The organism is Arthrobacter sp. UCD-GKA, assembly GCF_001863355.1.
Lineage (GTDB): Bacteria > Actinomycetota > Actinomycetes > Actinomycetales > Micrococcaceae > Paeniglutamicibacter.
On the sequence record NZ_MOLR01000001.1, the window covers coordinates 395,820 to 450,786 of the forward strand.

The 54,967-nt window shown below is 66.1% G+C and carries 65 protein-coding genes (2 of these 65 only partly in view); 52 read left to right on the forward strand and 13 right to left on the reverse strand.

Annotated features, from left to right (window positions below):
* The 14 genes from secY to BLJ79_RS01930 form a co-directional block, all read left to right on the forward strand.
* Positions 1–61 carry the final stretch of a preprotein translocase subunit SecY gene (gene secY, locus BLJ79_RS01870; RefSeq protein ID WP_071212952.1) on the forward strand. The gene continues 1,244 nt to the left of window position 1, outside the view, so only the last 61 of its 1,305 coding nucleotides appear in the window; the start codon falls outside the window, past its left edge; it ends in the stop codon at positions 59–61.
* A complete protein-coding gene (locus BLJ79_RS01875; protein WP_071212953.1) occupies positions 58–630 on the forward strand; it encodes an adenylate kinase in 573 nt (190 codons plus the stop codon). The genes secY and BLJ79_RS01875 overlap by 4 nt, the downstream gene beginning before the upstream one ends.
* Before the next feature lie 110 nt (positions 631–740).
* Entirely contained in the window at positions 741–1,571 is an 831-nt protein-coding gene (gene map / locus BLJ79_RS01880; RefSeq protein ID WP_071212954.1) for a type I methionyl aminopeptidase, read from the forward strand.
* A 231-nt stretch (positions 1,572–1,802) separates the two neighbouring features.
* The gene (gene infA / locus BLJ79_RS01885; RefSeq protein ID WP_068731548.1) at positions 1,803–2,024 is read left to right on the forward strand and encodes a translation initiation factor IF-1; all 222 of its coding nucleotides are present in this window, start codon (positions 1,803–1,805) and stop codon (positions 2,022–2,024) included.
* Between the two features lie 83 nt (positions 2,025–2,107).
* Entirely contained in the window at positions 2,108–2,221 is a 114-nt protein-coding gene (gene rpmJ, locus BLJ79_RS22235) for a 50S ribosomal protein L36 (protein WP_071894985.1), read from the forward strand.
* A 150-nt stretch (positions 2,222–2,371) separates the two neighbouring features.
* On the forward strand, positions 2,372–2,746 hold the full coding sequence (gene rpsM, locus BLJ79_RS01890) for a 30S ribosomal protein S13 (RefSeq protein ID WP_071212955.1): 375 nt from the start codon (positions 2,372–2,374) through the stop codon (positions 2,744–2,746).
* A 43-nt stretch (positions 2,747–2,789) separates the two neighbouring features.
* Positions 2,790–3,191, forward strand: a complete 402-nt coding sequence (gene rpsK, locus BLJ79_RS01895; protein WP_071212956.1) for a 30S ribosomal protein S11 — start codon at positions 2,790–2,792, stop codon at positions 3,189–3,191.
* Positions 3,192–3,364: 173 nt separating this feature from the next.
* Positions 3,365–4,372: a DNA-directed RNA polymerase subunit alpha gene (locus BLJ79_RS01900; protein ID WP_071212957.1), complete on the forward strand. Its 1,008-nt coding sequence runs from the start codon at positions 3,365–3,367 to the stop codon at positions 4,370–4,372.
* 94 nt (positions 4,373–4,466) lie between these two features.
* Complete coding sequence (gene rplQ, locus BLJ79_RS01905) at positions 4,467–4,979, forward strand: 50S ribosomal protein L17 (protein WP_071212958.1); 513 nt, start codon at positions 4,467–4,469, stop codon at positions 4,977–4,979.
* Between the two features lie 212 nt (positions 4,980–5,191).
* Positions 5,192–6,058, forward strand: coding sequence for a tRNA pseudouridine(38-40) synthase TruA (gene truA / locus BLJ79_RS01910; protein WP_071213235.1), 867 nt, complete (start codon positions 5,192–5,194; stop codon positions 6,056–6,058).
* Positions 6,059–6,401: 343 nt separating this feature from the next.
* The gene (gene rplM / locus BLJ79_RS01915) at positions 6,402–6,845 is read left to right on the forward strand and encodes a 50S ribosomal protein L13 (protein WP_071212959.1); all 444 of its coding nucleotides are present in this window, start codon (positions 6,402–6,404) and stop codon (positions 6,843–6,845) included.
* A 36-nt stretch (positions 6,846–6,881) separates the two neighbouring features.
* Positions 6,882–7,382 carry a 30S ribosomal protein S9 gene (rpsI, locus tag BLJ79_RS01920; protein ID WP_071212960.1) on the forward strand — a complete coding sequence of 167 codons (501 nt, stop codon included), beginning with the start codon at positions 6,882–6,884 and terminating at the stop codon, positions 7,380–7,382.
* Between the two features lie 176 nt (positions 7,383–7,558).
* Positions 7,559–8,905, forward strand: coding sequence for a phosphoglucosamine mutase (gene glmM / locus BLJ79_RS01925; RefSeq protein ID WP_071212961.1), 1,347 nt, complete (start codon positions 7,559–7,561; stop codon positions 8,903–8,905).
* Positions 8,906–9,034: 129 nt separating this feature from the next.
* Positions 9,035–10,378 carry a UDP-glucose dehydrogenase family protein gene (locus BLJ79_RS01930; RefSeq protein WP_083410929.1) on the forward strand — a complete coding sequence of 448 codons (1,344 nt, stop codon included), beginning with the start codon at positions 9,035–9,037 and terminating at the stop codon, positions 10,376–10,378.
* A gap of 230 nt (positions 10,379–10,608) precedes the next feature.
* Here the strand turns inward: BLJ79_RS01930 and BLJ79_RS01935 are convergent, their stop codons facing one another.
* Together BLJ79_RS01935 and BLJ79_RS01940 are read right to left on the reverse strand one after the other, a co-directional pair.
* Positions 10,609–12,144, reverse strand: a complete 1,536-nt coding sequence (locus BLJ79_RS01935; protein ID WP_071212962.1) for a bifunctional ADP-dependent NAD(P)H-hydrate dehydratase/NAD(P)H-hydrate epimerase — start codon at positions 12,142–12,144, stop codon at positions 10,609–10,611.
* A gap of 84 nt (positions 12,145–12,228) precedes the next feature.
* Positions 12,229–12,579, reverse strand: a complete 351-nt coding sequence (locus tag BLJ79_RS01940) for a holo-ACP synthase (RefSeq protein ID WP_071212963.1) — start codon at positions 12,577–12,579, stop codon at positions 12,229–12,231.
* Between the two features lie 103 nt (positions 12,580–12,682).
* Between BLJ79_RS01940 and BLJ79_RS01945 the strand changes: the two genes are divergently transcribed.
* The gene (locus BLJ79_RS01945; protein ID WP_071213237.1) at positions 12,683–13,258 is read left to right on the forward strand and encodes a mycothiol transferase; all 576 of its coding nucleotides are present in this window, start codon (positions 12,683–12,685) and stop codon (positions 13,256–13,258) included.
* Positions 13,259–13,349: 91 nt separating this feature from the next.
* Here the strand turns inward: BLJ79_RS01945 and glmS are convergent, their stop codons facing one another.
* Positions 13,350–15,221, reverse strand: coding sequence for a glutamine--fructose-6-phosphate transaminase (isomerizing) (gene glmS / locus BLJ79_RS01950; RefSeq protein WP_071212964.1), 1,872 nt, complete (start codon positions 15,219–15,221; stop codon positions 13,350–13,352).
* Positions 15,222–15,369: 148 nt separating this feature from the next.
* Here glmS and coaA point away from each other — a divergent pair, with 148 nt between their 5' ends.
* From coaA to tsaD, 7 genes are all read left to right on the forward strand, one after another.
* Positions 15,370–16,329 carry a type I pantothenate kinase gene (gene coaA / locus BLJ79_RS01955; RefSeq protein WP_071212965.1) on the forward strand — a complete coding sequence of 320 codons (960 nt, stop codon included), beginning with the start codon at positions 15,370–15,372 and terminating at the stop codon, positions 16,327–16,329.
* 95 nt (positions 16,330–16,424) lie between these two features.
* A complete protein-coding gene (mscL, locus tag BLJ79_RS01960) occupies positions 16,425–16,823 on the forward strand; it encodes a large conductance mechanosensitive channel protein MscL (RefSeq protein ID WP_071212966.1) in 399 nt (132 codons plus the stop codon).
* 165 nt (positions 16,824–16,988) lie between these two features.
* On the forward strand, positions 16,989–18,191 hold the full coding sequence (alr, locus tag BLJ79_RS01965; RefSeq protein ID WP_071212967.1) for an alanine racemase: 1,203 nt from the start codon (positions 16,989–16,991) through the stop codon (positions 18,189–18,191).
* The gene (gene tsaE / locus BLJ79_RS01970) at positions 18,184–18,732 is read left to right on the forward strand and encodes a tRNA (adenosine(37)-N6)-threonylcarbamoyltransferase complex ATPase subunit type 1 TsaE (RefSeq protein ID WP_502686089.1); all 549 of its coding nucleotides are present in this window, start codon (positions 18,184–18,186) and stop codon (positions 18,730–18,732) included. The genes alr and tsaE overlap by 8 nt, the downstream gene beginning before the upstream one ends.
* Before the next feature lie 13 nt (positions 18,733–18,745).
* Positions 18,746–19,417 (forward strand): tRNA (adenosine(37)-N6)-threonylcarbamoyltransferase complex dimerization subunit type 1 TsaB, encoded by a 672-nt coding sequence (gene tsaB, locus BLJ79_RS01975; protein ID WP_071212969.1) that lies wholly within the window; start codon positions 18,746–18,748, stop codon positions 19,415–19,417.
* Positions 19,414–19,899 carry a ribosomal protein S18-alanine N-acetyltransferase gene (rimI, locus tag BLJ79_RS01980; protein WP_353615464.1) on the forward strand — a complete coding sequence of 162 codons (486 nt, stop codon included), beginning with the start codon at positions 19,414–19,416 and terminating at the stop codon, positions 19,897–19,899. Before tsaB ends, rimI begins: the two co-directional genes overlap by 4 nt.
* A gap of 104 nt (positions 19,900–20,003) precedes the next feature.
* Positions 20,004–21,077, forward strand: a complete 1,074-nt coding sequence (tsaD, locus tag BLJ79_RS01985; RefSeq protein ID WP_071212970.1) for a tRNA (adenosine(37)-N6)-threonylcarbamoyltransferase complex transferase subunit TsaD — start codon at positions 20,004–20,006, stop codon at positions 21,075–21,077.
* 81 nt (positions 21,078–21,158) lie between these two features.
* On the opposite strand, the gene BLJ79_RS01990 is transcribed toward tsaD, so the two are convergent.
* The 7 genes from BLJ79_RS01990 to BLJ79_RS02020 all read right to left on the reverse strand — a co-directional run bounded on the left by BLJ79_RS01990 (position 21,159) and on the right by BLJ79_RS02020 (position 28,269).
* Positions 21,159–22,301 carry a glutamate--cysteine ligase gene (locus BLJ79_RS01990; RefSeq protein ID WP_071212971.1) on the reverse strand — a complete coding sequence of 381 codons (1,143 nt, stop codon included), beginning with the start codon at positions 22,299–22,301 and terminating at the stop codon, positions 21,159–21,161.
* Positions 22,302–22,434: 133 nt separating this feature from the next.
* On the reverse strand, positions 22,435–23,697 hold the full coding sequence (locus BLJ79_RS01995; RefSeq protein ID WP_071212972.1) for a class I SAM-dependent methyltransferase: 1,263 nt from the start codon (positions 23,695–23,697) through the stop codon (positions 22,435–22,437).
* A gap of 137 nt (positions 23,698–23,834) precedes the next feature.
* Entirely contained in the window at positions 23,835–24,704 is an 870-nt protein-coding gene (locus tag BLJ79_RS02000) for a GDSL-type esterase/lipase family protein (RefSeq protein ID WP_071212973.1), read from the reverse strand.
* Positions 24,705–25,097: 393 nt separating this feature from the next.
* Positions 25,098–25,472 carry a flagellar assembly protein FliW gene (fliW, locus tag BLJ79_RS02005; RefSeq protein ID WP_083410932.1) on the reverse strand — a complete coding sequence of 125 codons (375 nt, stop codon included), beginning with the start codon at positions 25,470–25,472 and terminating at the stop codon, positions 25,098–25,100.
* Positions 25,469–26,347 (reverse strand): flagellar hook-associated protein FlgL, encoded by an 879-nt coding sequence (gene flgL, locus BLJ79_RS02010; RefSeq protein WP_071212974.1) that lies wholly within the window; start codon positions 26,345–26,347, stop codon positions 25,469–25,471. Before flgL ends, fliW begins: the two co-directional genes overlap by 4 nt.
* A 17-nt stretch (positions 26,348–26,364) precedes the next feature.
* Positions 26,365–27,774 carry a flagellar hook-associated protein FlgK gene (gene flgK, locus BLJ79_RS02015; RefSeq protein WP_071212975.1) on the reverse strand — a complete coding sequence of 470 codons (1,410 nt, stop codon included), beginning with the start codon at positions 27,772–27,774 and terminating at the stop codon, positions 26,365–26,367.
* A gap of 9 nt (positions 27,775–27,783) precedes the next feature.
* Complete coding sequence (locus BLJ79_RS02020; protein ID WP_071212976.1) at positions 27,784–28,269, reverse strand: flagellar protein FlgN; 486 nt, start codon at positions 28,267–28,269, stop codon at positions 27,784–27,786.
* 221 nt (positions 28,270–28,490) lie between these two features.
* On the opposite strand from BLJ79_RS02020, the gene BLJ79_RS02025 reads away from it, so the two are divergent.
* The 17 genes from BLJ79_RS02025 to BLJ79_RS02105 all read left to right on the forward strand — a co-directional run bounded on the left by BLJ79_RS02025 (position 28,491) and on the right by BLJ79_RS02105 (position 42,759).
* A complete protein-coding gene (locus BLJ79_RS02025) occupies positions 28,491–29,303 on the forward strand; it encodes a sigma-70 family RNA polymerase sigma factor (RefSeq protein WP_071212977.1) in 813 nt (270 codons plus the stop codon).
* A 118-nt stretch (positions 29,304–29,421) separates the two neighbouring features.
* Positions 29,422–30,258, forward strand: coding sequence for a flagellin N-terminal helical domain-containing protein (locus tag BLJ79_RS02030; RefSeq protein ID WP_071212978.1), 837 nt, complete (start codon positions 29,422–29,424; stop codon positions 30,256–30,258).
* A 164-nt stretch (positions 30,259–30,422) separates the two neighbouring features.
* Positions 30,423–31,727, forward strand: coding sequence for a flagellar filament capping protein FliD (gene fliD, locus BLJ79_RS02035; protein WP_071212979.1), 1,305 nt, complete (start codon positions 30,423–30,425; stop codon positions 31,725–31,727).
* Entirely contained in the window at positions 31,727–32,134 is a 408-nt protein-coding gene (gene fliS, locus BLJ79_RS02040; protein WP_071212980.1) for a flagellar export chaperone FliS, read from the forward strand. Before fliD ends, fliS begins: the two co-directional genes overlap by 1 nt.
* Positions 32,127–32,456 carry a hypothetical protein gene (locus tag BLJ79_RS02045; protein WP_071212981.1) on the forward strand — a complete coding sequence of 110 codons (330 nt, stop codon included), beginning with the start codon at positions 32,127–32,129 and terminating at the stop codon, positions 32,454–32,456. The genes fliS and BLJ79_RS02045 overlap by 8 nt, the downstream gene beginning before the upstream one ends.
* Before the next feature lie 114 nt (positions 32,457–32,570).
* Positions 32,571–32,912, forward strand: coding sequence for a flagellar basal body rod protein FlgB (locus tag BLJ79_RS02050; RefSeq protein WP_071213240.1), 342 nt, complete (start codon positions 32,571–32,573; stop codon positions 32,910–32,912).
* On the forward strand, positions 32,912–33,304 hold the full coding sequence (locus tag BLJ79_RS02055) for a flagellar basal body rod protein FlgC (RefSeq protein WP_071212982.1): 393 nt from the start codon (positions 32,912–32,914) through the stop codon (positions 33,302–33,304). The genes BLJ79_RS02050 and BLJ79_RS02055 overlap by 1 nt, the downstream gene beginning before the upstream one ends.
* Positions 33,304–33,612: a flagellar hook-basal body complex protein FliE gene (gene fliE / locus BLJ79_RS02060; RefSeq protein ID WP_071212983.1), complete on the forward strand. Its 309-nt coding sequence runs from the start codon at positions 33,304–33,306 to the stop codon at positions 33,610–33,612. Before BLJ79_RS02055 ends, fliE begins: the two co-directional genes overlap by 1 nt.
* Positions 33,612–35,204 (forward strand): flagellar basal-body MS-ring/collar protein FliF, encoded by a 1,593-nt coding sequence (fliF, locus tag BLJ79_RS02065; protein ID WP_071212984.1) that lies wholly within the window; start codon positions 33,612–33,614, stop codon positions 35,202–35,204. The genes fliE and fliF overlap by 1 nt, the downstream gene beginning before the upstream one ends.
* Positions 35,201–36,232: a flagellar motor switch protein FliG gene (gene fliG, locus BLJ79_RS02070; RefSeq protein ID WP_083410934.1), complete on the forward strand. Its 1,032-nt coding sequence runs from the start codon at positions 35,201–35,203 to the stop codon at positions 36,230–36,232. Before fliF ends, fliG begins: the two co-directional genes overlap by 4 nt.
* Positions 36,222–36,836, forward strand: a complete 615-nt coding sequence (locus BLJ79_RS02075) for a FliH/SctL family protein (RefSeq protein WP_071212985.1) — start codon at positions 36,222–36,224, stop codon at positions 36,834–36,836. Before fliG ends, BLJ79_RS02075 begins: the two co-directional genes overlap by 11 nt.
* Entirely contained in the window at positions 36,833–38,152 is a 1,320-nt protein-coding gene (locus BLJ79_RS02080; protein ID WP_071212986.1) for a FliI/YscN family ATPase, read from the forward strand. Before BLJ79_RS02075 ends, BLJ79_RS02080 begins: the two co-directional genes overlap by 4 nt.
* Positions 38,152–38,577, forward strand: a complete 426-nt coding sequence (locus tag BLJ79_RS02085; RefSeq protein WP_071212987.1) for a flagellar FliJ family protein — start codon at positions 38,152–38,154, stop codon at positions 38,575–38,577. Before BLJ79_RS02080 ends, BLJ79_RS02085 begins: the two co-directional genes overlap by 1 nt.
* Positions 38,574–39,404 carry a C40 family peptidase gene (locus BLJ79_RS02090; RefSeq protein ID WP_071212988.1) on the forward strand — a complete coding sequence of 277 codons (831 nt, stop codon included), beginning with the start codon at positions 38,574–38,576 and terminating at the stop codon, positions 39,402–39,404. Before BLJ79_RS02085 ends, BLJ79_RS02090 begins: the two co-directional genes overlap by 4 nt.
* A complete protein-coding gene (locus BLJ79_RS02095) occupies positions 39,401–41,017 on the forward strand; it encodes a flagellar hook-length control protein FliK (RefSeq protein WP_139194669.1) in 1,617 nt (538 codons plus the stop codon). The genes BLJ79_RS02090 and BLJ79_RS02095 overlap by 4 nt, the downstream gene beginning before the upstream one ends.
* Before the next feature lie 15 nt (positions 41,018–41,032).
* Positions 41,033–41,512 (forward strand): flagellar hook assembly protein FlgD, encoded by a 480-nt coding sequence (locus BLJ79_RS02100; RefSeq protein ID WP_071212990.1) that lies wholly within the window; start codon positions 41,033–41,035, stop codon positions 41,510–41,512.
* A gap of 65 nt (positions 41,513–41,577) precedes the next feature.
* Positions 41,578–42,759, forward strand: coding sequence for a flagellar hook protein FlgE (locus tag BLJ79_RS02105; protein WP_071212991.1), 1,182 nt, complete (start codon positions 41,578–41,580; stop codon positions 42,757–42,759).
* Positions 42,760–43,201: 442 nt separating this feature from the next.
* Here the strand turns inward: BLJ79_RS02105 and BLJ79_RS02110 are convergent, their stop codons facing one another.
* Positions 43,202–43,477 (reverse strand): hypothetical protein, encoded by a 276-nt coding sequence (locus BLJ79_RS02110; RefSeq protein ID WP_139194670.1) that lies wholly within the window; start codon positions 43,475–43,477, stop codon positions 43,202–43,204.
* Between the two features lie 171 nt (positions 43,478–43,648).
* Here BLJ79_RS02110 and BLJ79_RS02115 point away from each other — a divergent pair, with 171 nt between their 5' ends.
* The 13 genes from BLJ79_RS02115 (at position 43,649) to csrA (ending at position 54,308) form a co-directional block, all read left to right on the forward strand.
* Positions 43,649–43,876 carry a flagellar FlbD family protein gene (locus tag BLJ79_RS02115; RefSeq protein ID WP_071212993.1) on the forward strand — a complete coding sequence of 76 codons (228 nt, stop codon included), beginning with the start codon at positions 43,649–43,651 and terminating at the stop codon, positions 43,874–43,876.
* A gap of 10 nt (positions 43,877–43,886) precedes the next feature.
* On the forward strand, positions 43,887–44,708 hold the full coding sequence (locus tag BLJ79_RS02120) for a motility protein A (RefSeq protein ID WP_071212994.1): 822 nt from the start codon (positions 43,887–43,889) through the stop codon (positions 44,706–44,708).
* Entirely contained in the window at positions 44,705–45,526 is an 822-nt protein-coding gene (locus tag BLJ79_RS02125) for an OmpA/MotB family protein (RefSeq protein WP_071212995.1), read from the forward strand. Before BLJ79_RS02120 ends, BLJ79_RS02125 begins: the two co-directional genes overlap by 4 nt.
* A gap of 94 nt (positions 45,527–45,620) precedes the next feature.
* Positions 45,621–46,544, forward strand: a complete 924-nt coding sequence (locus tag BLJ79_RS02130) for a flagellar motor switch protein FliM (protein ID WP_286135229.1) — start codon at positions 45,621–45,623, stop codon at positions 46,542–46,544.
* Positions 46,541–47,287: a flagellar motor switch protein FliN gene (gene fliN / locus BLJ79_RS02135; protein ID WP_071212996.1), complete on the forward strand. Its 747-nt coding sequence runs from the start codon at positions 46,541–46,543 to the stop codon at positions 47,285–47,287. Before BLJ79_RS02130 ends, fliN begins: the two co-directional genes overlap by 4 nt.
* A gap of 2 nt (positions 47,288–47,289) precedes the next feature.
* Entirely contained in the window at positions 47,290–47,823 is a 534-nt protein-coding gene (locus BLJ79_RS02140; protein ID WP_071212997.1) for a FliO/MopB family protein, read from the forward strand.
* A complete protein-coding gene (gene fliP, locus BLJ79_RS02145) occupies positions 47,820–48,641 on the forward strand; it encodes a flagellar type III secretion system pore protein FliP (protein ID WP_071212998.1) in 822 nt (273 codons plus the stop codon). The genes BLJ79_RS02140 and fliP overlap by 4 nt, the downstream gene beginning before the upstream one ends.
* 2 nt (positions 48,642–48,643) lie before the next feature.
* Positions 48,644–48,919, forward strand: a complete 276-nt coding sequence (gene fliQ, locus BLJ79_RS02150; protein ID WP_071212999.1) for a flagellar biosynthesis protein FliQ — start codon at positions 48,644–48,646, stop codon at positions 48,917–48,919.
* A gap of 38 nt (positions 48,920–48,957) precedes the next feature.
* Entirely contained in the window at positions 48,958–49,686 is a 729-nt protein-coding gene (locus BLJ79_RS02155) for a flagellar biosynthetic protein FliR (RefSeq protein ID WP_071213243.1), read from the forward strand.
* Positions 49,683–50,780 (forward strand): EscU/YscU/HrcU family type III secretion system export apparatus switch protein, encoded by a 1,098-nt coding sequence (locus BLJ79_RS02160; RefSeq protein WP_071213000.1) that lies wholly within the window; start codon positions 49,683–49,685, stop codon positions 50,778–50,780. Before BLJ79_RS02155 ends, BLJ79_RS02160 begins: the two co-directional genes overlap by 4 nt.
* Positions 50,781–50,868: 88 nt before the next feature.
* Positions 50,869–52,923: a flagellar biosynthesis protein FlhA gene (locus BLJ79_RS02165; RefSeq protein WP_071213001.1), complete on the forward strand. Its 2,055-nt coding sequence runs from the start codon at positions 50,869–50,871 to the stop codon at positions 52,921–52,923.
* Entirely contained in the window at positions 52,907–53,998 is a 1,092-nt protein-coding gene (locus BLJ79_RS02170; RefSeq protein WP_071213002.1) for a hypothetical protein, read from the forward strand. The genes BLJ79_RS02165 and BLJ79_RS02170 overlap by 17 nt, the downstream gene beginning before the upstream one ends.
* A gap of 43 nt (positions 53,999–54,041) precedes the next feature.
* A complete protein-coding gene (csrA, locus tag BLJ79_RS02175) occupies positions 54,042–54,308 on the forward strand; it encodes a carbon storage regulator CsrA (protein WP_071213003.1) in 267 nt (88 codons plus the stop codon).
* A gap of 100 nt (positions 54,309–54,408) precedes the next feature.
* Here csrA and BLJ79_RS02180 read toward each other — a convergent pair whose 3' ends face one another.
* The gene (locus tag BLJ79_RS02180; protein WP_071213244.1) at positions 54,409–54,714 is read right to left on the reverse strand and encodes a helix-turn-helix domain-containing protein; all 306 of its coding nucleotides are present in this window, start codon (positions 54,712–54,714) and stop codon (positions 54,409–54,411) included.
* Positions 54,714–54,967, reverse strand: partial view of a type II toxin-antitoxin system RelE/ParE family toxin gene (locus BLJ79_RS02185; RefSeq protein WP_286135230.1) — the 3' end only. Its footprint extends 289 nt past the window's final position; only the last 254 of its 543 coding nucleotides appear in the window; its start codon lies off the right edge, out of view; it ends in the stop codon at positions 54,714–54,716. Before BLJ79_RS02185 ends, BLJ79_RS02180 begins: the two co-directional genes overlap by 1 nt.

Here is a 54,967-nt window from a genome sequence, read left to right on the forward strand (position 1 = left end):
AACCGTCAAGCAAATCAACGCACAAATGCAGCAGCGACACTACGAAGGACTTCTGCGATGACAAGACTGTTGATCATTGGACCCCCCGGTGCCGGCAAGGGCACCCAGGCGGACCGCATCTCCGAGCGCCTCAACGTTGTGGCCATCTCCACCGGCGACATCTTCCGCGCCAACGTCAAGGGCGGAACCCCGCTGGGCGTCGAGGCCAAGAAGTACATCGACGCCGGGAACTTCGTTCCCGACTCGGTCACCAACTCGATGGTCCGCGACCGCCTGTCCCAGGACGACGTCAAGGACGGCTTCCTGCTGGACGGGTACCCGCGCACCAGCGCCCAGGTCGACGAGCTTGATTCGATCCTGGCCGACGCCGGGGTGCAGCTCGACGCCGTGCTGCAGCTGACCGCCGACGACGAGGAGCTCGTCGCCCGCCTGCTCAAGCGCGCGCAGATCGAAGGCCGCGCCGATGACAACGAAGAGGTCATCCGCCACCGCCTGGGCCTGTACCACGAGGAAACCGCCGTCGTGGTCAACCGCTACCAGGAGCGCGGCATCGTGCGCCTGGTGGACGGCATCGGCGAGATCGATGAAGTCACCAACCGCGTCATGGACGCGCTGGGACAGAACGTCTAAATCGCTCACGCACGCACAAACCGCGGGGACCGGCACACCAGTGCCGCGAGCCCCGCGGTTTTTTGCGATAATGACGTGGAGCAACGTCTTTGGAAAGGGACATACACACCATGGCTTTCAGCCAACGCAAGATCGAGTACAAGACCAACGGGCAGATCCTGAAGATGCGCGAGGCGGGCTTGGTCCTGGCCGAGGCCTTGGACGAAGCCGTTGCCGCCGCGCAAATCGGCGTGACCACCGCCCACCTGGACGCGGTCTTCGCCTCGGTGCTTGAACGCCACGGGGCAACCAGCAACTTCAAGGGCTACCACGGGTTCCCGGCCACCATCTGCGCCTCGGTCAACGAGGAGGTCGTCCACGGGTTCCCCAGCGAGTACGTGCTGGCGGACGGGGACGTGCTGAAGATCGACGGCGGGGCCATCATCGACGGCTGGCATGCCGACTCGGCGCGCACCGTCATCGTCGGCACCGCGGCCCCCGAGGACCAGCGCCTGTCCGACATCACCCAGGAAGCCATGTGGAGGGGGATTGCCGCGCTGGCCGAGGCACGGTTCGTCGGTGCCATCGGCGATGCCATCGACGACTTTGTCTCCGGGGTCCCGGGGGCTCCGCTGGGCATCCTGGAGGACTACGTGGGCCACGGCATCGGGTCCGAGATGCACCAGGCGCCCGATGTCCTGAACTACCGAACCGGACACCGCGGCGCCCGGGTGAAGCCGGGCATGTGCCTGGCCATCGAACCGATGCTGGTGCGCGGGGGACTTGAGACCAAGGTGCTGGCCGACGACTGGACCGTGGTGACCGTCGATGGGCAGCGTGCCTCGCAGTGGGAACACTCGGTGGCCGTGCACATGGGCGGCATCTGGGTACTGACGGCCCACGACGGGGGAGTGGCGGGGCTTGCACCGTACGGCGTGGTCCCCTCCCCGATCGTTTCCTAGCGCCGGTCCGCACTCCGGTGCGCGTGGCCGCGTGGGGAAACTGTGGCCAACCTAACAAAACGGGTCGGCCACAATGATTTCCCTTTAAGCCCTCCAGCGCGTAGGCTTGACTGTTGGTTGTCTGTTCCTTGGTGCCCAAAAGCTGTTGCTGCGGGTACCTCTGTGATCGATGGCCGAGACCATAAATCTGTTGGCGGTAAATGTCGCCAGCAACAAAAGTTAGCGGAGGATATGGCCAAGAAAGAGGGTGTCATCGAGGTAGAAGGCACCGTGTCAGAGGCACTGCCCAACGCGATGTTCCGTGTTGAGCTGCCCAACGGGCACGTTGTACTTGCAACTATCTCGGGAAAGATGCGTCAGCACTACATTCGAATCCTCCCTGAGGATCGCGTAGTGGTGGAACTCAGTCCGTATGACCTCAACCGCGGACGTATCGTTTACCGCTACAAGTAAAGATTTTTGTTCTTCCTTCCCTTGGGACGGGCGACAAAGGTAATTACGCTCCACTGAAACCGCAACCGCAAAAGGAGTAAGCCGTGAAGGTTAACCCTAGCGTGAAGCCGATCTGCGATAAGTGCAAGGTGATCCGCCGTAATGGTCGGGTCATGGTGATCTGCGAAAATCCACGCCATAAGCAGCGTCAGGGCTAATTTCCCTCACGGGAAATCCTGCGCGTAGTAATTGTAATCGGCAGTACAGCATCCACCGCGCGATGCACACCCACGGCACGGAGGCCGTGGACTGGGAATTCCCAGGATTGTACTGCTTTAGACCTCCGCACATCGAAAGGTAGACAGCATATGGCTCGTCTAGCTGGCGTAGACATCCCGCGCGAAAAGCGCGTGATTATTGCGCTTACCTACATCTACGGCGTGGGCAAGACCCGTGCAGAACAGACCATCGCCGAGACCGGGATCAACCCGGACACTCGCGTGAAGGATCTGACCGACGCTGAGCTGGTTCAGCTGCGTGACTTCATTGAAGGCAGCTTCAAGGTTGAGGGTGACCTCCGCCGTGAAGTGGCAGCTGACATTCGCCGCAAGGTTGAAATCGGCTCCTACGAAGGCATCCGCCACCGCAAGGGCCTGCCGGTCCGCGGTCAGCGCACCAAGACCAACGCTCGTACCCGCAAGGGCCCGAAGCGCACCGTCGCCGGTAAGAAGAAGACCCGCTAAATCTAGCGGTCGTCACTAAGCCAAATTTCTCGTAGGAGTAAGCATGCCCCCCAAGACTCGTGGAGCGGTCCGCAAGCCGCGTCGCAAGGACAAAAAGAATATCGCGCTCGGACAGGCGCACATCAAGAGCACCTTCAACAACACCATCGTTTCCATCACGGATCCTTCAGGTGCTGTAATCTCGTGGGCCTCGGCCGGCGAGGTTGGCTTCAAGGGCTCGCGCAAGTCCACTCCGTACGCTGCACAGATGGCCGCCGAGGCTGCTGCAAAGCGTGCTCAGGAGCACGGACTTCGCAAGGTTGACGTTTTCGTCAAGGGCCCGGGCTCGGGACGCGAAACCGCGATCCGCTCGCTGCAGGCTGCTGGCCTTGAGGTTGGGTCCATCCAGGACGTTTCCCCAAGCGCACACAACGGCTGCCGCCCGCCAAAGCGTCGCCGCGTCTAAAAATGACTGTCTGGCTTTGATGCCGCCGCGTCTTTCCCCCGCAAGGGGGTTGGGCGCGGCGGCATGATCGCCACGGCTAGCCAGACCGAACCAGACGAACGCCGACGAGGCATACGTCGTTTCCACCCCCTGTGTTGCGTCATATAGCGGACGCTCGCTGAAAGGAAATGTAAGTGCTCATTGCACAGCGCCCTACCCTGACCGAAGAAGTCGTAGCGGAGAACCGCTCCCGTTTCGTAATTGAACCGTTGGAGCCTGGCTTCGGCTACACCCTGGGTAACTCGCTTCGCCGTACCCTGCTCTCCTCCATTCCTGGTGCAGCTGTCACCAGTGTGCGGATCGACGGGGTATTGCACGAGTTCACCACCGTAGCCGGTGTGAAGGAAGATGTCACCGAGCTGATTCTGAACATCAAGAATCTCTCAGTGTCCTCCGAACATGACGAGCCGGTCGTCGCCTACCTGCGCAAGCAGGGCCCGGGCGTCGTCACCGCAGCCGACATCACCCCGCCAGCCGGCGTGGAATTCCACAACCCGGACCTGCACATCGCGACATTGAACGCGAAGGGCAAGTTCGACATGGAACTGACCATCGAACGTGGCCGCGGTTATGTTTCTGCAGCGCAGAACAAGAACGTGGACGCAGAGATCGGTCGCATCCCAGTGGATTCGATCTACTCGCCGGTGCTGAAGGTGACCTTCCGCGTGGAGGCCACCCGTGTCGAGCAGCGCACCGACTTTGACAAGCTCATCGTCGATGTCGAGACCAAGGATTCGATGCTCCCGCGCGATGCAGTTGCATCCGCAGGCACCACCCTGGTTGAACTGTTCGGCCTGGCACGCGAGCTGAACACCGCCGCTGAAGGCATCGAGATCGGCCCGTCCCCGACGGACGCCGCACTCGCAGCCGACATGGCGCTGCCGATCGAAGACCTCGAATTGACGGTTCGCTCGTACAACTGCCTCAAGCGTGAGGGCATCCACTCCGTGGGTGAACTCGTTGCACGCTCCGAGGCCGACCTGATGGACATCCGTAACTTCGGTGCGAAGTCCATTGACGAGGTCAAGGCGAAGCTGATTGATTTGGGTCTGGCCCTGAAGGATTCCCCTCCGGGCTTCGATCTTGCAGCACGTGCCGCCGCCATTGGCGACGATGACGTCTACGGTGAGGAAGAAGTCTAAGACTTCTTGGCCCACCAGCTATAGAACTTAAACCTTTGCGCCCGGTATCCCACCGGGGCCCCGGGCGCAAAGGCCACCATACTAGGAGAACACTATGCCTACCCCTCCCAAGGGTCCGCGTCTCGGCGGCAGCGCAGCTCACGAGCGTTTGATGCTCGCGAACCTGTCCGCGCAGCTGTTCGAGAACAAATCCATCACCACCACGCTGACCAAGGCCAAGCGCCTTCGTCCGCACGCAGAGCGCCTGATCACCTTCGCCAAGCGCGGAGACCTGGCCTCGCGTCGCCGCGTCCAGGCAGTCATTGCCTCGCGCAGCCGCACCAACAAGTCGATCGTCCACGAGCTGTTCGAGAACATCGCACCGGTCATGGCCGAGCGTCCGGGTGGCTACACCCGCATCACCAAGATCGGCAACCGCAAGGGCGACAACGCCCCGATGGCTGTCATCGAATTGGTCATGGAGCCGGTTTCCCCGAAGCAGGCCGTTGTGAAGGAAGCCGAAAAGGCTGCCGCAGTGGCTGCTCCGGTTGAAGAGGTCGTCGAGACCGAAGCAACCGAAACCGCCGAGGTCGTTGAGACCGAGGCAGCAGAGGAGAACAAGGCCTAGTCCTTGTCCCCCTGGCAACAGCCAAAACATTGGCCCGGCGCGGCTTTTCCCGATTAGGGGGAAAATGCGCCGGGCCAATGGCTTTAAACGGCGCCGGCCCGCAGCGGGCAGGCGCGTGGATCTAGGATTGAAACATGTTGATTCCCGCCATTGATTCGGTGGATCCCTCACTGGCCCCCAGCTCCAGCCCCACCGAGCCGGCGCTGGTGCGCATGTGCGTGCGACTGGGATATGACGGCACCGGGTACAACGGCTGGGCCATCCAGCCTGGCCTTCCCACGGTGCAAGGCGTGGTGGAAGCGGCCCTGGCCATGCTCCTGCGCCGGCCCGTGCGCACCACGGTGGCCGGGCGCACCGATGCCGGGGTCCACGCCCGGAACCAGATGGTCCACTTCGACCTGACCGCCGCCGAATTCGAGTCCCTGCCCCGCGGAGCGGCCATTTCCCCGGAACGAGCCCTGGTGCGCAGGCTGCGCGGGGTGCTGACCCGGGAGCGCGGGGCCATCCTCATCCACCAGGCTTCCCTCGCCCCGGACGGGTTCGATGCGCGCTTCTCCGCGCTCTGGCGCCGCTATTCGTACCGGATCGCCGACGGCGCCTCAAGCTGGGACCCGCTCTCGCGCGCCTACACGATGTGGCACAAGCGCGAGGTCGATGTGGAGCTGCTGGACGCCGAGGCGCAAAGCCTGCTGGGTCGCCACGACTTCCTGTCCTTCTGCAAGCCGCGCGACCACGCCACCACCATCCGCACGCTGACCGAGTTCTCCTTCGCCCGCGACGAGCGCGGCATCGTGGTGGCGCACCTGAAGGCGGACGCGTTCTGCCACAACATGGTCCGCGCCCTCATCGGGGCGTGCCTGCTGGTGGGCGACGGGCGGGAGGAACCCGGCTGGGTTGCCGCCCGCCTCGCCGAGGAATTGCGTGATTCCAAGACATTGCTGGCCGATCCCCGGGCCCTGGTGCTCGAGGAAGTGGCCTACCCCACCGGGCGCGAGGCGGCGGCGCGTGCCGAGCTCACCCGGGCCCGGCGGCTGCCGCACGACGTGGGCATCCCCATCGGGGGAGTGTCGCTGGAGTAGCGGCTAGACCCTTGCCCGAGTGCCCCGATCCGAGCGGTGAGAGGCGAATCACGCAAGCGTAGCGCGGTTCACGGCGCACGCTTTGGTGGTGCCGGGGTTAATCCGATAGACTAACGGCTGTTGTGCGTGTCCTTTGTTCGACACAACCTTCTCCGCGTGACGGCTCAGTTGCAGAGCCACTGGTCTGCTGGGATTGCGAACATTCATGGACGGCCGGTCTTTTCAGTCCTCACCTGGCGAACTGGTACAGCGCATCGAAACACAGCACAAAGACAATAGTGGATCTCACAGCCGCTGTTTGGACCTGTGCTTGACCAGTAACCAATAAACAAAGGCAATTACAGTGCGTACGTTCACTCCAAAGCCGGCTGACCAGACCCGCCAGTGGCACATCATTGATGCCACTGACGTTGTACTTGGCCGCCTCGCCGTCCAGGCCGCAACCCTGCTGCGCGGCAAGCACAAGGCTACCTTCGCCCCCCACATGGACATGGGCGACCACGTCATCATCATCAACGCCGAGAAGGTTGCCCTCACCGGCGCCAAGCTCGAAAACAAGCGCGCCTACCGCCACTCGGGTTTCCCGGGCGGCCTGAAGTCCGTGACCTACGCCGAGCTTCTTGAAAAGAACCCGGTACAGGCAGTGGAGAAGGCCATCAAGGGCATGCTCCCGAAGAACTCGCTGGCTGCGGATCAGCTGTCCAAGTTGAAGGTCTACCGCGGTGCCGAGCACCCGCACGCTGCACAGCAGCCGCAGACCTTCGAAATCACCCAGGTCGCGCAGTAGCGCTGGGCCCCGAGAACAAGACTTTAGGAGATTATCGTGGCTCAGAACACTGAAGAGATCACTGAATTCGAGGGTGAAGCTCCGACTTCGTACACCTCGGAGACCGTTGCCGTAGAGGCAGAGGCAGTCAAGGAACGTCCGGCACTGACCGTTGCAGGCGCAGCAGTTGGCCGTCGCAAGCAGGCAATTGCCCGCGTGCGCGTCGTTCCGGGCACCGGCCAGTGGACCCTCAACGGCCGCTCGCTGGACAACTACTTCCCGAACAAGCTGCACCAGCAGGACGTCAACGAACCGTTCAAGCTCCTCGAGCTGGACGGCGCATACGACGTCATTGCACGCATCCACGGTGGCGGCCCCTCGGGCCAGGCCGGGGCGCTGCGCCTGGGCATCGCCCGCTCGCTGAACGAGATCGACCGCGACAACAACCGCGCCGCTCTCAAGAAGGCCGGCTACTTGACTCGTGACGCACGCGTCATCGAGCGCAAGAAGGCTGGTCTCAAGAAGGCTCGCAAGGCTTCGCAGTTCTCCAAGCGCTAAACCGCTTGCGCCGGGTTTTCACCCGGCACCGAAGGGTCCCGGCATTCGTGCCGGGGCCCTTTGGCCGTTAAGGCGCGGTGCCTTAGTGGGATATGGCACATGAATAGGCAAAGATTGCCTTGATAAACCCCATAGATGCCCGACTTCGGGGATTGCTGGCCCTATGATGGATGACGATGGCAAGGTTATTTGGGACCGATGGTGTCCGCGGAAAAGCAAACGAACTTCTGACCCCCGAACTGGCGATGGCGCTTTCACAGGCCGCCGCGATGGTGCTGGGGCACGAGAAAATACATGACGGGCGCAGGCCCGTGGCGGTGGTGGCCAAGGATCCCAGGATCAGTGGCGACTTCCTCTCTGCTGCAATCGAGGCGGGGCTCGCAGCCTCCGGCGTCGATGTGCACGATGCGGGGACCCTTCCGACGCCGGCGGCGGCGTACCTGGTCGCGGATCTGGGCGCCGACTTCGGCGTCATGATCTCCGCCTCGCACAACCCCGCCCCGGACAACGGGATCAAGTTCCTGGCTCGCGGCGGCAAGAAGCTCGACGACGCCCTGGAGGACGCCATCGAGGCGGCCCTGGACAAGCCCAAGTACCGTCCGGTCGGCGGTGACGTGGGACGGGTAACGCGCTTCGCGGATGCCGAGGACCGCTACGTCATGCACCTGCTGCAGACGCTGCCGAACCGGCTTGACGGCATGAAGGTCGTCCTTGACTGTGCCCACGGCGCGGCCAGCGGCTGCTCCCCGGAGGTCTTCAACGCCGCCGGGGCCCAGGTCGTGGTCATCGGTGCCGAACCCGACGGCATCAACATCAATGACGGCTACGGCTCCACGCACCTCGAGCGCCTGCAGGCCGCCGTGCTGGACAACGGCGCGGACCTGGGCATCGCCCACGACGGCGACGCCGACCGCTGCCTGGCCGTGGACCACGAAGGCACTGTCGTGGACGGGGACCAGATCATGGCGATCATGGCCACCGACATGAAGGAACGCGGCGTCCTGAAGGACGACACCCTGGTGGCCACCGTGATGAGCAACCTCGGCCTGAAGATCGCCATGCGCGAAGCAGGCATCACCATCCTGGAAACCGGGGTGGGGGACCGCTACGTGCTCGAGGGCATGCGCACCGGCGACTACAACCTGGGCGGGGAGCAGTCCGGCCACGTGATCTTCGCCGACCACGCCACCACCGGCGACGGGGTGCTTACCGGCCTGCACATCGCAGCCCGCGTCAATGCCACCGGCAAGACCCTCAAGGAGCTTGCCGCCGCCATGACGGTGCTTCCGCAGGTGCTGATCAACGTCAAGGGCGTCGACAAGGAAGCCGCGCCCAGCAACAAGGTACTGATCACCGCGATCGCCGCCGCCGAGGCGGAACTGGGCGAGAACGGCCGCGTGCTGCTGCGCCCCTCGGGAACCGAGCCGGTGGTCCGCGTGATGGTCGAGGCCACCTCGCACGACATGGCGAGCTCCCTGGCGCAGTCGCTGGCCGACGTCGTCCAGCGCGAACTGGCGCTCTGACAGCCACTCCCGCATTGCCAATGTGGCCGAGCGTTCCGGCACCACGGGTGCCCGGACCTCGGCCACGTTCATTTGTGCGGGTGCAACACCCCCGTTGCACCCCAAAAAGTTGAAGGGTTTCCCACGGGCATGAGCATGAAGATTTCGGTGGTCGGCACCGGGTACCTGGGCGCGACACACGCGGCCTGCATGGCGGAGCTGGGATTCGAGGTCATCGGCGTCGACGTCGACCCGGCCAAGATCGAGGCACTCTCGGCAGGCTTGCTGCCCTTCCACGAGCCCGGCCTGCCCGAGCTGCTGCGCAAGCACGTGGCCTCCGGCCGGTTGCGCTTCACCACCGACTACGAGCAGGTGTCCTCCTGGGCGGACGTGCACTTCATCGGCGTCGGCACCCCGCAGCGCGCCGACGGGCACGGGGCCGACATGCGCTACGTCGACGCTGCAGTCGCCGAGCTGGCCACCCGCATCCGCGGCAAGGCCCTGATCGTGGGCAAGTCCACGGTGCCGGTGGGAACCGCCCGCCGCCTGCGCACCCTGATCGCCGCCAACGCCCACGCGGACGCCGAGATCACCCTGGCCTGGAATCCCGAATTCCTGCGCGAGGGCTTCGCCGTGGCCGACACCATGACCCCGGACCGGCTGGTGCTGGGTGTCGAGGACGAAACCTCCGAGATGGTGCTGCGCAGCGTCTATGCAAGCGCGCTGGAGGCGGACACCCCGTTGATCGTGACGGACTTCGAGACCGCCGAACTGGTCAAGGTCGCCGCCAACGCCTTCCTGGCCACCAAGATCTCCTTCATCAACTCCTTCGCCGAGGTGACCGAGACGATCGGCGGGGACATCACCGTGCTGGCCGACGCGCTGGGCCACGACGCCCGCATCGGGCGGAAGTTCCTCAATGCCGGGGTCGGATTCGGCGGAGGCTGCCTGCCCAAGGACATCCGCGCGCTGCAGGCACGGACCAGCGAACTGGGACTGACCCACACCATGGGATTCCTGGCCGAGGTGGACGAGATCAACCTGCGCCGCCGCGAACGCGTGGTGCGCCTGGCCCACACCATGCTCAACGAGCAGCTGGTCGGTGCGCGCATCGCGGTGCTCGGGGTGACCTTCAAGCCCGACTCGGATGACGTGCGCGACTCCCCGGCCCTGGACATCGCGGTGCGGCTCTTCAATGCCGGCGCGGAGGTGCTGGTCTACGACCCCAAGGGCAACAAGAACGCCGCCGACCGCTTCCCGCGCCTGCACTACGCCGAGGACCTGCCCGAGGCCGTGGCCCAGGCGGACCTGGTGCTGCTGCTGACCGAATGGTCCGAGTTCAGGGCACTGGTTCCCGCGGACCTGGAGCCGTTGGTGGCGCAGCGACGGATCATCGACGGACGCAATGTGCTGTCCCGCGCCCAGTGGGAGGCCGCCGGCTGGGAAATCGTTGGCATGGGCCAGCACTACGCCCCGCTGGATGGGGAACTGTAGGAGCGCCCTTACCGGCAAGCCTGCCGGTATTTCTTAACTTCAGCGGTGGGACGTGCCAAATCCGGAAAGTTGGGTAGCATGATCATCAGCGTTGGTTACCCCAATTACCCGCGTCAGCATGCTGCGAAAACCCCAAGTTTCCGCAACTGCGAAAAGGGCCCGCCATGACTCGCAATTTTGGTGGGCCCATTTTAATGCCCGAAACCGGGATCGTTCGCCGCAAACGGAACCTAGAGCCCCAGATCCCTGGCCGCGCGCGGCAGCTCCACCAGCAGGTCGACGGCACTGACTGTGCCTTCGCGGGCCGCCAGCGCGCCGGCGTGGGCGTGGATCAGCGCCCCTGCTGCAGCAAGGTCGGTCAGGCGGTGGGTCAGGGCGGTGACGTCGCCGGTGATGGGCGTGGCCGGGAAGTCGGCGGCCGCCAGCAACGTGCCCAGGATGCCGGTGAGGACATCCCCGCTGCCCGCGGTGGCCAGGTCCGGGGTTGAGGCGTGCACGATCAGTGCGTAGCCGTCCGGGGCCGTGCAGATGGTTGCCGAACCCTTGAGCAGGATCACGCAGTCGTAGGCGACCGCGGCCCAGCGAGCCCAGCGGATCGGGTCGGCGGCGATATCCCGGGCGCTGACGCGCACCCCGGCCTTGGCCAGCAGGGCGTTCAGTTCCCCGGCATGCGGGGTGAGGATGCGCAGCTGGCGGTGTTCGCCCGGTTCCAGCATCGCCAACGCGCCGGCGTCGATGACGCACGGGTTGTTGGCCGAGAGGATCTGTTGCAGGTGCCGGCGCGTCTCTGGCGTGTCTTCCAGTCCGGGGCCGATGGCCCAGGCTCCGATGCGGGTGGCGCCCTCGCGCCCGTTGCGGCGGTTTTGCGCCAGCAGGGCGGTCAGCTCGTCGGTGCCCAGCGGGACGGCCTCGGGGACCTGGCTGGTCAGGGCCGTGGCCACGTTCTCCGGGACGATGGTGCGCAGCAGCCCCAGCCCGGTGGCGACGGCGGCACGGGCGCTGAGCACCGCGGCGCCGGGGTAACGGACGGAGCCGGCCAGCAATCCCAGCACCCCGCGCTGGTACTTGTGCCTGCCCGCCGCCGACCAGCCGTGGTCGCGGTCGAGCAGCAATTCCAGGTCGTCTCCCTGCACGACCCAGGCCTCCGGCTTGCCCAGGGTCGGGGTGAGCCCGATGTCGGTGACGCGGATGCGTCCGGAGACCAGATGCCCGGATCCCACCACCAGGCCGGTCTTCAGCGCCCCGAAGGTCACGGTCCGCTCGGCCGGGATCACGCTCTGGGCAGCCGCACCGGTGTCGGCATCGACGCCGCTGGGCACGTCGCACGCGAGCACCGGGATATGGCGGGGGATGGCCGGCAGGTGGGCGCCGGGGCGCAGCCCGGTGCCGTAGGCGGCGTCGATGAGCAGGTCGCAGTCCTCGAGCAGCGTCTCCAGGCGCTCGGCGGCGGCGGTGCGGCCACCTGCGCGCGCCAGCGCGGCCAGGCCCTCCTGGTGGGCCTGGGAAGCCAGCAGCACCGCGGTGACGGCGACCCCGCGCCTGGCCAGGGCAGCCAGGGCAAAGAGGCCGTCCCCGCCGTTGTTGCCCGGTCCGACCAGTGCCACCACGCGGGATCCGTAGAGCCGGCCGGTGTGTTCCTTGAGCATCAACACCGCCTGGTGTGCCAGCGCGTCCGCGGCCCGGCGCATCAGTCTCAGGTCGTTGGCATCGCGAAGCAGCGGCTTTTCGGCATCTCGAACACTGGAACCTGCATACACGGGGATCATGTCTTCAGAATACCCAACCGCGGCTGGTATTTGCCGCAGGTTTCGGCTGGCGGGCCCGGGCGCGCCCGGAGCGGGGGACGGGTCTCAGCGTTCGGCCACGACCATGGCCGTGGCCAGGTCCCCGTCATGGCTCATGGACAGGTGCCAGTGCACCACGCCCTTCCTTGCCGCGGCCTCGGCCACCGAACCGTCGAGCACCACGTAGGGATCGCCGGCCTGGTCCTTCTCGATCCGGCAATGCTGCCAGTTCATCCCGGACGGGGCACCGAGCGCCTTGGCGATGGCCTCCTTGGCGGCGAATCGCGCGGCCAGGGAACGGACATGCAGCTCGCGTTCCTCGGGGACGAAGAGGCGTTCGAGCAGTGCGGGGGTCCGCTCAAGCTGCGCCTTGAAACGAGACACCTGGACCACGTCAACACCAATTCCCACGATCATGCCCTCGAGTTTATCGGCTCAGCGCTCCGGTCCCGTCCCGGGGCGCACGGGCGTAGGCTTCCAGATACCGTGTGCAAGGTGCAAACGGGGAAGGGGAATGGCCATGGGAGCGAACGGGAGCGAACCGGAACCCAGCGCGGTCTTGCTGCTGCGCGACGGCTTCACGCGGGTGAGCGAGGGGATCGAAACGTTGCTCGAGAGCGCCGAGCCGCGGATGCTGCGTTTTCGGGCCAGCAACTCCGCGAACCCCGTGGCTTGGCTCATCTGGCACCTGAGCCGGGTGCAGGATGACCATTTCACGTTCCTGGCCAGGGCACTGGATCCAGCCTCGGAGGCGGAGCAACGATGGATCGCCAACGACTGGGTGTCCCGCTTCAACCTGCCCTACCGGCGGCTGGACACCGGATTCGGGCACAGCACCGAACAGGTAGCGGACTTCGGGATGTATGACGGCCAATACCTGCGCGGCTACCACCTGGATGTGCACCGGCATTCCCTGGAAATCCTGGGCACGCTGCGCGAATCGGATCTTGGCACGGTCATCGACCGGCGCTGGGATCCACCGGTCACCGCGGCGGCGCGGCTGGTGAGCATCCTGGGGGAGACCACCGCGCACCTGGCCCAGGCCGAGTTCGTCCGCGGCATCTACAAGGACATGAACCACACCAAGCGCCCTTAGGGCTTAACGCCGAACGGTGCCGGTGCCTTCCCACAAAAGTGGGGAAGGCATCGGCACCGCACGATGGTGGACCCTTGGAGAAGCCCGGAGGCTACTCGACCGTGACCGACTTGGCCAGGTTGCGCGGCTGGTCGACGTCCAGGCCCTTGGCCGTGGCCAATTCGCAGGCGAAGAGCTGCAGCGGGACGGTGGCCAGCAGCGGCATCAGCAGCGTCGGGGTCTCCGGGACGTAGAAGATGAACTCGGCGTAGTCGCGCACCGCCTCGTCGCCTTCCTCGGCGATGACCAGGGTCTTGGCGCCGCGGGCGCGGACCTCCTGGATGTTGGAGACCACCTTGGAGTGCAGCGAGTCGCGGCCGCGCGGTGAGGGGACCACCACGAAGACGGCCTTGTCCTGCTCGATCAGCGCGATCGGGCCGTGCTTGAGCTCGCCGGCGGCAAAGCCCTCGGCGTGGATGTAGGCGATCTCCTTGAGCTTCAGGGCACCCTCCATGGCGACCGGGTAGCCCACGTGGCGGCCCAGGAAGAGCACCGACTCGGTGTCCTTCATCGAGCGTGCCAGCGCCTTGATTTCCTCGGCGCGGTCCAGGATGTCCTGGATCTTCGCCGGGATCTTGCCCAGGTCGGCCAGGATGTCCTTGATCTGGCCGCTGAACAGGTTCCCGCGCAGCTGGCCCAGGTACAGGCCCAGCAGGTAGGTTGCGGTGATCTGGGCCAGGAAGGCCTTGGTGGAGGCCACGGCGATTTCCGGTCCGGCATGCGTGTAAAGCACGGCGTCGGACTCGCGGGGGATGGTCGACCCGTTGGTGTTGCAGATCGACAGGGTCTTGGCTCCCTGCTCCTTGGCGTAGCGCACGGCCATGAGGGTGTCCATGGTTTCCCCGGACTGCGAGATGGAGACGACCAGGGTGTTGGAGTCAACGATCGGGTCGCGGTAGCGGAACTCGTGGCTCAGCTCGACCTCGACCGGGATGCGGCACCAGTTCTCAATTGCGTACTTGGCAACCGATCCGCCGTAGGCGGAGGTGCCGCAGGCCAGCACGACGATCTTGGTGACGGAGGCAAGTTCCTCGGGCGAGATGCGCAGCTCGTCGAGAGTCAGGCGGCCAAAGGCGTCGGAGCGGCCGAGCAGGGTGTCTGCGACAGCCGCGGGCTGGTCAAAGATTTCCTTTTCCATGAAGGAGGCGAAGCCGCCCTTTTCGGCGCTGGCGGCATCCCAATCGACGTGGAATTCCTTGCCCTCGGCGGGGTTGCCCTCGAAGTCGGTGATGCTGTGGGTTTCGGGGGWGATGGTGACGATCTGGTCCTGGCCCAGCTCGACGGCGCGGCGGGTGAAGTCGATGAAGCCCGAGACATCCGAACCCAGGAAGTTTTCCCCGTCGCCCAGTCCCAGCACCAGCGGGGAGTTGCGGCGGGCGGCCACGACTACACCGGGGTGTTCGGCGTGCACGGCCAGCAGGGTGAAGGCACCCTCGAGCTGGCGGGCGGTCAGCTCCATGGAACGGGTCAGGTTCCCCTCGCCGGCGCCGCGGTAGACGGAGCCGAGCAGGGCCGCTGCGACTTCGGTGTCGGTGTCGGAGATGAACTCGACGCCCTCGGCGCGCAGCTTGGCCTTCAGCTCGGCGAAGTTCTCGATGATGCCGTTGTGGATCATTGCGAGATTGCCTTCATCGGCAAGGTGCGGGTGGGCGTTGGCGTCGGTCGGGCCGCCGTGGGTAGCCCAGCGGGTGTGCCCGATGCCGGTCAAGGCCGCCGGCAGCGGTGCGTCTTCCAGCGACTGGACGAGGTTGGCGAGCTTGCCAGCCTTTTTGCGCGAGTCGATGCCCGCGTCGGTGACAACGGCCAGGCCGGCCGAGTCGTAACCGCGATATTCGAGGCGCCGCAGGCCCTCGAGAATCACATCGAGCGCGCCGTGATCGGCCGCGCGTCCAGCATTACCTACGTATCCAACAATTCCACACATGAAAAAAAGAGTACCGTGCCGCACAAGGCCGCAGATACATTTGCCCTGTTGGGTGGGCATAATATTTTGTGGTCATGAACATAGCCGGGAAGTATGGCCAAACGGCGAAGTTTGGGAATACAGGTGGGTTGTTGGCACAATTCAAGGCGTGAATGGACAGCGTGCGGTCGACTACAGTGCAACACCCTTTGTCGAATTGGACCGCCAGACCTGGGCAAGACTGTCCAATGAACTGAAGCAGCCACTGGACGAAGCGGACCTCCGCCGCCTCAGCGGCCTGGGTGAACAGCTCAACCTCGCCGAGGTGCGCGAGGTGTACCTGCCCTTGTCGCGCCTGCTCAACCTCTATGTCCAGGGCGCGGCCTCGCTGCACCAGGCCACCAACACCTTCCTCGGGGAAAAAACCCGGCGAACCCCCTTCGTCATCGGCGTGGCAGGTTCCGTGGCCGTGGGCAAGTCCACGACCGCCCGCGTGCTGCAGGAATTGCTGCGCCGCTGGCCCGACACCCCCGACGTGCAATTGATCACGACCGACGGCTTCCTGTACCCGAACGCGGATCTGGAAAAACGCGGCATCATGCATCGCAAGGGCTTCCCCGAGTCCTACGACCGCCGACGCCTGTTGCGTTTTGTCTCGGAAGTGAAATCCGGGGCACCCGAGGTGCGCGCACCCTGGTACTCGCACCTGAGCTACGACATCGTCCCCGGCAAGGAAGTGGTGGTGCGCTCCCCGCAGGTGTTGATCGTGGAGGGACTCAACGTCCTGCAGCCGGCCCGGGCCCGGATGGACGGCACCGCGGGACTGGCGTTGAGTGATTTCTTTGACTTCTCCGTCTATGTCGACGCGCGGACGGCGGACATCGAGGAGTGGTACATCCGCCGATTCATGAAGCTGCGTTCGGGTGCCTTCTCGGATCCAGCGTCCTATTTCCACCGCTACGCATCGCTCAGCGACGACGAAGCCAGGGAAACGGCGCACGGCATCTGGAAGCGCATCAACGAGCCGAACCTGCGGGAAAACGTCATCCCGACGCGCGGCCGCGCACAGCTCGTATTAAGCAAATCGGCGGACCATTCGATCCGCCGAATGCTGCTTCGCAAGATCTAAAACCGGAATGCGCCCGATGAACGGTTCGTAAACTTTTCGAAAAATTACCGCACTTCCACCTATTGACCACTGGCAATGTGTGCAAAGCTGGGCACATGTTAAAAGGATTCAAGGATTTCATTATGCAGGGCAACGTCGTTGACCTTGCCGTTGCCGTCGTCATTGGTGCCGCTTTTGGCGCCGTGATCAATTCATTGGTTGAGAACATTCTTATGCCATTGATTGCAGCATTGGTCGGTTCCCCGAACTTCGACAACTTCCTGGTTGTCACGATCGGGTCCGGCGTGGCCATCAAGTTCGGCGCATTCCTGACCGTCTTGGTGAACTTCATCCTGATTGCTGCCGCCATCTACTTCATCGTCGTTGTGCCGATGAAGCATCTCGCCGAGATGCGCCAGGCTCGCCTGGGCGTCGAGGAACCCGCCGAGGACATCGATCCGCAGGTAGCCCTGCTGGCCGAGATCCGCGACGAACTGCGCAATCGAACCGCCTGATCCGCCGCGCACCCTCGGGTGCCACGACCGATGATGCCCCGGTGGCCGTGATCCTTTCGATCCGGCCGCCGGGGCATTCTCTTGCCCAAGGCCAGGCACCACCAGGGCGCGGGCCGGGATGCGCCCCTGAAGCACGCACCGCATTGAAAGTGGGATGATGGAGCGGTGAGTGCACAATCTACCGATCAGACCGAAAATCCAACCCACACCCAGGACCCGACAACGACGTCGGACTGGGAACGGCGCGCCATCATCGATCTGGCCAACGTCCGCGAAAACGTGAAGCGGGTCGCCGAGCTCGTGGCGCCGGCCGCCATCATGGGCGTGATCAAGGCCGACGGGTACGGGCACGGAGCCGTGGCCGTGGGACGCGCAGCGGTGCAGGCCGGGGCCACCTGGCTGGGCTGCGCCCACGTCACCGAGGCCCTGAAGGTGCGGGAAGCGGGGCTCGAGGTCCCGATGCTGGCCTGGCTGCACACCAAGGGAACCCCCTTCGCCGAGGCCATCGCCGCAAACATCGACCTGGCCGTGTCCGGCTGGGAACTTGAGCATGTGGCACGCGCCGCCGAAGCGGCGGCCCAACCGGCACGCGTGCACCTGAAGATCGACACCGGGCTGGGCCGCAACGGCAGCACCCCCGCGGAGTGGGAGCTGTTGCTGGGCCGGGCGGCCAGCTACCAGGAAGAGGGATTGATGCGCGTGGTGGGCGTATTTTCCCACCTGGCTGTAGCCGACGAGCCCGAACGCCCGGAAACCGACGACCAGCTCGAGGCCTTCAACCAGGCCGTGGCCCTGGCCGAGGACGCGGGCTTCGACCTCGAGGTGCGGCACATCGCCAACACCCCGGCGATCCTCACCCGCCCGGACGCCCACTACGACATGGTTCGCCTGGGCCTGGGCCTGTACGGGCTGAGCCCCTTTGCCGGGGAAGACCCGGCACGCTACGGCCTGCGCCCGGCGATGACGCTGGTCAGCCGGATCGCCAACGTCAAGAAGGTCCCGGCCGGGCAGGGCGTGGGTTACGGCCTGCGCTACCACACGGAATCCGAAACCTACCTGGGTCTGGTCCCGATGGGCTACGCCGACGGGGTGCCGCGCGTCGCGCTGAACGCACCGGTGAGCATCAACGGCACGATCTACCGGGTGCGGGGCACCATCGCCATGGACCAGTTCGTGGTGGACCTCGGCCCGGATGTCGACGTCGAGGAAATACTGGGTTCCGAGGTGATCCTCTTTGGGGACGGCGGCCCCTCGGCCACCGAATGGGCCGACGCGGCCGGCACCATCAACTACGAGATCGTCACCCGCATTTCCCCGCGGGTCCCGCGCCGACTGGTGGAAGGCACCTGGGGTGAGTCCGGTGAGTGAGGCTTCTGCGGCCGTCGAGCTCGCGGTCCACGACATTGCCCAGACCAAGGACTTCGCGCACCGGCTCGGGGCGATCCTGGAACCCGGGGACCTGCTGGTGCTCACCGGCGAGCTCGGGGCCGGCAAGACGACCTTCACCCAGGGCCTGGGACTGGGGATGGGGGTGCGCGAGGGCATCATTTCCCCCACCTTCGTGATCTCCCGGACCCACCCGACCCTGGGCACCGGGCCCGACCTGGTGCACGTTGACGCCTACCGGCTGGCCAGCGCCGCCGAGCTCGACGACCTGGACCTGGAAGCGACCATGGCCCAATCCGTCACCGTCGTCGAATGGGGCGCTGGCAAGGTCGAACAACTCAGCGATTCCCGTCTGGAGATCGTGCTGCTGCGCCCCGGCTCGGTGCAGAACCACGAGGACCTGGTCTTCGACTTCCACGAGGGCGAGGACGACGAGCCGCGCACCATCAAGCTCACGGCCATCGGCCCGCGCTGGGACAACGACCCGGCGCTCGCGGCCCTGCTGAACGACTTCACAAGCTAAAGGGAATTCATAAATGCTTCTATTGGCCATTGACACCTCCGCCAACGCCTCGGCGGCACTGCTGCGCTCCGAGGGCACCGTCGTTGAGGTGCTCGGCTCCTTCACCTCGACCGAGAGCAATGACCACTCCGAGGTCCTGGCCCCGGCCCTCGAGTCCCTGCTCGCCGCCGCCGGCGGGGTGGTTCCCGAGGCGATCGCGGTCGGCGTGGGCCCCGGACCCTTCACCGGGCTGCGCGTGGGCCTGGCCACCGCCCGAACCCTGGGCTTTGTCTGGGGAGTGCCGGTCCACGGGGTGATGAGCCTCGATGCCATTGCCCTGGATGCGGTGGCCCGGCAACCGGCCGGGGAGTTCACCGTCGCCATCGACGCGCGGCGCAAGGAGCTGTACTGGGCACGTTACGACAAGGCCGGGGCGCTGCTCGACGGCCCGCACGTCACCGTGGCCGAGGAACTGCCCGCAGGCCCGGTGTACGGGGCCGGGGCCGGCCTCTACGCCGACCGCCTGGCCGCGGTGGGTGCGAAGGCGGTGGACGGCTTCGAAAGCTCCCATCCCGATGCCGTCTCGCTGGGCACCCGCGCGCTGCGCACCCTGGCCGCCGGCGATGCCCTGCTGGGCACCGAGCCCCTATACCTGCGCGAATCCGACGCGAAGGTGCCCGCGGTGATGAAGGGCAAGCTGCTGTGACCGAACAGGAGCCCCACCCCGTGCCGGCGGGCCTGGAAACCAGGCCCATGCTCCACTCGGACGTGGACGAGGTCTGGGAGATGGAAAAGGCGCTTTTCCCGGCGGATGCCTGGCCGCGGGAGATGTTCATCGGCGAACTGGATCTGGTGGACACCCGGAACTACTGGGTGGTGCAGGACGCCGGGAAGATCGTCGCATACTGCGGGCTGATGTGCGTGCTGCCGCTGAGCGACGTGCAGACCATCGCCGTGGACCCGGACTACGAGGGCCGGGGGATCGGGACGCACCTGTTGCGCCTGATGATCGACACCGCCGTGAAGCTCGGTGCCACCGATTTGTTGCTGGAGGTCCGCGAGGACAACCCCCGCGCGCAGGGCCTGTATGAGCGCCACGGGTTCGAGGCCATCCACCGCCGCAAGGGGTACTACCGCGACGGCGTCGATGCCATCATCATGCGCAAGGTCCTGTTCACTGCCGGTTGATCCGGCCATATCCACGCTCGCGGGCGGTCCCTGGCCGGCCCGGCGAGCGGCATCGAATACGCCCGCTTCGCCCAAAGCGGGGCCCCGGCCCTAAAATTGGAACCATGTCCCTTACTGCACCGCTCGTTCTTGGCATTGAATCCTCCTGTGACGAAACCGGGGTGGGTATCGTGCGTGGAACCGAGCTCCTGGTCAACGCCGTGGCCTCCTCCATGGAAGAGCATGTGCGCTTCGGCGGGGTCATCCCCGAGATTGCCTCCCGTGCCCACCTGGACGCCTTCGTGCCGACGCTGTCGGCCGCGCTGAAGGACGCCGGGGTGTCGCTGGATGAGATCGACGCGATCGCGGTGACCAGCGGCCCCGGGCTTTCCGGCGCCCTGATGGTGGGGGTCTCCGCGGCGAAGGCCCTGGCCCTGGCCACGGGCAAGCCGCTGTATGCCATCAACCACTTGGTTGCCCACGTCGGCGTGGGCATCCTGGACGGCGGAGAGCTGCCCGAGAACCTCGGGGCGCTGTTGGTTTCCGGCGGCCACACCGAAATCCTGCAGGTCAACTCGCTCACCGACGACGTGCGTCTGCTCGGGGCCACGATCGACGACGCGGCGGGGGAGGCCTATGACAAGGTCGCACGGCTGCTGGGCCTGGGCTACCCCGGCGGACCCGTCATCGACAGAATCGCCAAGGAAGGCAATCCCAAAGCCATCCGGTTCCCGCGCGGGCTGACCCTGCCCAAGTTCATCGGCACCGCCGAGGAACCGGGCAAGCACCGCCACGATTTCTCCTTCTCCGGGCTCAAGACCGCAGTTGCACGCTGCGTGGAGCAGTACCAGAAGCGCGGCGAGGAGGTTCCGGTGGCCGACATCGCAGCCGGCTTCCAGGAAGCCGTGGTCGACGTGATCACCTCCAAGGCCGTGCGCGCCTGCCAGGAACACGGGCTGACCAACCTGATGCTCGGGGGAGGGGTGGCGGCGAACTCGCGGCTGCGCGAACTGCTGGCCGCCCGCTGCGCCTCGGCCGGGATCACCCTGCGGGTTCCGCCGCGGAACCTGTGCACTGACAACGGTGCGATGGTTGCGGCCCTGGGTGCCCAGCTGGTGGCCGGCGGTGTCAATCCGACCGGCCTGAAGTTCTCCACCGATTCTGGACAGCCGGTGAGCCTGGTTTCTTTGGTGGCATAGGGCCAAAATGGCCTTGGACGCAGAAAGGGGTGGGCGGGAAAAGCTCCCGTCCACCCCTTGTTGCATCCTTGGATCGTTGACTCAGGCCAGGTGCATCCTGCGGACATTGTCCTTGACAACCTCGTGGAGGTCGCCGTTGTGCGCCGTGGCGATCTTGTGCTGCCACTGGTAGCCGGCACCGCCGGTGATGATGCGTTCCACGTCGGCCAGCTCGGTGCTGCAGCCGAGCTTTTCCGCGACCGGTGCCAGCCGCTCCAGCTCAAGGCGCAGGTGGTCGGTGACAAGCATTTCGTCCCCGGCGGCGTTCAGGATGATGATCGCTTCCATGCCATAGCGCGCGGCGCGCCACTTGTTCTCGACGCGATACCAGGGCGGCATGACGGGAATCGTTCCGCCGGCATCCAGCGTGGTCGACATGTCATCGACGAGGCATTGGGTGAGGGCGGCGATGGCGCCGATGTCCTGCAGCGAGGACAGTCCGTCGGAGATGCGCATCTCGACGGTTCCGAAGCGGGGGACCGGTCGCACGTCCCAGCGGATTTCCGAGATGTCGTCGATGACGCCGGTGTGCAGCATGTCGGCGACGTAGGCCTCGTATTGCTCCCAGGTCGGGAAATGGTAAGGGATCCCGGCGGTGGGAAGCTGCTGGAACATCAGGGCGCGGTGCGAGGCGTAGCCGGTGTCTTCCCCGCCCCAGAAGGGGCTGGAGGCAGAGAGCGCCTGGAAGTGGGCCTGGTAGTTGATCAGTCCGTCAACGATCGGCAGGGCTTTGGCCCGGGCGTCCAGGCCCACGTGCACGTGCACGCCGTAGATGACCATCTGCTGGCCCCACCATTGGGTGCGGTCGATCATCTTCGCGTAGCGGTCCTTGTCGGTGACCGGCTGCAGCTTCGGCGGGGCGAAGGGGTGGGAGCCGGCGCAGTACAGGTCCACGTCCATAGGGTCGGTGACCTCGCGAACGGCCACCAGGTTCTCGTGCAGTTGGGCCTTGGCCTGGGCCACGGTTTCGCATACACCCGTCACGATCTCCACGGTGTTCAGCAGCAATTCCTGCTTCACGTGGGGATGTTCGTCGTCGATCCCGAGATTGCCGTGCCGCACATTCAACTCTGCAAGCACTTCCTCGGCGACGGAACGCAGGTCGGAAGTATGGCGATCCACCAACGCAACTTCCCATTCCACTCCGAGCGTGGACTGGCGTGATGATGCGAAATCTATTTGCATCGAACCTCCATGATTCATGAGGCGATCCACCCCAATATGTTCTTCCCGCCAGTCTATCGAGCGAAACCACACAGTTGATGCCACCGATGGAGGTTCGGTGGGGTTTGGCGGCCTGGCAATCGTGCGTTTGCGCTCACACCGGGAAAACGACCGGCTCGACTTCGATGGCCAGGCGCCTATCGCCGATGCGGGTGAGCACCAGGGTCGCCTTGTTTTTCGCGTCGCGCCCGGTTCCGGCCAGCAGGATCTTGCGTAATTCCTCGGGGGTGACGTCCATGCCGCGCTTCTTGATGTCCAGCACGCCGATCTTTTCGGCCTTGACCCATGCGCGCAGGTTCTTCACGTGGTACGGGTGGACGGCCAGGACCTTGTAGGCCTTGGCCAGCGGGGTCGCCACGGCTTCGGCTGTGCTGAAGTAGGCAATGTGCGGGTCGAGAAGGTGCCCGCCGGTGTCCTTGAGCAGATGGTCGATCAGCCCGGCGCGGATCACCGCACCGTCGGGTTCGTATATGTAGGAGTCGATTGCGCCGACCGGCACGTCCCCGCGCAGCGCCGCATCGGGGTCGAAGTCCACACCGCTGGTCAGTTCCGTGGCACCGTGCGCCCCGATCACCAGGGCCGCGCGACGGATGCCGGGGCGGGCCAGCGGGCCGAACCAGAGGGCGGCCTCGGTGACATCCCCGTTGATGGAGACCCACTGGACCTCGCAATTGGCCGGCACCGCATCGTGCGGCAGGCCGGGGCCCATTTTCACGCCCACGGCCAGCCCGCGGTCGGCCAACGACTCGACGAAGGACAGCGGAGGGGAAAACGCCTCGGGATCGAAGATCCGCGAGGTGCCGGAAGTGTCGGTGGTGCGCCGGGCCGGGTCGAGCCAGACCCCGTCGAATCCGGTGAGGTCGAACTCGGTTGCGTCAGAGTTGACGACCGTGGCGGTGGGCCACGGCATGAGGTTCAAGGTGGCCGCCGCCGCGGTGGTCTCGTCCATCTCCACTGCGGTCACCTCGATCTCGGCGCTGGCCAGGGCGAGGGAATCCGCGCCGATGCCGCATCCAAGGTCGGCGACCTTCTTGATCCCGGCGCGGGTGAAACGCTGGGCATGCAGGCCCGCAAGCTTCAGGCGCGTGGCCTGCTCGAGGCCGGCGGGGGTGAACACCATGCGGTCGGCGAAAGGCCCGAACTTGACCCGGGCCTTGGAGCGCAACTGTGCCTGCTGGACCACGGCGGTGACCAGTTCCACTGGGTGCCCGGCCTTGCGCAGCTCCAGATTGAGGTTCAGTGCCGCCTCCTTGGTGCCGGCGGCGGACGGGTCGACCGAGTTCAGCAGTTCCCACCCCTGGGGTGTCAACAGTATTTCCAGCTGGGATGCTGCGGCCTCGGAGCTTTGGTTTGCCATGGAATCAAGCCTAGTACGGATGCGGTCTGGTCCGCGGACGGACGGACGGGACGCGGTGGGTCGGGCAGGGCGCGGCCACCCGCACAGCCCGTGAAGTGCCGTGGGGGTGGCCGCGGTCGATAAGCCGCCGATTGGCGTTAGCGCATCAACTGGTTCATGTTGATGTGGTTGCGCACCGCCGGGTAGTAGCCGTTAAGGTAGCCGCTGGTGGTGGGGTGCAGGTTGAACGGGTCGCCAAGGTTGGCCATGTTGAAGTAGATCCAGGAATCCGTTGCACCCAGGCCATGGTCGTTGAACGGGCCCAGCACCGGAACGAATGTGGCGCTGGTGCCGTCCGTGGCGTCGCGGATGACCCGGTTCAGCGAGTCGCCCAGCTTGTTCAGGTCCCGGGCGTGGCTTGCGCTCATCAGCGGCTGGTCGCCGTTGGAGGCCGTGAAGAGCCTCGGGTAGCCCAGCACCAGGATCTCTCCGGGGGTCGCAGCGTCAACCAGTTGCAGGGTTTGGTGGGCGGACGCGCCAACCATCGGGAGCGCGGCGTTCCCGGCTGCCAGTGCGGCATCGCACGCGGCATCCGATCCAAGGGTGCTGCAGGCAAGAACCAGGCCGGCCAGGTTCAGGTCGTTGCCGCCGAGCGTGAGTGTCGTCAGGTCCGCGGTGGCGAGGTACGGGGTGATCTGCTGGGCCACTGCGCCGATCTGCGCGGTGGTCATCCCGGCACAGGCAACATCGGCAGTGAGGTTGACGTTGTCCATGGAAGCGATCTTGGTGACGTGTGTTTGGCCGCTTCCTTGCAGGCAACCCGGAAACGGTCCGGGGACGAGGGCCCCAGAACCGAATCCGGCGGAGTACGAGTCTCCGAGGTTGACGTAGTTCACGGTTCCCGAGGTGCTGGACTCCGTCGGCGGCGCCAGCGCGGCGGCCGGGCCCATCCCGGTCAGGGAGAGGGCACACGCGGCAATGCCGGCGGCGAATAGGGCGAAAAGACGTGTTGGTGCGAAGCGAGCCATGGGAAAGATCCCCCTGCTTTCAACATGGCGGGGCGTCGGTGACGCGCCGCCGGTTTCCCGAAGGGTCGGGTGGCCGTGTGGGGCGCCGGGCCGTCGCCGGAACGTGCCCCGTGGTTCAAATCCCCAAGGATGGGAACCACTGTCCGGCCGGGCGCGAAGCACTGCCGGTGTGCCAGGATGCGGGACCGAGGCTCTCGGCCCGTACGTATTGCCAATCCTAGGGCGCACCTTGGCCATAAGACAGGTTTGGGATGGGGGAAATATGGCACGTCACTGAGCTGCGGTGCCGGGGGAGCAGCGTGCGGAAGCCTGTGGTCGCCGCCGGTGCGCAGCGTGGGGGACGGGATCTGTGGATTCGGCCAGGTGCCTTTGGGCGGGCTGCGGGCCCTTGGATCAGAGCGGCAGTGCCGAGCGGATGGGCCAGTCCTGGCCCTCCAGGATGAGCTGGGCGCAGGCCCCAGTGTCGGTGTTGAACACCAGCGGGGCCAGCAGGTTGACGCTCGCTTGGCTGTCGGAGGTATTCACTACGACCAGGACGCAGCGGGACGCGGGCTCGGGCTCCCCGAGCAACGCCATTTGCTCGTTGGTGAACACCGGCTTGTAGTCGGCCAGGTGCAGGGACGCGTCAAGCACGAACAGGCGCAGCCCCGCGGCCTGCGGGGAAGCCAGCGAGTACAACCCCAGCGCACCGTCGACGGGCTCAAGGGACAGCGTGGTGGCCTCGGGGAATCCCGGCAGCGCGGCGGCGGGAACCAGCACGCGGCTCATCGCAGGAAATCCATCAGCGAGGGCTGCAAGGTGCGGGCCGCGGCAGATAGGGCTGCCTGGTAGGCGACCTCCTGGGTCTTGAGCTCCAAGATGACCTTGCCCAGGTCGATGTCCTCGATGCCGCTGCGGCGGGCCTCGAGGGAAACGGCGTCCGAGAGCAAGGCATCGTCGGCGGCAAGCACCGACGCGTGGCTGGCACCGATGGTGGCCTGGGCCCCGAGGACCCTCTGCAGGCTCTTATCGACTTCGCCGATGCGGGCGGATATGTTTCTGCCTTCTCGCAGGTCCAAGGCGATCTCCTTTACGAGCTTAAAGACGTTTTCGTCGACATCCCCGAAGACCGCGGAACCGTCGGCATCCACGCGCACGGTCGAATTCGGGCCGATGCGTCGATCCACGGCCCCGGTGCCATGGAACTGGTACGTAGTGGAATCCAGGGCGTCGGGCTTGTTGGAGGTTCCGGCAAATACATGGCGTCCCATGAACTGGGTGTTGGCTGCGGTGACCAGAGAGTTGAGTAGTTGGTCCAGTTCCAGGGCGATGGCTTCCTTGGCGTCCGGGTTCAGGGCGCCGTCGTTGGCTCCCTTGACCGTGAGGTCGCGGACCTGCTGGATGATGTCGGTCGCGCTGGTCAGGGCCTTGTCCGTGGTGGAGAGCCAACCATTGGCGTCCTGCACATTGCGAGAGAACTGTGTATTCAGTCGCTGCTCGGCGCGCAGGGCCATGACATTTGCGGTGCCCGAAGGATCGTCGCTGGGCTTGCCGATCTCCTTCTGAGTGCCGGCCTTGTTCTGGATGGTGGCCAGCCGGGTCATGGCTGCCTGCAAGTTGCGCTCGGCATTGAGGTTGAGTGCCGCGGTCGTGATTCTGGTCATGGGTTTGGTTCCTTCCCCTAGCGTCCGACGAGTCCGGTGCGGTTGATCAGCGTGTCGAGCATTTCATCGACGGCTGTCATGACGCGCGCGGCCCCCTGGAAGGCATGCTGGTTGGCGATCAGTGCAACGTTCTCCTCATCGAGGGACACCGCGGAGACCGACTGCTGGGCGTTGATGGCCCCCGAGGCCGCCACCGCGGTGGAGACCGCTTGCTGGGCCTCGGCGCGGGTGGTTGTCCCGATCTTGATGACCAGGTTCGCCCACAAGGCGTCGGGACCGCCGGGCACCTTGCCGAGTTCCGCCATCTTCGCGGCGTTGGAACCGTCCAGGTTTCCGCCGGGGGTACTGCTGGTGGCAAGGTCTGCGGCCCCCTGGGCCAGAACCGACAAGTTGCCGGTGGCATCGAAACCGAAGAAGGCCAGACCCTTGTCTCCGGCCACGGTGAAGCCGTTTGCCTGGACATTGTTGACGCGATCGGCCAGTTCCTTGGCGATGCCTTCGAGTGATTTGGCGGCCTCGGAGAGCGAGCCTCCGGTGCCAGTGAGGTCGGCCGGTGCCAGGACCGCGAGCGCCCCGGCGAGCCGCCCGGATTGCAGGGCAATCGGCGACCCGGTGCGGTGGGCCCACTGGATGGATGGCGGGGAACCTGCGCCACCGAAGTTCAAGGCTCCTGTGGCTTCCAGCGGGCGGACAGTGTTGCCGGTGACCAAGGCATTTCCGTCGATCAGCACGTCGATGGTGCCGTCGGGCAGTTCGCGGACGGTTGCACCGGAAAGCTCGGCGATGTTCTGGGTCAACAGGTCCCGCTGATCCAGTAAGGCGTTGGGCGTGCCGCCGGATGCGACGGTCGAGCGGATCTGTTCGTTCAGGCCGGCGATGGCGGTGGCCGCGGCGTTGATGTCTCCGACCATGGTGTCAAGGCTTTGGCGTTGGGCCTCCCACTGGTCGGAGATCTCGGTGCGGGAGAGGCCGATGCGGTTGGCCACGGCCTTGGCACGCTCGATCAGGACCGCGGCGGGAGAGGTCTCGCCGGGTTGGTTGGACACATCCTGCCAGCCGGCCCAAAAATCGTTGAGCAGTGCAGAGAGCCCGTTTTCGCCCGGTTCCCGCAGGACCCCCTCGAGGTTGGTCAGTGCCTCGGCACGGGTGTCGGACTGGGCGGCCAGGGCGATGGTGCCGCGCACGCGGGCATCGAGATGGGCATCGGCCAAGCGGGCGATCCCTGTCAGGGCCACTCCTTGTCCGACGCCGGGCCGGGAAGCCAGCAGGCCGGTCGATGCTACGGAACCGACGGACAGGAAGTCGGCGCGTTGCCGGGTGTAACCGGCCGTGCCCACGTTGGCCATGTTGTTGCCGGCAGTCTCCATCGCGAGGCGCGCGGCATTCAGGCCGGACATTGCCGTGTTCAGGCCACTGAATGTACTCACGTCGGTTCCTTAGAGGTTGGTGTCGATGATGTGGGCGCCGGCGCTTTGCGACGCAGTTGCCCCGGCCGGGCCATACAACGAGGGGTCGTCACCCAGGGTTGCGAGAGTTTCCTGCGTGGACCGGTGGGCGGCACGCAGGTATTGTTCGTTGGCATCCCGCAGCTGGCCGATCTCGGCACCGGTATGTCGCAGTGCCGCCAGATGTGCGCCCAAGATTTCACTCCACGGGCCCTCGGGTGCGGCTTCGATGATCTCTGACAGGGGCGCTGCTGCGTCAAGTCCCCAGGACAAGGCAACCCTTGAGGCCTCGACCGCACGGTTCAGGCCCGCCGCGTTGACCTTCTGCAAGACGCTCTCGATCTCGCGTGTGGCCAACTGAATCCATTGGGACTTGCCGGCAACGAGCAAAAGATGCTGTTCCTCCAACTTGAAGTGCAGAAGCTCAAGTAGTTCCCGTTCTTTCCACAACAGGGCCGAAAGCTCATTGGTACCCATGATTTTTATCTCTCCAAAACTGTTGTGCCCCCAATAATTTCCCCAGTCATAGGAGTCTATCGGCCGACACAAAGTGAACGTTAGTTAACCAACGAGCCATTTAGGCCGAAATGCGGCTAACATCTGTTCTTGGGGAAATACGCATTTGGGGAAAATGGCTAGTTGGCCAGAGGCGATGGCTTCTGGACTTTTGATCACTCAAATGGACAAGGACGATCCGGTTGGAGCGACAAGTACGCAACCAGATGGTGCTGGAAAACCTTCCGCTGGTAGGTTATCTCGCTGCTGAATTATGCGCGAAGGCGACGCATCTCTCGCGTGAGGATTTGGCGTCGGTGGGGGCCATTGCCCTGATCACCGCGGCGGATTCCTTCGACGACACCCTCGGGGTTCCTTTCGGGGCCTACGCCCGACGGCGCATCGTGGGCGCCTTCGCCGATGACATGCGCTCCAACGACTGGGCTACGCGTGGCGCACGCAAGAAAATCACCGAAACACGCACTGTCCAGGATTCCCTGACTGCCGCACTGGGTCGAACCCCGACGGTTGTCGAGCTATCCGAAGCGTTGGGCCTTGACCAGACGGCTACTCTCGCGATCTTGAGCGACTCGGCACGCACCGTGGTGGCGATAGACGACACCATGAACGACTACCTTTCTTCCGGAATGGAGACACCAGAAGAATCAATGCTCGAAGTGGAACGCACCAAGGTCATCCGTGATGCCGTTGCGGCGCTGCCGGAGAACCTGCGCGTGGTCATCGAACGCATCTACTTCGAAGGTTCCACCGTGAAGGAGCTCGCAGCCGAAATGGGGGTCACTCACTCGGCCGTATCCCAGCGACGTACCGCGGCAATGAAGTTGCTGCACGAAGGATTGCAAACGCGGTATATCCCGGATCAGGAACCCTTGCCGGAATCCAGCCTCACCAGGGCGGCCACGCAGCGGCGTGAGCAGTACCTGAAAGACTTTGGTGAACGCGTCGCCGGTGGCATCGTGCGGTTGGCTGGCCAGCCTGCATGGCCCTCTGCATAGCGACCCAACACCTACTTTCCCATGACTGCTAACCGACCTTGTTCAACGGTCGATAGTCGGTGATTGAGGTCCACGGACGGACCTTGGWACATACACCCGTCTCACGGAGGAATTCACCATGGGTATGCAGATCAACACCAACATCGCGGCGCTTAACGCTCACCGCAACCTTTCCAACACGCAGAACGACCTCTCAAAGTCACTTGAGAAGCTGTCCTCGGGCCTGCGCATCAACCGTGCAGCCGATGACGCTGCAGGTCTTTCCATTTCCGAGGGCTTGCGCTCACAGGTCAACGGTTTGGGCGTCGCGGCTCGCAACGCACAGGACGGCATCTCGGTTATCCAGACCGCTGAAGGAGCCCTGACCGAGGTCCACTCGATCTTGCAGCGCGTCCGCGACCTCGCAGTTCAATCCGGTAACGATTCGAACAACACTGAATCTCGCGCTGCAATCGCCACCGAAGTTGCAGCGCTTGGAGCCGAACTCACCCGAATCGGTGCGTCCACAAACTTCAACGGCACTAAGCTTCTCGATGGCGTCACCACGGAACTTACTTTCCAGGTAGGCGCGGGTGGAGCAGCAGCTGAGGACCAGATCAAGATTTCCTTGGGCGACGTTGCTGCCGTTGGTACGGCGATTACCACTCTTGCAGGAACGGGCTTTTCGAGCGCGGCTAACGCATTGACCACGATCACAGCTATCGACAGCGAGATCAAGGATGTTTCGGCAGCTCGATCCAGCCTGGGTGCCTCACAGAACCGCTTCGAATCCGCCATCAACTCCCTGAACGTTTCGCGCGAAAACCTGCAGGCCGCAGAATCCCGCATCCGCGACGTTGACATGGCCGGCGAAATGGTGAATTTCACCCGCGCGAACATCCTGTCCCAGGCCGGTACCGCCATGCTCGCGCAGGCCAACCAGTCCAACCAGGGTGTACTGCAGCTTCTCGGCTAAGCATCCAACACCGCTCGGCAACCAAGCGGCTTTCAAGCCACGGACGGTTTAGGAACCGTGCCGAGCAACCACCGATCTCCCGTGGCAGATGCCGACTCATTGAGTCGGGCACCTGCCGCGGGAGATTCGCGGTATCCACACCACAGCTAGAAAGCGGAGAACACATGGGCCTGGCACTTGACGGACTCGCCAGCGGGCTGGACACCACCTCGTTGATCAAATCCCTGATGCAGGTTGAAGCGATCCCGCAGAACATCCTGAAAAACAAGGTCAGCGCCACCAAGACCATGGTCGCCGCATTGCAGGCGCTGAACACCAAGGTTGCCGACCTTGCCACACTGACGGCGAAGCTGGCCAAGCCCGAGTCGCTCCAGCTGTTCAACACTTCGGGAAGCTCCGAAGGCTTGAAGGTGACGACCTCGGCCGGGGCCACCTCCGGCACTCTCGACCTGATGGTCGACAAGCTCGCCCAAAGCCAGCTGCAGGTATCCGCTCCCGTCACCGAATGGGACGCATCAACCTTCACCATCACCGCGGGTGGCACCGACACGGCCATCGTGGCCACGTCAAATTCCCTCGATGACATCATCTCCGCAGTCAATGCCTCGGATTCGGGAGTTAAGGCAGTCAAGGTTTCCGCCGGCAACGGCGAATACCGCGTGCAGTTCTCCGCAACCGAGACCGGGGTCGCGAACAAGTTCATGATCTCCGGCACAGGCGTGCCGTTGACCGCGGTCCGTGACGCGCAAGATGCCGAGATTACACTGTGGGCCGGGAGCACCGCTCCGCAAACAATCACCTCGTCCACGAACACCTTTGCATCCCTGCTACCCGGTGTGGATGTCACTGTTTCAAAGGTCTCCACCGAGCCGGTGACGGTGTCGATCGAACGCGACAACGAGGCCACCTCCAAGGTCGCCTCGGACCTGGTGAACTCCCTGAACGACCTATTCAAGTTCATTGCCGCAAACTCCGCCGTCACCTCGGGGACCGGTGGTGCCACCAGCGGCATGATCTTCACCGGCGACAGCACCGCACGCGACGTGAAGCAGCGCATTATGGATGCGGCCATCATGCCGATCGACTCCAAGTCCCCGTCGGAAATCGGCATTTCCATCACCAAGGACGGCAAACTCGAGTTCGACGCCGAGAAGTTCTCCAAGGCCCTTGCCGAGGACCCCGCCCGCGTCGAATCGGTGCTCACCACCATCTCCTCGCGGGTTTCCACCGTTGCTTCGAACATGTCCGACAAGTACGACGGGGCCATCACTTCCCGGATCAAAGGCCAGGAATCGGTGGTCTCTCGCCTGGACACCCAAGTTGAGGATTGGGATAGGCGCCTGAGCAGCAGGGAAGCAACACTCAAGCGCATCTACTCCAGCCTCGAGGTGCAGCTCAGCAACCTCAACTCCCAGCAGTCCTACCTGGCCTCGCAACTGGCCTCACTCCCGACCACGCAGACGAAGTGATGATGAACCCGGCCCTCAAACGTGCGCAGCTTAACCGCGAGGCGATCCTTTCGGCCAGCCCCGCGCGGCTGCTCACCATGCTCTACGACCGCCTGCTGGTGGACCTCAACCGGGCCGAAGCCGCCCAGCTTTCGGGGAACTGGCCTGCGGCATCGGAAAACCTGGTGCACGCCCAGTCGATCATTGCCGAGCTCATCTCGTCCCTGAACAGCGATCTCTGGTCGGGGGCCACGCAGCTGCACAGCCTCTACGCCTTCTCGACCCAGCTGCTCATCGACGCCAACATCAAGCGCGACCCGGCACTGACGCGCCAGGCCATCACTCTGATGGAACCGCTGCGCCAGACCTGGCACGAGGCAGCCTCTGCCCCTGCTGTGCCGGTCGTCGGCGGCGAACACATTGGCTGATAGCCAGGCCCCGCACCGCGGCCATGAATCCTGGGAACTGTTCCTGGGTGATCTGGCCGCCCACGTGGCAGCGCTGCGCTCGGCCGCCGCGGAAGAATCCCTGCTGCTGGAACTGCCCGTCGCTCCGTGGCACCCGCCTGAAGGCCTAGGCGAGATCCCGCAGGAGCTCGCACCGCGGGCCGCGGACTTGCTCTCCCAGATGCAGGGACTGGCCCCGCTGCTCGAACAGCGCCGCGAGGCCACCATGAAGCAGCTGCGCGCCGTCGACTCCGTTCCCCGGGACACCGGGCAGACGTCCATCTACCTGGATTCAATCGGATAGAGCAAACAGCTAACGGTTAGCTGACATCGGCCGATGGTCTAGGAAGAGCACGGATAGCTCACTTTCCTTTTGCGCCCACGGATGGGCCACGCACCGACCCTGGAGCAATTCGTCGTGTTCGATTCCGTCACGTCCCTGGCGCTGGAAAGCGCGCTGGACGGCCTGGCCCTGCGCCAGCGTGCCATCGCAAACAACATCGCGAACGTCAACACCCCCGGCTACCACGCCCGCCGTGTCGAATTCGAGTCCGCCCTGGCCAAGTCCGTGTCCGAGGGCAACGGCCACGTTGCTGCAACCACGTCGAACTCGCTGGAGCCCACGCGCCTTGACGGAAACAACGTGAACTTGGATACGGAAACGCTCTCGAACATCGACACCGTGCTGCGCTACCAGTTCGCCACCCAGGCTGCCTCCGGGCCCTTCAACTCCATCCGCACCGCACTTCGGAGCAACTAATGCTAGACGCCATCGGCATTGCCGGCACCGCACTGACCGTCCACCGCAAGTGGCTAGACGCCGTTTCCGACAACCTTGCCAACGCCAGCACCGCCACTTCCACCGACGGCGAAGCCTTCCGGGCCCGCTACGTGCTGGCCCAGGCCGGCGCCGAAAACACCGGGGTCTACGTGGCAGGGGCCGAGTTCGGGGACGCCGAGGGGCGTCTCGTGCACGAACCGGACCACCCGCTGGCGGACGAGGAAGGCTATGTCCGTTACCCGGACATCGACTTGTCCGAGCAGATGGGCTCGCTGATCATGGCCCAGCGCGGCTACCAAGTCAACGCCGCCGTCGTTGACCGCGCCAAGGAAACCTACCAGGCAGCACTGCAGATCGGACGCAACCAGTAATGGCCTTCGAAATCGGCCCGGTCGCGGGCGTCAGCCCCACCCTGCCCACCGGCTACCTGAAACCTGCAGGAACGCCGTCCACCGACGGCTCGGCCTTCGCCACCGCCCTGGGAGGGGCCGTGGATTCGGTCCAGTCCCTGCAGGCCACCTCGAATGATCTTTCGATCAAGGCAGTGACCGGGGACCTGACCGACATCCACGCGGCCACGCTTGCCTCGACGCGTTCCGCGGTCGCCCTGGAAATGGTGTCCACCTTCCGCAACCGCGGTGTTGAGGCCTTCAACGAAATCATGAGGATGCAAGCCTAGTGGCCAACGTTCCAGCGCCCGTGACCAAGGCACTCGATGCCGTGCGAGGCTTTTCCCTGGCCCAGCGCACCATCGCCCTGATCGGGGTCGCCGTCCTGGTCCTGGGCTCCATTGCATTGGTGGCCTTCATGAGCCAACCCAAGCTGACCCCGCTGTTCACTGGTCTTGCGCCGGAGGATGCCGCGGGCATCGTGGAACAGCTCCAGGCCGATGCGGTTCCCTACGAACTGACCGGGGGAGGGGGCACCATCCTGGTGCCCGAGGCTAACGTCTACGACTCGCGGCTCAAGGCCGCCGCCGCAGGGATGCCCAGCGCCGGAACCAGCGGCTACTCGCTGCTTGACGACATGGGCGTGACTTCGAGCGAATTCCAGCAGTCCATCACCTACAAGCGCGCCCTCGAGGGAGAACTGGCCACCACTATCGGTGCCATGGACGGCATCAAGCTCGCCTCGGTGAAGCTGGCCATCCCAGAACAAACCGTTTTCGTGGATTCCAAGTCAAACCCCACAGCCTCGATCTTCGTCGAGACCAAGCCGAACGTAAACCTCACCAGCAGCCAGGTCCAATCGATCGTCCATTTGACCTCCTCGGCCGTAGACGGCATGAAGGCCGAGGACATCTCGGTCGTGGATTCCACCGGTAAGCTGCTCTCCGCCGCAGGCGTCGGGCTCACCGGAGGGGCCGAGAAGCAAACGGCCGACTACGAATCCCGGGTCGCTTCGGTCATCCAGGGAATGCTGGACCGCGTGGTGGGCCCGGGCAACGCCACGGTGGCCGTCGCCGCGGATCTCTCCCTGGAATCGGCCGAACGCACCGAGGAATCCTTCACCAACCCCGAAGGCAACCCCGCGTTGACCGAGTCAAGCAAGGAAGAAGAATACGAGGGCAGCGGCGGGGCCGGAGCCGGGGTCCTAGGACCGGACAACATAGCGGTGCCCGGTGGGTCCGATGGCGAGGGAACCTTCAACTCCACCGACACCCAACGCACCAACGCGGTGAACAAGGTGACCGAAAACCGATTGATCCCCTCCGGCACGCTCAACCGCCAGAGCGTGTCCGTCGCCCTGGATGCCGCGGCCGCCCAGGGTCTGGACATCCCCGAGATCACCCAGATGGTCAGCACCGCGGCGGGCATCGACACCGAGCGCAACGACACCGTCAACGTCTCGGTGGTCCCGTTCAACGCGGACGCCGCCACCGCCGCGCAAGACGCCTTGGCCGCGGCCGCCGCCGCGGAGACCGCTGCGCGCAACGCCGCCCTGCAGAAGAACCTGATCATCGGCGGGGTCATCGCCCTGGCCCTGCTGCTGGCAACCGTCTACGCGCTGTACGTGCGGCGCAACAAGCAAAACCGGGAACCGGTCGACCTGGGCGAATTCCGCGAATTCGCCCCGCTGCCGCCCGCTCCCTCCGCGGTCACGAACCCCGAGACGATGGCCATCAGCCAGGTGCCCATCCCGGAACCGGCACTCGCGCTGGCGACCCCGCACCACGTCAAGCGCGACGAGCTCTCGGCCCTGGCCGCCAGCGACCCGGCCAAGATGGCCGACTACCTGCGCTCCGTGATGGACGATAGGGGCAACGAATGAAGCAGGACCCAAGCAATGCAGCCCGAAAGCTGACCGGCATCCAAAAGGCCGCGATCGTGCTGATGCAGCTGGACCAGCACCACGCGGCCGAGGTCATGCGCCAATTCACCGAGTTCGAGGCCGACGAGATTGCCGCCGAACTGGTGCGCCTGCGCCGTATCGACGCCGGGACGATCGAAGACACCATCGACGAGATCCACGAGATGGCCACATCCGGGAAGCCCACCGCGCGCGGCGGCCGGGACGTGGCGGCGGGCCTGCTGGAAGCCTCCTTCGGCAGCGAAAAGGCGACCACGGTGATGAACCGGCTGTCCTCCTCGATGTCAGGAATGACCTTCGAGTTCCTCGACGGCAGCGACCCGGCGCACATCGCTTCGCTGCTCGACGGGGAACTGCCCCAAACCATCGCCCTGGTGTTGGCCCACCTGCGTCCCGAGGTCGCCTCGGTGGTGCTGGCCGGGTTCGAGGGCCCGGCCCGCACCGACACCGCCAGGGCCCTGGCCACCATGGGCACCGCGGTGCCTGAGGCGGTGCGCGTGGTCGCGGAGGAATTGAAGAAGCGCACCGGATCGGTCATGACGAGCCACGAACCGCTCGAGACCGTCGGGGGGATCCAACCCCTGGTGGACATCCTGAATCGCTCGGACGTCACGATGGAGAAGGACCTGCTGGCCTCCCTGGACGAACGGGACCCCGAGCTGGCCGAGGAAGTACGCTCGCGCATGCTCTCCTTCGCGGACCTGGTCAAGTTCGAACGCCGCGACGTGCAGCGCGTGCTGCGCGGGGTCGACCCGACCACGCTGGCCTTCGCGCTCAAGGGCGCGGCGGCCGAGGTCGAGGAAACCATCCGCGCCAACATCTCCGACCGCACCAAGGAAATCCTTGACGCGGAAATCTCCTCCATGGGCAAGGTCCGCCTCTCGCAGGTCGAGGAGGCCCGCGCCGACGTCGTCCAATCGATCCGGGCGCTGGAAGCCAGCGGCGAGATCACCATCAAGCGCGGCGATGAGGATGACTATGTCCTCTGACGCCCAGGGGTTCGAACCGGTGCATTTCAGCGTGCTCGCTCCCTCGTCCGGGGACCGGCGCGAGGCCGGCGCCTCGCATGCGCACGGCTATGCCACCGGCTACGCGCAGGGCATCCGCGCCGCCGAGGCCGTAGCGCGGACCGCGCGCGAGGATGCAGCACGGACCGCCGCCGAGGCCGAAGCCGCACGGCGGGCAGAACACGCCGACGCGTTGCGCGCCCTGGCCGGTGCCGCTGCGGCCCTGAACGCACGCACCGTTCCGGTGCTGGAGGAGGCCTCCGGCGTGCTGGTGGAATCCGCGCTGCTGCTCGCGGAAAAGATCGTGGGAAAGGAGCTTTCCAACGACCGCTTCGGGGCCAAGGCTGCACTGGACCGCGCCATGGATGGCATCGACGCGGCCACCGTGCGCCAGGTGCGGATGAATCCGCAGGATCTGGCGCTGTTGGACCTGGACACCGTGCCGGGCACCTCGATCGTGCTGGTTGCCGATCCGTCCCTGGCCCGCGGGGACGCGCTGACCGCATTCGATTCCGGATTCCTTGACGCGCGCATTTCAACCGCCCTTGAACGGGCCGCCGCCGCCTTGCGGAGCGGAATCGCATGAGCCTGGATACGCGTTCCTGGAAGGGCCTCGGTGCCGCGCTGTCCGCGGCCGGACCGGTGCCCATGGGGGTCGTCTCCTCCGTGGTGGGCCTGGGCCTGGAAGTTTCCGGGCTCAACGCCCCGGTAGGCACCGTGCTGCACATCGGGGAGAAGAAGATCCCCGCCGAGGTCGTGGCCGCCCGCAGCGACACCCTGCACTGCATGCCGCTGGGAGCCCTGGACGAGATCCAGGTGGGCGACTTCGTGCACAGCAGCGGCACCGCGGCCTACATCCCGGTCGGCACCGGCCTGCTGGGACGGGTGCTGAACGGGCTGGGAAACCCCATTGACGGCCTGGGCGCCCTGGGGGAGCACACCATGGTGCCCATGGAGAACCAGGCACCGGCCGCCCTGGAGCGCAGCAGGATCACCGATCCGCTGCAGCTGGGGGTCCGGGTCATGGACACGCTCACCGCGGTGGGTGCCGGGCAACGCATCGGCCTGTTTGCAGGCTCCGGCGTCGGGAAGTCCTCGCTGCTATCCATGATTGCCCGCGGCACCGCCGCGCAGGTCAACGTCATCGCCCTGGTGGGGGAGCGCGGGCGCGAGGTCCGCGAATTCCTCGAGGAAGACCTGGGTCCCGAGGGACTGGCCCGGTCCATCGTCGTGGTGTCCACCGCGGACGAGCCGGCACGCATGCGCCTGCGGGCGGCCTTCGTCGCCACCCGCATCGCCGAGTCGTTCCGCGAATCCGGTGCGCAGGTGCTGCTGATGATGGATTCGCTGACCCGCGTGGCCATGGCCCAGCGCGAGATCGGCTTGTCGGCCGGCGAACCGCCGGCAACCCGCGGCTACCCGCCCTCGACCTTCTCGTTGCTGGCCAGGCTCCTGGAACGCGCCGGAACCTCGGCGAACGGGTCGATCACCGGCATCTACACCGTGCTGGTGGACGGGGACGACCACAACGAACCCATCGCCGATGCGACCCGCTCGCTCCTGGACGGGCACATCGTGTTGGACCGCAAGCTGGCCATTGCCGGGCATTTCCCCTCCATCGACGCCCTGGCCTCGGTCTCGCGCGTTGCCTCGAAGGTCACCACCCGGGAGCAGGCCCGGGCAGCTGGAACGCTGCGTAAGGTCTTGGCCGCGCGGCGCTCTGTGCAGGACCTGCTCGACGTGGGCGCCTACCAGCGCGGCAGCAACCCGCTGGCCGACGCCGCGGTCGACCATGAAGGGCGAATCAACGATTTCCTGCAACAACGTCTCGAGGAACCGGTGCCCAGCACCCGGTCCTGGGCCGAGCTTGAATCGCTACTGCTTTCCATGGGGGTGTCCTGATGTCCAAGGGATTTGCACTGTCCGGCCTGCTGAGGCTGCGCGGCCTGCAGGAAACCAAGGCCGCCGGCCAACTCGCCGCGGCCAACCACGCCCTGCGCCGGGGCACCGGTGAGCGCAACACCGTGCGGGAATCCATCGCGGCTCCCGAGGACGCCCCCGTTGACAGCGGAACGCTGATGGCGCTCATGGCCGCCCGCGCCTCCACGCGCGGCATGCTGCTTGAACTGGATGCCATGATCGCGGGCCTGGACTCGGACGCGGACCACGCCCGCGAGGCACACCGGCAGGCCCGGGCCGAGCTGAAGTCCCTGGAAAAGCTGGCCGACCGCCACGAGATCGCCGTCCGCAACCAGGCCCTGGCCCGCGAGCAAGTACTGCTTGACGACCTGGGTGCCACCAACGCCTTCGAAGGGAAGACACCGTGAGCTTCACCGACATGGCCTCGCGCATCGGTGCGATCCAGGGAACCCTGGCTCGTGTCAGCGGCACCACGGCAACGGCTCGCCCGGAACCGCTGTCGGCCGGCACCGCTTCGGCGGCTTCCATGTACGCGGGGGGAACTGCGGGCACCGCTTCCGCGCTGCCCGCAGCCCCTTCAACACCGGCGGCATTCACCCAGGCACTGCAGGAGGCCATGGCCGCCCCGGCGGTGCTCGCCCCCAAGACAGCAACCCCGGCACCTGCCCCCTCCATTGCGCCGGGTACCGGTGCCGCCGCGGGCAAACCGGACGCGGTGCACAACGAACCAAAGGCAACTAGGGGCGGCGTAGACGGGTCGGACGTGGTCGCGGCTGCGAAGAAGTACCTTGGCGTCCCCTATGTGTGGGGCGGCAACAACCCCAAGATCGGACTTGACTGCTCGTCCTTCGTCCAGCACACCTTCAGGGACCTGGGCGTGGAACTTCCGCGCGTTGCCCGCCAGCAGGCCAAGGAAGGCACCGAGGTGCCTTCGCTGTCCCAGGCCAAGCCGGGGGACCTGATCGTCACACGGGGTGGTGGCCATATCGGCATCTACCTGGGTGACAACAAAATGATCCATGCCCCGCGACCCGGCGAAAGCGTGAGCATCCGCAAGCTCTTTGAAACGGATGCCACGATCATGACCATCCGCCGGATCGTGCCCTCTGAGACCTCAGCCCCGGCCGCGGCGAAGCCGGCGGCCGGCGCTACCAAGGAGACAGCCATCGAACAGGCCGAACTAACCGCAGCCGTGCAGCGGGCACTCTTCTCGACGGCGGTGAATGGCGCATGATGCCCCTGATACCAACAACTTTAACTCACCAGACCGGTGCCGGTGCATCGACCACGGGCTCCGGCACATCCACCCGCGCCGGCGGTACCGATCTTCCCGCAGCCGCGGCACCGGGGCTGTTCGCCGAACTCTTCGCCTCCATGATTCCTGTTTCGGCACCACGGCAGGACGCGGAAGCACCTGCGCACATGGCAACGTATCCGGCCGAAACCGTGGCGGGTGGCGCAGCTGCCGGGCAACCGTCTGCCGAGGCCGCGGATCCCGCCGCCGCAGTACCCGAGACGACGGAAGCCACGCCCGAGGCCAGGTCAGAGGGTTTGCTGCTGGCGCAGCGGGCGCACTATCCGAGCTTGGCACCGGTCGGAGCCACACCGGATGCCGCCGTACCCGGTTCGACAGACATGGCCCCAGCGACGAACCAGCCCGCTTCGACGGTCCAGTTCGAAATCTCAACTGCACAGGCTCCGGACCTCCGCGCCGGCAGTGATCCGCTGGCAACCGGTTCCGCGGCCCAGGCATCCTCCCCGGTCGCCGTTGCCCCGCTGCTCACCTTGGCACTGCCAGGGGCACCAACGCCCGAGACCGCTGCGCCGCCGCAGGTTCCGCCGCTGCCGGTGGCCGAAGCCCCGCTGCTCACCTTGCCACGGCCCGGAGGGCCAACGCCCGAGACTGCTGCACCGCCACAGGATCCAGCGCTGCCGGTGGCCAACGCCCCGTTGCTAGTTATCAAGATGCCTGAGTCGGCCGACTCCACATCGGGTGTCCCCGAGCTGGTGGACGCCGCCGGTTCGGTGTCCCTGGATTCGAGCCAAACTGCGCCAACCACCACGCTGCACGCCTCAGTGCCCGGGGCGGCATCGGTGCAGGGTGCGACACCGGCCGCGATCCAAACAGGAGTCCCCGAAACCGAGACCGACACGGCTGAAGGATCCGCGGCCGGAGTCGGCCCGCCACCTGCCACCGCCGGAGTTGCCCTGGCCGAGTCAAAGCCTTCCGCCGTGCCTCTAACCCCGGTGTCGGCATCCGCCATCGCTGCCCACTCCGTTGCCCAAGCCGCTGAACCCGGTCCGGCAGCCGTGGCCCGCCCGTCAGCCGATGTGGGTGTAGGGCCCATCGACCCGATCGAGATGCTATCGACCACGGCCGCACCGGCCAGGACCCAACCCCCGCTGCCGCTGCACCGGCAATTGCTCGGGCCCATCGCCACGCTGGCCGCCGGACCCAACGGGGAACGCACGCTGAGCGTGAACATCGCCCCGGAGGCACTGGGCCCCATCACGGTCAAGGCCCACCTGGGATCCGAAGGCATCCGCATGGATATTTCCGCTCCCACGGAAGCCGGACGCGAGGCGCTGCGGGCCATGCTGCCGGAACTGCGCCGCGAACTGGCGGCCAGCGGAGGGGGCAGCATCACCCTGAACACCACTGCGGACGGCTCGTCCTCCGGGGGCAGTCCCCGGGGCGAAGCGTTCGGAGACGGGGGAGAGCAACGCGCAGCCCCCGCCCCCCGATCCACGGTGTTGCCCGGGGGCACCGGACAACCGACCGAATTCCAAGCCCAGCCAGAACTCCCGACGCACCGTGCCACATCCCATCTCGACGTGATGGCCTAGGAAGGAAATAAGCCCATGACCGTGCCACCCATCGAGGCCACCCAATTCGGGGCCGGAGCAGCACCTGCCCGCACGCCCAAGCAGACTATGGACGGGGAGATGTTCCTGCACCTGCTGGTCACCCAGCTGGCCAACCAGGACCCCAGCTCGCCCATGGACACCAACGAGATGATCTCCCAGACCACGCAGCTGGCGTCCATGGAGCGGCTGAACCAGCTCAGCGCCACCCAGGACGTTTCCCTGGCCATCCAGCAGCGACTGGCCGTCTCGGCGCTGATCGGACAGCAAGTCACCACCGGCGGCGATGACCCCGTTACGGGTGTCGTCACGGCGGTCTCCTTCGTCGGCATCGATCCGGTGGTCACGGTCGGGGACAAGCAGATCCCCTATGGGCAGATCCTCACCGTGGGGATGCCGGTTGATCCACCCGCGGCGGAAGATCCTGCCGAGGACCCCGAACCGGAGACCACGGAACCCGATCCCGTCGGCGCCTAGCCTTTGGCCCGAACTTTTCTTGACCCCTTGCCATTTCCTTCAACGCAGAAAGTGACCCCACCCCCATGCTTCGTTCACTGTATTCAGGAATTTCCGGTCTTCGCGCCCACCAAACCATGCTCGACACCACCGGCAACAACATCGCCAACGTCAACACCGCGGGCTTCAAGTCTTCTTCCGTCCAGTTCCAGGACACCCTCTCGCAGATGACGCAGGGCGCCACCACCCCCGGTGCCGACACCGGCGGACGCAACCCCGCCCAGGTGGGCCTGGGCGTGCAGGTGGCCGGCATCGCCACCAACTTCGGACAGGGCTCGTCCCAGAGCACCGGGCGTGCCTCGGACATGATGATCTCCGGGGACGGGTTCTTCATCACCCGCTCGGGCAACGCGACCACCCTGACCCGCGCCGGTGCCTTCGAATTCGACGCCAACGGACGACTCACCAGCCCCGACGGCGGCATCGTGCAGGGCCGCATGGCAGTCAACGGCGCGATGCCCATCGGTGGCGCACTGGGCGACATCGTCCTGCCCCGCGACCTGGTCTCGCCGGGCACCGCCACCACCGAGGCGGCACTAACCGGCAACCTGCCCAAGGAAACCGCCATCGATGGCACGATCACCCAGGACAAGGAGATTTTTGCCGCCGACGGCACCAGCCGCACCATGTCCCTGACGTTCACCCGCACCGCTGGCGGCTGGGACGTGGCTGCCAACGACGGTGCATCGCCAGCCATCACCGACAACAGCACGCTCACGCTGAACGACGACGGCACGCTGGTCGGTGACAAGATACTGAATCTTGGAGAACTCGAGGTGGACCTCTCCAAGGTCACCGGCTACGCGGGCCTGAAGACCGTGTCGATCGCCTCGGCGAACGGCAACGCCGCCGGCACCCTGGAGTCCTACACCCTGGGCTCGGACGGCACGCTGACCGGCACCTTCTCCAACGGCAAGCAGCAGGCCATAGCCCAGATCGTGCTCGGGACCGTGGCCAACCCCTCCGGCTTGCAGAAGACCGGCGGCTCGGGCTACACGACCACCGCAAACTCCGGGAACATCGAATTCGGTGCTCCGGGTGACCCGGGCATGGGATCGATCGCCGGCGGCATGCTGGAAATGTCCAATGTCGACCTGTCCCAGGAATTCACCAACCTGATCGTCGCCCAGCGTGGATTCCAGGCCAACGCCCGCATCATCACCACTAGCGACGAGGTCCTGCAGGAACTGGCCAACCTCAAGCGTTAAGTCACCGGCACACAAGTGAGCCCCCGAACCGAAAACGGCTTCGGGGGCTCAGTGCCATTTGCCGGTGACCGGCACAACTACACGTCATTGGGGCTTAGTCTTTTGGATTCCGCTTCCTGCGCGAAGGAATTGCGGCGACTCCGCGCGACAGTTTTCGTTCGGAGGTCCGGGGTGACTTCGGCCTCGCGGTCCCTGATTCTACTGGATAGACCCAGAAATTCGAGGAACGACGGACGCGCGAAAGCCGCCTGGAATCGATCCATTCGGCCTTCAAAATCGTCGATGGCCTTCGGGACATCAGGGTCGTTGCAAGCGTCATCCCGGGTTGGTATTTTCTTGCCCTGATTAAGTTCTCCAGCTCCTCCCGGTCCTCGTCGTATCTTCAGGCTCTGCTTGCTTAACCTCCAATGTAGGCACGGGAATCGCGTTGCACTTCAGCTCCTCACCGATAGTCCGAAATGGCTTTGACCACCAATGCGAGCGACGCGACCATGAGTTTGGCCATGTGCGGCGGGACCTGAAGCGTGAGCCAGATCCAGAAGCCGCCCAACACGGTCCCAATGATTCCAGCGACGCCCTGCACGTCTGCCACGAAGAGGTCCCGGTGTCCCAGGAATCGAACAAAGCCAGTCACGACAAGCAGCATCACGACGATCACAATGAACCACGCCACTGTTTTACCCAGTAGTGACCCGGTGGTGTTGATTCCCTGGCCCATGCAGCAAGGGTACGAGTCGAGCCAGGCACTTTCGCAAGTCTCGGCGCCACCTGTGGATGACAAGGCCAAGAACCGGCGCTGGCGCCCGGATGTCCAGACATGTGCCTCACTGCTGGCTAACGGAGCCGCCCTTCCTGCCGAGAGTGCACCTGTGAAAGGACGGTCGAATTCATGATCGTAGTCACCAGGCTCAATGCCACACGCTTTGCGATCAACGCCGACCTCATCGAGCGGATCCAGGAAAACCCCGACACAGTCGTGGTCATGGTCAACGGTGCCAAGTACGTGGTGCGCGAAACCATGGAGGAAGTCATCTCCCTGGTGGCGGGGCACCGCGCCCGCGTGGTCTCGCTGGCCCGCCAGGCCCTGCCGTCCGATCCGCCCCTGACGCTTCGATAGAGGACGACCTTTGGATCCCGCAACACTCATAGGCCTGCTGCTGGCCTTCGGCGCGATGTTCACCATGCTGTTCATGGAGGGCGCCTCGGTCTCCTCGATCCTGCTGCCGGCCCCCATGATCATCGTGTTCGGCGGAACCATCGCCGTGGGCATCGCCAGCGGGACCATCGGGGACACGATCACCGCGATCAAGGCGCTGCCTTCGGCCTTCCGTGGCAAGCTGTCCCCGGTGCGCGAAACCATTGGCAAGCTGGTCGAGCTCGCCGAGGTGGCACGCAAGGACGGCCTGCTGGCCCTGGAGGCCGAGGCCCGCGACGCCAAGGATCCCTTCCTGGGGCGTGCCCTGCAGTCCCTGGCCGACGGCATGGATGGTGACGATCTGCGCGAGACCCTCGAGGACGAGATCACCACGCGCGAGGGCACCAACGCCATCGCGCACAAGTGGTTCTCCACTCTGGGCGGCTACGCACCCACCGTGGGCATCATCGGCACCGTGATTTCACTGACCCACGTGCTCGAAAATCTCTCCAAGCCCGACGAGCTGGGCCACATGATCGCCGCGGCCTTCGTGGCAACCCTCTGGGGCCTGGTGTCGGCCAACTTCATCTGGCTGCCCATCGGCTCACGCCTGCGCCGGCTCTCCGAGCTGGAAATCGATTCGATGACCCTGGTCCTCGAAGGCGTGATGGCCATCCAAGGGGGCAGCCAACCGATCCTGCTGGAAGAAAAGCTCAAGGCCATGGTCCCGCCCCACCTGCTGGGCAAGGAAGCAGCACAGGCGAAGGGCGCCGACACCAAGGCCCTGCTCGACGACTTCAAGGAAGCCGCGTGAGCAGCTCCGGTCGCGGGGGCCGGCGGGGCCGCAAGCCGGCCCAGTCCGGTCACGACGGTCCGGACGAGCGCTGGATGGCCTCCTACATGGACATGGTCACGGTGCTGATGTGCCTGTTCATCGTGCTCTTCGCCATGTCAACCGTCGACCAAGACAAATTCGAGGCGCTGAAGAACTCCCTGGCCACCGGCTTCGGCTCCGAACAAAGCATCACCGCCGACACCGCCGACGGCATCGTGGTACCCCCGGAACTGGTCGGCACCGAGGGGTTGCTTGCCAACAGCAAGATCGACGGGCAGACCAAGGATGCGCTGCTCGAGCTGGCCAAGAGCGAGGAAGCCGACCTGCTGGAAATCAAGAGCCGCATCCAAAAGCGGCTGAAGGGCTCGGGGCACGACGGGGCCGCGGTCTTCTCCATCGACAACCGCGGGCTGACGGTGCGGCTTGTCAGTGCCGAGACCTTCTTCGTGCCCAACAGCGCCAAGCTCACCGAGGATGCCCGGGAAATCATTGATGCCATAGCCCCGGTGCTGGCCCCCACCAAGCGGTACTTCGAGGTGGAGGGCTTCGCGGACGAGCGACGCCCGGTCCAGCCGTACCCCACCAACTGGGAACTCTCCGCGTCCCGCGCCACCGGCGTGCTGCGGGCCTTGGTCGAGGACGGGGGAGTGAAGGCCGCACGGATCTCCTCGGTCGGCTACGGGGACGCCCGTCCGGTCCCCGGAGCCAAGGACCTGTCGCTGAACCGCCGGGTCGACATTGTGGTGCTGTCCAACCAGCCAGAATCCGTGCGCAACCTGTTGCAACAAACGCCCTAGTGGGTGCGGCAACGGGCGATCCTGCCCGGGACCGGCCGAAAATGGTTGACCGCACCGGCTAACGCTTACCCTGATCCTGCCGATAGTGGTGCCAGTGACGCTCTTGCCTGCGGGACACCCCGGTGCGGGTGGACCGACCCCGAACCCCGAGGACCCGGCCATTGCCGTGCCCTACGACTTCCGCCGGCCCACAACCCTTGCCCGCGAGCACGCGCGCGTGCTCGAGTTGGCCTTTGAGACCTTTGCCCGGCAGTGGGGCACCCAGCTGACCGCAAAGATCCGCGTGATGTCCCAGGTGTCCCTGGAATCGGTGTCCATGGCCTCCTACGACGACTACGTCGCCGGACTGCCGCCGGCCACCACGATGGTGCTGGCCGAGGTCGCCGGGCACGAGGCCCGCACCGTGATCCAGTTCCCGGCCGCCGACGCGCTGAACTGGATCTCCCACATGCTCGGCAGCCCCGTCGCCACCGACGTGCCCGAGCGCAAGTTCACCCGCATCGAGGCCACCTTGGTGCGCGGGCTGATGGACGAGGCACTCGAGGACCTGCACTATTCCCTGGGCGCCCTGCTGAAGCACCAGCTGACCGTGGCCACCATCGGGCACAACTCCCAGTTTGCGCAGGCCGCCACGAAATCCGAGATCGTCATCACCGCCTCCCTGCGCGTGCGCGTGGGCGAGCGCAGCGCCCTGGCCACCGTCGCGCTGCCTGCGGAGATGTTGTTGCCGCAGCTGGGGGAAACCAACCCGCGCTCGGCGGTCGAGGACGCCCCGGGACTGCTGGCCGAGGCCGTCGCCGGGGTGCCGGTGGACCTGTCCATGTCGCTGGTCCCGGCCAAGGTGCTGCCGGGCGCCATCTTGAACCTGGCGGTGGGAGATGTGTTGCCGCTGCCGCACCCGGTCCACCGGCCCTTCGAGCTGTCCGTGGGCGGGCGCCGCCTGGGCACGGCCGCGGCCGGAACCCGCAGCGGCCGGATCGCCGCCGTCGTCGTTTCAACCGAGGAGACTCCCGCATGATTCCCGAACCATCCGCCACCCCGGTCCTGCATTCGACCGCGCTGTACACCGCTGCGGCCGAGGCCCTGGCCGGAATGCTGCCCACCGGTTCCCCGGTGGACGCCGTGCTGCAGCACGGGGCCCGCGACGCCGGGCTGCTTGACGGGCCCGGCGAACTGGTGTCCGCCGGCTTCGTGGGCCAGCACTCGGCCGACGTGCTGCTGCAGGTCGCCGCACCACTGCTGGGCGGAGCCCCCGGAGGGCCCGGTTCGCTGGTCGCGGCCTCCGACGTGCTGCGTCCCGCACTCGAAGCGGCCACCGGGGTGCTGGGTGCCGGGGTGCTGTCCACCGAGGCCGCGGTGCGCCCGGACGCGCTGCTGGGGGATTCCGAGACCGTGTGCTTCGAACTGCGCAGCGCCGGGGAAAAGATCGGGTTCTTCGCCATCCGCATCCGCGAAAATGACCCGGCTCCCGCCCCGCAGGCCCCGGGTGCCGGGGTGCGCGAGGACATGTCCAGCAAGCTGGGCCGGATCAACAACGTGGAAATGGCCCTGACCGTGGAGATCGGGCGCACCCGCATGTCGGTGCGCGACGTGCTGGGCCTGGAGCCCGGCGCCGTGGTGGAGCTTGACCGCTCCGCCGGGGCTCCGGCGGACATCCTGCTCAACGGCCGGCTCATCGCCCTGGGCGAGGTCGTGGTCATGGACCAGGACTACGGGGTGCGCATCACCCAGATCCTCGACGTGAACGAGGGCTTGTCCTAGGCGTGGAATCTTTTTTCTTGGTGCTGCGAGTGATCGTCTCGCTGGCGGCGGTCTTCGGCCTGTTGTTCTACCTGCGCAAGCGTCTCGGAGCGCGCTTCGGCGCACCGGCCGCGGCACAGCTGAACCTCGTCGAGCGCCGGAACCTGGGCCCGAGGTCCTCCGTGGTGCTGCTCGATGTCCAGGGACGGCGCTACCTGCTGGGCGTGGCCGAATCCTCCATCAGCGTGCTTGATTCCTTCGAGGCACCCGAGCCGGTGTCGGCCCCGGCCCCGGAGATCGCGGACGGGTCCACCACCGTGGCCGAACGCTCGCGTGCCTTCGCCCAAAGCCTTCTCAACTTGCGCCCCGGCTCTGTGTCCCCGGACGGACCGGATGCCGCTGCCCCCCGCCCAGATGCCCCGCACACTGGGACGACGCAGCCCGCCGGTGCCGTGTCGGTGCAGGACGCCGCTACGGGTCCGCTGGCGGGCTCGATCCTGTCCCCGGACACCTGGCGCCGTGCCGCCGCGGCCCTGCGCTCCGGTCCCAACGCATGACCACCACCCGGCGTTCCCTGGCCCTGCGCGCCCGGCTGCCCTGGCTGCTCGCGCTGCTGCTGGTGCTGCTGGCTTCATTCGCGGTGCTGGGAACCCCCGCCGCGCTTGCCGCGCCCATCGAGCCCGGGACACCGGGGGACAACGGCGGGCTGTCGGTGGAAATCAACGGCCCCAACGGCACCCCGAGCTCGGCCATCGTCACCCTCATCGCCATCACGCTGCTCTCGGTGGCCCCGGCCCTGCTGCTGATGATGAGCTCGTTCACCAAGATCTTCGTGGTGCTGGCCTTCACCCGCAATGCCCTGGCCCTGCCGACCATCCCGCCCAACCAGGTGCTGGCCGGCCTGGCGCTCTTCCTCTCGCTGTTCATCATGGCCCCGGTGCTCACTGCCATGAACGAGACCGGCGTGCAGCCCTACCTGGACGGGTCCATCGACCTGACCCAGGCGCTCGAGGTCGGCGTCGTGCCGCTGCGCGAATTCATGCTGGCGCACACCCGCGAGGCGGACATCGCCCTGATGRCCCGGGCCGCGGACCTGGCCAACCCCGCGACCCCGGCCGACGTCCCGCTGACCACGCTGATCCCCGCGTTCATGATCTCCGAGCTGCGCGCCGCCTTCATCATCGGCTTCGTGATCTTTGTGCCCTTCCTGGTCATCGACCTGGTGGTCGCCTCGGCACTGATGTCCATGGGCATGATGATGCTTCCGCCGGTGATGATCTCCCTGCCCTTCAAGATCCTGCTCTTCGTCCTGGTGGACGGCTGGGCGCTGATCCTCACCGCACTCATCGGCTCCTACAACGTCGGCGGGGGCTGAGCATGGACTCCAACGCCGTCCTGGACATCGGCCTCTCCGGCCTGCTGGTCGCCGCGAAGCTCGCCGCTCCGGTGCTGATCACCTCCCTGGTGGTGGGCTTCGCCATCTCGCTGTTCCAGTCCATGACCCAGATCCAGGAAATCACCCTCTCCTTCGTGCCCAAGGCCGCCGCGGTCGCGATCGCGCTGCTGGTCTGCGGGCACTGGATGATTGCCGAAATGGTGCTGTTCACCCACGAGCTCTTCGAGAAGATCCCGGCGCTGCTGGGAGGCACGTAACGGTGCTGGCGACCCTGCCGCTGGCCTCGCTGGAGGTGATGATGCTGGCCGCCGTCCGCGTCACCGCCTTTTTGGTCATTGCCCCGCCGTTCTCGCACAACGCCATCCCGCTCCGGATCAAGGGCATGCTCGGAATCGGCCTGGCCCTGGCCGTGACCCCGCGCATGTCCGCCGGCTACGAGTCCCTGGACACCGGCCCCTTCCTGGCCGCGATCCTCGCCGAACTGCTGGCCGGCGCCGCCATGGGCTTTTTGGTCATGGTGCTCTTCTCCGCCATCCAGGCCGCCGGCGGGCTGATCGACCTGTTCGGCGGCTTCGCCATGGCCCAGGGCTTCGACCCCCAGTCCATGGTCAACGGCGCCCAGTTCACCCGCTTCTTCCACTTTGCCGCCCTGGCCCTGCTGGTCGCCTCCGACGGCTACCAGCTGGTGCTCGCCGGGGTGTTCCGCTCCTTCGACGCGATCCCGCTGGGCGGCGGCATCGGGCTGCCGGGGCTCTCCGAATCCCTGGTCTCGGCGGTGGGCAGCATGTTCCTGGCCGCGGTGCAGATCGCCGGACCGCTGCTGGTGGTCCTGGTGCTCGCGGACATCGGCCTGGGCTTGCTCACCCGCGCCGCCCCGGCACTGAACGCCTTTGCCATGGGCTTCCCGCTGAAGATCATGCTGACCCTGATGCTGGTCGGGACCGTGTTCGTGGTGCTGCCGGCGCTGGTCTCCTCGCTGGTGCGCAGCGCCCTGTCACTGCTGGGGGCGGTGATGGGCCAATGAGCCAGGATTCGGGGGAGCGCAGCGAAAAGGCCACCGCCCAGCGCATGAAGGAGAACCGCGAGAAGGGCAAGATGACCCGCTCGCAGGACCTGGCCGCCTGGCTGGGCATCGGCGCCGCGGCGTTGATGATCCCGGGACTGCTCGCAGTGGCCGAGGCGGCAGGCCGCAGCCAGCTCCAGGCCGTGCGCCTGGTCATCGCCGATCCCGACCCGCAGGCCGCCGTCGGCGCCCTCGGCGCCGGACTGGGGTCGCTGCCGGGCACCATGCTTCCCCTGTTCGCCGTGGTGCTCGTGGTCGTGATCGCCACCGCCGCGCTGCAGGGCGGGATCCGGTTCAAGAAGTTCAAGCTGGACCCCGCCAACCTGAACCTGCTCTCGGGCATGAAGCGGGTCTTCGGGTTCCAGGCGCTCTGGCAGGGGCTCAAGGCGCTGCTGAAGGTCGCCGTCATCGCCCTGGTGCTCTGGTTCGTGGTCTCCTCGCTGATGCCCCTGCTGCTGCAATCCGGTTCCCTGCCGCTGGCCTCGCTGCTGGCCGCCGGGTCCGACGGGGCCGCCTCGCTGATCCGCGCCTCGGTGATCGCCGGGCTGGTGCTGGCCGCCGCCGACGTGCTGGTGGTCATGCGCCGGAACCGCAAGCACACCCGGATGACCCGCAAGGAAGTCACCGACGAGAACAAGCGCACCGACGGGGACCCGCTGATCAAGTCCCAGCGCCGCTCCCGCCAGATGGCGATGAGCCGCAACCGCATGATCGCGGCGATCGCCGACGCCGACGTGGTCGTGGTGAACCCGACCCACGTGGCCGTGGCCCTGAAGTACGAGCCCGGCATCTCCGCCCCGAAGCTGGTGGCCAAGGGCGCCGGGAACATCGCCACGCGCATCCGCGAGGAGGCCGTGGCCAAGCGGGTGCCCATGGTCCGCGACATCCCGTTGGCCAGGAACCTGCACGAGGCCTGCAACCTCGGGGACGAGATCCCCGCCGGGACCTACAACGAGGTGGCCCGCGTGCTGGCCTTCGTGATGACGCTCAAGGCCCGCGGGCGGCCCGACGGCATCCACACGGTGCCCGGCGCACCGCCGGGGGCCACCCCATGACCTCCCGGCCCCCGGGCCTTCCGCGGCCCGCCACCCAACCAGCCAGCCGATCCCAGGCACCCAGCCCCGCCCCAAGGAGCAAGACCGCATGAAATTCGCCTCCCTCTCCAAGATCGCCGTGCCGCTGGGCGTGGTGGGCATCATCATGCTGCTGGTGGTCCCGGTCCCGGCCTCCCTGCTGGACGTGCTGATCGCCGTGTCCATCCTTTTGGCCCTGGTGATCCTGCTGACCACCATGTTCGTCAAGCGGCCGCTGGACTTCTCGGTCTTCCCCTCGCTGCTGCTGGTGGCCACGCTGCTGCGCCTGGGCCTGAACGTCGCCTCCACGCGCCTGGTGCTCGGGGACGCGTACGCCGGGGAGGTCATTGCCGCATTCGGGAACATCGCGGTGGGCGGCTCGCTGATCATCGGCTGCGTGATCTTCCTGATCCTGGTGGTCATCCAGTTCGTGGTCGTCACCAAGGGCGCCGAACGCGTCGCCGAGGTCGGGGCCCGCTTCACCCTCGATGCCATGCCGGGCAAGCAGATGGCCATCGACGCGGACTTGAACGCCGGGCTGATCACCGACAGCCAGGCGCGCGAGCGCCGCGCCGAGGTCGCCGCGGAGGCCGACTTCTACGGCGCCATGGACGGCGCCTCCAAGTTCGTCAAGGGCGACGCCATCGCCGGGCTGATCATCATCATCATCAACCTGGTCGGCGGCATCGCCATCGGCATGGTGCAGCGCGGCATGGGCATCTCCGAGGCGCTGAACACCTACGCGCTGCTGACCATCGGCGACGGCCTGGCCACGCAGATCCCCGCCCTGCTGATGGCCGTGTCCACGGGCATGATCGTCACCCGTTCCAACGCGTCCTCCGACATGGGCTCGACCGCCTCGACCCAGCTGGCCCAGTCGCGCACCGCGCTGCTGATCGCAGGGTCCGCGGCCATCGGCCTGGCGCTGGTGCCCGGGATGCCGAAGCTGCCCTTCGTGCTCATCGGCACGCTGCTGATCTTCGCCGCCCAGCGCATCAAGGCCAACGCGGCCAAGGAGGAAACCCGGGCGGCGGTGGCGCTGCGGAACGAGGCAGCGGTGGTCCCGGCCGAAACCACCGAGGACCTGATCGAGAAGATGCGGGTGCACGCCCTGGAGATCCAGCTGGCCCCGGACCTGGTGGACGTGGTCAACGGGGGAGGGGACGACCTGCTGGCCCGCGTCCGGGCGCTGCGCCGCCGGGTGGCCATGGAGTTGGGCATCGTGCTGCCCCCGGTGCGCACCCGCGACTCGGTCGACCTGCCCCCGGCCACCTACGCGATCCGGATCGCCGGGGTGGAGGCCGGGCGCGGCACCGCGCCGCGCGGCAAGATCCTGGCCCTGGGGGACCACCTGGAGTCGCTGCCCGGGGCCACGGTCGTGGAACCGGTCTTCGGGCTGGCGGGCAAGTGGGTCCCGGCAGAGCTGCGGCACAACGCCGAGATGGCCGGGGCCACCACCATCGACCGGGTCTCGGTGATCGTCACGCACCTGTCCTCGATCGTCAAGGACCAGGCCGCGCGGCTGCTCACCCGGGAGGACGTGCGGGTGCTCACCGACGCGGTGCGCGAGGCCAACCCCTCGGCCGTGGAGGAACTGGTGCCCTCGCTCATGAGCCTGGCCGAGGTCCAACGCGTGCTTCAGGGCCTGCTGGCCGAATCGGTGCCGATCAACGATCTCGGGCGCATCTACGAGGCCCTGGCCCTGCGGGCCAAGGCCGGCACCGACCCGGAGGGCCTGATCGAGGCCGCCCGCGCCGCCCTGGGCCCGGCCATCGCCGCCGGCTACCTGGAAGGAAAATTGCTGCGGGTCGTCATGGTCGACCCGGTCCTGGAACAGGGCATGCTCGAGGGGCTGCGCCCCTCCGAGGCCGGAAGCCAGATCATGCTCGACGCCCAACGGCTCGAGGCGGTGCTTGCCTCGGTGAAGCAGATCGCCGGCGAGCTGGAAACCAGGGGCCTGTCCGCGGTGCTGGTCTGCGCCCCGGCGCTGCGCCCGGCGGTGCGCCGGCTGCTGGGCACCGCCCCCGGCTCCATCCCGGTGCTCTCCTACCAGGAGGCCACCGCCGGCGGGGTCGACATCGAGACCGTGGGGGTGGTGCGCGGTGCCGATGCGATTTCGGCTTGAGGGCCCCAGCCTCGAATCCATCCACGCCCGGGCGGTCGCCGAGTACGGGCACACCGCGCGCATCGTCTCGGCGGAGCGGGTCACCACCGGTGGCCTCGGCCGGTTCCTTGCCAAGGAACACTACGAGGCGATCATCGAGGTGCCCGACGGGGACGCCCCCGACGGGCGGGTCATCGGACCCGGGGACGAACCCCTCGATGCCCGGGACCTCGAGCTGGTTGCGGGTCGCGCCGCGGGCTCCCGCCCATCCGCGGATCCGGATCCGGGGGCCGGCGACACCCACCCCCGGAGCTCCGGCGGCGGGATCAACGGATTGCTGGAACGGGCCGATGCCGCCGAACTGCGCCTGGCACCGGCCCCGCCACGGCAGACGCGCCGCGGCGGGCGGCCGGCGGTTCCCGGCGCCCCGGATTTCGCCCGGCTGCTTGACGGGCAGGCCTTCGCCCTCGAACCGTCAACGGGCGCCCGGGCGGCGGACCGCGGCCCGGAAGCAGCCGAAACCGCCGGTGCCCCGGGCACCGGTTTCCTCCCTGCGGGCCTGCTCCCGGCGGCTGCCGGCAGCGGATTCGGCCCGGGGCGGGACCGCGACATCGTTCCCTCGCCGCTGGCCGGTCCCGGGGACCTGGTCGTTGTCGTCGGGCTGTGGGGGGACGCGGGGATGGCCGCGGAGGAGCTCCACGATGGCACCGCCCTGCGGCGCAATGCCGGGGAGCTGGCGCAGAAGTTCGACGTGGACTCCCTGGCCCGGCGGCCGGTGACCGACAGGCGCGGCATCCTGCGGGCGCGCGCCGCAGCGGTCGCCGAGGGCGTCCCGTTGCTCGTGGCGGTGGCGATCAACCCGCAACTGGCGCTGCTGCCGCAATTGGAGCTGCTCGAGGTGCTGGAGGCCGACCAGCTCTGGGCCGCCGTCGATGCCGGGCGCAAGGCCGAGGACACCGCGGCCTGGGTCAAGCACGTGGCCTCGGGCCACGGGCTCTACGCGGTGGTGTCCCTGCATGCCGACGAGACCCTGTCACCGGAGTCGGTGTGGGAGCTGGGCTTCCCCGTGCTTGAGGCCCGGGGCCCAAACTCGTAGGTCGCTCGGCAAGTGCGGGCGGGCACTGGGCTATGATTGTGCGGTGCTGGTACTTACTCGGAAGGTCGGAGAACAGGTCCTGATTGGCGAGGACATCGTGGTGACTGTCCTCGATGTCAAGGGCGATTCGATCAAGATCGGATTCGACGCACCCCGCGGCATCAAGATCCAGCGGGCCGAGATGCTCGCCGCCGTCACCGAGGCCAACCAACAGGCGGCCGAGGCCGCCACCGAGGCCGCCGAGGAGCGCCTGAAGGCCCTCTTCCCGGCGAAACCCAAGCCCCAGGCAACCACCGCACGGGACAAATAGGCACGGCTGGCATTCCCGATCTTTCGGGCGGACACGAACCCTGGCCAAAGTCACCGGTCAGGTGCCGTTTTCGTGGTGAATAGGGTTCCATGGCCCGTGGCTAGGCGATTTGGATACGTTCGTCTCCAAGCTCGACCTCGACCCGGAGCCTGCCGCCAATTGCCTCTACGTATTTACGCAATGTATCGACCTGTGTGCGCTCGATATCTCCGTGCTCTATTCGAGAAACCCGGTTCTGGGTGACCTGGAGCCTTCCGGCGAGCTGGACCTGGGTCAAGTCGGAAGCTTCGCGCAATTCGCGCAAGCGGTAGGCGCGGACCTCCTCGAGCATGCGCTTCTTATGTGCGTCAACGACGGCCCTGTCTACTGGCCGCTTCGCCAGCATTTCCTCAATGGTCATTGCCATCATGGCGCTCCTTTCAGCGTCTTTAGGTGTTTGTCGAACAACTCATCGGCAACTGGAATATTCGTCTCGTACCATGTGTGCCAATTCCCCGCCTTGTCACCCGCAATCAGCATGATGGCTTGACGCTGGGGATCGAACGCGAACAGCACTCGCAATTCCGACCGGCCGCTGGAGCCTGGTCGCAATTCCTTCATGTTCTTGTGGCGTGACTGCACCACGGTATCGACCAAAGGGCGACCAAGCTGAGGGCCGC

Bases quoted from the DNA above. Each gene is read 5' to 3' on its own strand.
- fliG (WP_083410934.1), top strand. From the start codon at position 35,201: ATGAAGCAGGACCCAAGCAATGCAGCCCGAAAGCTGACCGGCATCCAA.
- BLJ79_RS02110 (WP_139194670.1), bottom strand. From the start codon at position 43,477: ATGGGCCAGGGAATCAACACCACCGGGTCACTACTGGGTAAAACAGTG.
- BLJ79_RS02085 (WP_071212987.1), top strand. From the start codon at position 38,152: ATGTCCAAGGGATTTGCACTGTCCGGCCTGCTGAGGCTGCGCGGCCTG.
- fliW (WP_083410932.1), bottom strand. From the start codon at position 25,472: ATGAGCCGCGTGCTGGTTCCCGCCGCCGCGCTGCCGGGATTCCCCGAG.
- tsaD (WP_071212970.1), top strand. From the start codon at position 20,004: ATGTCCCTTACTGCACCGCTCGTTCTTGGCATTGAATCCTCCTGTGAC.
- rpsK (WP_071212956.1), top strand. From the start codon at position 2,790: ATGCCCCCCAAGACTCGTGGAGCGGTCCGCAAGCCGCGTCGCAAGGAC.
- BLJ79_RS02020 (WP_071212976.1), bottom strand. From the start codon at position 28,269: ATGGGTACCAATGAGCTTTCGGCCCTGTTGTGGAAAGAACGGGAACTA.
- BLJ79_RS02105 (WP_071212991.1), top strand. From the start codon at position 41,578: ATGCTTCGTTCACTGTATTCAGGAATTTCCGGTCTTCGCGCCCACCAA.
- BLJ79_RS02095 (WP_139194669.1), top strand. From the start codon at position 39,401: ATGATGCCCCTGATACCAACAACTTTAACTCACCAGACCGGTGCCGGT.
- truA (WP_071213235.1), top strand. From the start codon at position 5,192: ATGTGCGTGCGACTGGGATATGACGGCACCGGGTACAACGGCTGGGCC.
- BLJ79_RS01990 (WP_071212971.1), bottom strand. From the start codon at position 22,301: ATGCAAATAGATTTCGCATCATCACGCCAGTCCACGCTCGGAGTGGAA.
- BLJ79_RS02080 (WP_071212986.1), top strand. From the start codon at position 36,833: ATGAGCCTGGATACGCGTTCCTGGAAGGGCCTCGGTGCCGCGCTGTCC.
- BLJ79_RS02100 (WP_071212990.1), top strand. From the start codon at position 41,033: ATGACCGTGCCACCCATCGAGGCCACCCAATTCGGGGCCGGAGCAGCA.
- glmM (WP_071212961.1), top strand. From the start codon at position 7,559: ATGGCAAGGTTATTTGGGACCGATGGTGTCCGCGGAAAAGCAAACGAA.
- BLJ79_RS01930 (WP_083410929.1), top strand. From the start codon at position 9,035: ATGAGCATGAAGATTTCGGTGGTCGGCACCGGGTACCTGGGCGCGACA.
- fliE (WP_071212983.1), top strand. From the start codon at position 33,304: ATGGCCTTCGAAATCGGCCCGGTCGCGGGCGTCAGCCCCACCCTGCCC.
- fliQ (WP_071212999.1), top strand. From the start codon at position 48,644: ATGGACTCCAACGCCGTCCTGGACATCGGCCTCTCCGGCCTGCTGGTC.
- fliS (WP_071212980.1), top strand. From the start codon at position 31,727: ATGATGAACCCGGCCCTCAAACGTGCGCAGCTTAACCGCGAGGCGATC.
- BLJ79_RS02160 (WP_071213000.1), top strand. From the start codon at position 49,683: ATGAGCCAGGATTCGGGGGAGCGCAGCGAAAAGGCCACCGCCCAGCGC.
- BLJ79_RS02165 (WP_071213001.1), top strand. From the start codon at position 50,869: ATGAAATTCGCCTCCCTCTCCAAGATCGCCGTGCCGCTGGGCGTGGTG.
- BLJ79_RS02000 (WP_071212973.1), bottom strand. From the start codon at position 24,704: ATGGCTCGCTTCGCACCAACACGTCTTTTCGCCCTATTCGCCGCCGGC.
- tsaB (WP_071212969.1), top strand. From the start codon at position 18,746: ATGCTTCTATTGGCCATTGACACCTCCGCCAACGCCTCGGCGGCACTG.
- rpsM (WP_071212955.1), top strand. From the start codon at position 2,372: ATGGCTCGTCTAGCTGGCGTAGACATCCCGCGCGAAAAGCGCGTGATT.
- BLJ79_RS02115 (WP_071212993.1), top strand. From the start codon at position 43,649: ATGATCGTAGTCACCAGGCTCAATGCCACACGCTTTGCGATCAACGCC.
- mscL (WP_071212966.1), top strand. From the start codon at position 16,425: ATGTTAAAAGGATTCAAGGATTTCATTATGCAGGGCAACGTCGTTGAC.
- BLJ79_RS02030 (WP_071212978.1), top strand. From the start codon at position 29,422: ATGGGTATGCAGATCAACACCAACATCGCGGCGCTTAACGCTCACCGC.
- fliD (WP_071212979.1), top strand. From the start codon at position 30,423: ATGGGCCTGGCACTTGACGGACTCGCCAGCGGGCTGGACACCACCTCG.
- BLJ79_RS01940 (WP_071212963.1), bottom strand. From the start codon at position 12,579: ATGATCGTGGGAATTGGTGTTGACGTGGTCCAGGTGTCTCGTTTCAAG.
- BLJ79_RS02075 (WP_071212985.1), top strand. From the start codon at position 36,222: ATGTCCTCTGACGCCCAGGGGTTCGAACCGGTGCATTTCAGCGTGCTC.
- BLJ79_RS01875 (WP_071212953.1), top strand. From the start codon at position 58: ATGACAAGACTGTTGATCATTGGACCCCCCGGTGCCGGCAAGGGCACC.
- map (WP_071212954.1), top strand. From the start codon at position 741: ATGGCTTTCAGCCAACGCAAGATCGAGTACAAGACCAACGGGCAGATC.
- BLJ79_RS01995 (WP_071212972.1), bottom strand. From the start codon at position 23,697: ATGGCAAACCAAAGCTCCGAGGCCGCAGCATCCCAGCTGGAAATACTG.
- BLJ79_RS01945 (WP_071213237.1), top strand. From the start codon at position 12,683: ATGGGAGCGAACGGGAGCGAACCGGAACCCAGCGCGGTCTTGCTGCTG.
- infA (WP_068731548.1), top strand. From the start codon at position 1,803: ATGGCCAAGAAAGAGGGTGTCATCGAGGTAGAAGGCACCGTGTCAGAG.
- fliN (WP_071212996.1), top strand. From the start codon at position 46,541: ATGATTCCCGAACCATCCGCCACCCCGGTCCTGCATTCGACCGCGCTG.
- flgL (WP_071212974.1), bottom strand. From the start codon at position 26,347: ATGACCAGAATCACGACCGCGGCACTCAACCTCAATGCCGAGCGCAAC.
- rplQ (WP_071212958.1), top strand. From the start codon at position 4,467: ATGCCTACCCCTCCCAAGGGTCCGCGTCTCGGCGGCAGCGCAGCTCAC.
- BLJ79_RS01935 (WP_071212962.1), bottom strand. From the start codon at position 12,144: ATGATCCCCGTGTATGCAGGTTCCAGTGTTCGAGATGCCGAAAAGCCG.
- BLJ79_RS02170 (WP_071213002.1), top strand. From the start codon at position 52,907: ATGCGATTTCGGCTTGAGGGCCCCAGCCTCGAATCCATCCACGCCCGG.
- BLJ79_RS02055 (WP_071212982.1), top strand. From the start codon at position 32,912: ATGCTAGACGCCATCGGCATTGCCGGCACCGCACTGACCGTCCACCGC.
- BLJ79_RS02155 (WP_071213243.1), top strand. From the start codon at position 48,958: ATGATGCTGGCCGCCGTCCGCGTCACCGCCTTTTTGGTCATTGCCCCG.
- BLJ79_RS02180 (WP_071213244.1), bottom strand. From the start codon at position 54,714: ATGGCAATGACCATTGAGGAAATGCTGGCGAAGCGGCCAGTAGACAGG.